Annotated in this window: 52 protein-coding genes and 1 pseudogene; 40 read left to right on the top strand and 13 right to left on the bottom strand. The window is 59.9% G+C overall.

The features are described from left to right. Nucleotides 1-127 precede the first annotated feature (127 nt). Entirely contained in the window at nt 128-1,450 is a 1,323-nt protein-coding gene (gene phoR / locus HY308_07550) for a phosphate regulon sensor histidine kinase PhoR (protein ID MBI3898136.1), read from the bottom strand. Between the two features lie 4 nt (nt 1,451-1,454). Further along, complete coding sequence (gene phoB, locus HY308_07545) at nt 1,455-2,153, bottom strand: phosphate regulon transcriptional regulator PhoB (protein ID MBI3898135.1); 699 nt, start codon at nt 2,151-2,153, stop codon at nt 1,455-1,457. Between the two features lie 199 nt (nt 2,154-2,352). Here phoB and HY308_07540 point away from each other — a divergent pair, with 199 nt between their 5' ends. From HY308_07540 to HY308_07520, 5 genes are all read left to right on the top strand, one after another. Then, the gene (locus HY308_07540; protein ID MBI3898134.1) at nt 2,353-2,721 is read left to right on the top strand and encodes a DUF971 domain-containing protein; all 369 of its coding nucleotides are present in this window, start codon (nt 2,353-2,355) and stop codon (nt 2,719-2,721) included. A gap of 5 nt (nt 2,722-2,726) precedes the next feature. Next, nucleotides 2,727-3,485: a bifunctional demethylmenaquinone methyltransferase/2-methoxy-6-polyprenyl-1,4-benzoquinol methylase UbiE gene (ubiE, locus tag HY308_07535; protein MBI3898133.1), complete on the top strand. Its 759-nt coding sequence runs from the start codon at nt 2,727-2,729 to the stop codon at nt 3,483-3,485. Continuing rightward, complete coding sequence (locus HY308_07530; GenBank protein ID MBI3898132.1) at nt 3,482-4,075, top strand: SCP2 sterol-binding domain-containing protein; 594 nt, start codon at nt 3,482-3,484, stop codon at nt 4,073-4,075. The genes ubiE and HY308_07530 overlap by 4 nt, the downstream gene beginning before the upstream one ends. Next, nucleotides 4,075-5,730: a ubiquinone biosynthesis regulatory protein kinase UbiB gene (gene ubiB / locus HY308_07525; GenBank protein MBI3898131.1), complete on the top strand. Its 1,656-nt coding sequence runs from the start codon at nt 4,075-4,077 to the stop codon at nt 5,728-5,730. Before HY308_07530 ends, ubiB begins: the two co-directional genes overlap by 1 nt. 87 nt (nt 5,731-5,817) lie before the next feature. Beyond that, entirely contained in the window at nt 5,818-6,708 is an 891-nt protein-coding gene (locus tag HY308_07520; protein MBI3898130.1) for a hypothetical protein, read from the top strand. 64 nt (nt 6,709-6,772) lie between these two features. Here the strand turns inward: HY308_07520 and HY308_07515 are convergent, their stop codons facing one another. Genes HY308_07515 through gpmA form a run of 3 tightly spaced genes read right to left on the bottom strand, consistent with a single transcriptional unit; the run spans nt 6,773 to nt 10,093 of the window. Then, nucleotides 6,773-8,104 (bottom strand): S41 family peptidase, encoded by a 1,332-nt coding sequence (locus HY308_07515; GenBank protein MBI3898129.1) that lies wholly within the window; start codon nt 8,102-8,104, stop codon nt 6,773-6,775. Between the two features lie 48 nt (nt 8,105-8,152). Beyond that, entirely contained in the window at nt 8,153-9,337 is a 1,185-nt protein-coding gene (locus HY308_07510) for a peptidoglycan DD-metalloendopeptidase family protein (protein MBI3898128.1), read from the bottom strand. Nucleotides 9,338-9,343: 6 nt separating this feature from the next. After that, entirely contained in the window at nt 9,344-10,093 is a 750-nt protein-coding gene (gene gpmA / locus HY308_07505; GenBank protein MBI3898127.1) for a 2,3-diphosphoglycerate-dependent phosphoglycerate mutase, read from the bottom strand. Nucleotides 10,094-10,340: 247 nt separating this feature from the next. On the opposite strand from gpmA, the gene HY308_07500 reads away from it, so the two are divergent. From HY308_07500 to HY308_07485, 4 genes are read left to right on the top strand one after another with little or no spacing between them, the layout of a single operon-like run. Then, nucleotides 10,341-10,754 (top strand): rhodanese-like domain-containing protein, encoded by a 414-nt coding sequence (locus HY308_07500; protein MBI3898126.1) that lies wholly within the window; start codon nt 10,341-10,343, stop codon nt 10,752-10,754. Nucleotides 10,755-10,756: 2 nt separating this feature from the next. Beyond that, a complete protein-coding gene (grxC, locus tag HY308_07495; protein ID MBI3898125.1) occupies nt 10,757-11,020 on the top strand; it encodes a glutaredoxin 3 in 264 nt (87 codons plus the stop codon). 19 nt (nt 11,021-11,039) lie between these two features. After that, on the top strand, nt 11,040-11,504 hold the full coding sequence (gene secB / locus HY308_07490; GenBank protein MBI3898124.1) for a protein-export chaperone SecB: 465 nt from the start codon (nt 11,040-11,042) through the stop codon (nt 11,502-11,504). A 4-nt stretch (nt 11,505-11,508) separates the two neighbouring features. After that, nucleotides 11,509-12,507: an NAD(P)-dependent glycerol-3-phosphate dehydrogenase gene (locus HY308_07485; GenBank protein MBI3898123.1), complete on the top strand. Its 999-nt coding sequence runs from the start codon at nt 11,509-11,511 to the stop codon at nt 12,505-12,507. A gap of 3 nt (nt 12,508-12,510) precedes the next feature. Here the strand turns inward: HY308_07485 and HY308_07480 are convergent, their stop codons facing one another. From HY308_07480 to HY308_07465, 4 genes are all read right to left on the bottom strand, one after another. Beyond that, the gene (locus HY308_07480; protein ID MBI3898122.1) at nt 12,511-13,572 is read right to left on the bottom strand and encodes an anthranilate phosphoribosyltransferase; all 1,062 of its coding nucleotides are present in this window, start codon (nt 13,570-13,572) and stop codon (nt 12,511-12,513) included. 14 nt (nt 13,573-13,586) lie between these two features. Continuing rightward, entirely contained in the window at nt 13,587-14,030 is a 444-nt protein-coding gene (locus HY308_07475) for a tetratricopeptide repeat protein (GenBank protein MBI3898121.1), read from the bottom strand. Next, entirely contained in the window at nt 14,027-16,336 is a 2,310-nt protein-coding gene (mrcB, locus tag HY308_07470) for a penicillin-binding protein 1B (protein MBI3898120.1), read from the bottom strand. Before mrcB ends, HY308_07475 begins: the two co-directional genes overlap by 4 nt. Before the next feature lie 84 nt (nt 16,337-16,420). Then, the gene (locus HY308_07465; GenBank protein MBI3898119.1) at nt 16,421-16,885 is read right to left on the bottom strand and encodes a tRNA (cytidine(34)-2'-O)-methyltransferase; all 465 of its coding nucleotides are present in this window, start codon (nt 16,883-16,885) and stop codon (nt 16,421-16,423) included. An 83-nt stretch (nt 16,886-16,968) separates the two neighbouring features. Between HY308_07465 and HY308_07460 the strand changes: the two genes are divergently transcribed. From HY308_07460 to HY308_07435, 6 genes are all read left to right on the top strand, one after another. Beyond that, on the top strand, nt 16,969-18,942 hold the full coding sequence (locus HY308_07460) for an O-antigen ligase family protein (GenBank protein MBI3898118.1): 1,974 nt from the start codon (nt 16,969-16,971) through the stop codon (nt 18,940-18,942). A 110-nt stretch (nt 18,943-19,052) separates the two neighbouring features. Then, complete coding sequence (locus HY308_07455) at nt 19,053-20,771, top strand: type II/IV secretion system protein (protein ID MBI3898117.1); 1,719 nt, start codon at nt 19,053-19,055, stop codon at nt 20,769-20,771. Nucleotides 20,772-20,773: 2 nt separating this feature from the next. Continuing rightward, entirely contained in the window at nt 20,774-22,003 is a 1,230-nt protein-coding gene (locus HY308_07450) for a type II secretion system F family protein (protein ID MBI3898116.1), read from the top strand. 64 nt (nt 22,004-22,067) lie between these two features. Next, nucleotides 22,068-22,652 (top strand): prepilin-type N-terminal cleavage/methylation domain-containing protein, encoded by a 585-nt coding sequence (locus HY308_07445; GenBank protein ID MBI3898115.1) that lies wholly within the window; start codon nt 22,068-22,070, stop codon nt 22,650-22,652. Nucleotides 22,653-22,741: 89 nt separating this feature from the next. Next, the gene (locus tag HY308_07440; GenBank protein ID MBI3898114.1) at nt 22,742-23,170 is read left to right on the top strand and encodes a type II secretion system protein; all 429 of its coding nucleotides are present in this window, start codon (nt 22,742-22,744) and stop codon (nt 23,168-23,170) included. 28 nt (nt 23,171-23,198) lie between these two features. Further along, complete coding sequence (locus tag HY308_07435; protein MBI3898113.1) at nt 23,199-23,621, top strand: type II secretion system protein; 423 nt, start codon at nt 23,199-23,201, stop codon at nt 23,619-23,621. 89 nt (nt 23,622-23,710) lie between these two features. On the opposite strand, the gene HY308_07430 is transcribed toward HY308_07435, so the two are convergent. Both HY308_07430 and HY308_07425 read right to left on the bottom strand, forming a co-directional pair. Next, nucleotides 23,711-26,593, bottom strand: a complete 2,883-nt coding sequence (locus HY308_07430) for an FAD-binding oxidoreductase (protein MBI3898112.1) — start codon at nt 26,591-26,593, stop codon at nt 23,711-23,713. 94 nt (nt 26,594-26,687) lie between these two features. After that, the gene (locus HY308_07425) at nt 26,688-27,713 is read right to left on the bottom strand and encodes a DUF1338 family protein (protein MBI3898111.1); all 1,026 of its coding nucleotides are present in this window, start codon (nt 27,711-27,713) and stop codon (nt 26,688-26,690) included. 187 nt (nt 27,714-27,900) lie between these two features. Here HY308_07425 and HY308_07420 point away from each other — a divergent pair, with 187 nt between their 5' ends. The 5 genes from HY308_07420 (at nt 27,901) to HY308_07400 (ending at nt 33,463) form a co-directional block, all read left to right on the top strand. Then, nucleotides 27,901-28,401: a type II secretion system protein gene (locus HY308_07420; GenBank protein MBI3898110.1), complete on the top strand. Its 501-nt coding sequence runs from the start codon at nt 27,901-27,903 to the stop codon at nt 28,399-28,401. Continuing rightward, the gene (locus tag HY308_07415; protein MBI3898109.1) at nt 28,398-28,928 is read left to right on the top strand and encodes a type II secretion system protein; all 531 of its coding nucleotides are present in this window, start codon (nt 28,398-28,400) and stop codon (nt 28,926-28,928) included. The genes HY308_07420 and HY308_07415 overlap by 4 nt, the downstream gene beginning before the upstream one ends. 4 nt (nt 28,929-28,932) lie before the next feature. After that, entirely contained in the window at nt 28,933-29,838 is a 906-nt protein-coding gene (locus HY308_07410; GenBank protein MBI3898108.1) for a prepilin-type N-terminal cleavage/methylation domain-containing protein, read from the top strand. Further along, nucleotides 29,835-30,308, top strand: a complete 474-nt coding sequence (locus HY308_07405) for a hypothetical protein (GenBank protein MBI3898107.1) — start codon at nt 29,835-29,837, stop codon at nt 30,306-30,308. The genes HY308_07410 and HY308_07405 overlap by 4 nt, the downstream gene beginning before the upstream one ends. A gap of 140 nt (nt 30,309-30,448) precedes the next feature. After that, nucleotides 30,449-33,463 carry a hypothetical protein gene (locus HY308_07400; GenBank protein MBI3898106.1) on the top strand — a complete coding sequence of 1,005 codons (3,015 nt, stop codon included), beginning with the start codon at nt 30,449-30,451 and terminating at the stop codon, nt 33,461-33,463. Nucleotides 33,464-33,601: 138 nt separating this feature from the next. Here the strand turns inward: HY308_07400 and HY308_07395 are convergent. After that, nucleotides 33,602-34,032 (bottom strand): annotated as a pseudogene (locus HY308_07395) (DUF1338 family protein). Nucleotides 34,033-34,350: 318 nt separating this feature from the next. Between HY308_07395 and HY308_07390 the strand changes: the two are divergent. The 13 genes from HY308_07390 (at nt 34,351) to HY308_07330 (ending at nt 49,684) form a co-directional block, all read left to right on the top strand. Then, entirely contained in the window at nt 34,351-34,836 is a 486-nt protein-coding gene (locus tag HY308_07390; protein MBI3898105.1) for a type II secretion system protein, read from the top strand. After that, nucleotides 34,833-35,366 (top strand): prepilin-type N-terminal cleavage/methylation domain-containing protein, encoded by a 534-nt coding sequence (locus HY308_07385; protein MBI3898104.1) that lies wholly within the window; start codon nt 34,833-34,835, stop codon nt 35,364-35,366. Before HY308_07390 ends, HY308_07385 begins: the two co-directional genes overlap by 4 nt. 1 nt (nt 35,367) lies before the next feature. Then, nucleotides 35,368-36,306, top strand: coding sequence for a type II secretion system protein (locus HY308_07380; protein ID MBI3898103.1), 939 nt, complete (start codon nt 35,368-35,370; stop codon nt 36,304-36,306). After that, the gene (locus HY308_07375) at nt 36,303-36,731 is read left to right on the top strand and encodes a pilus assembly protein MshP (GenBank protein MBI3898102.1); all 429 of its coding nucleotides are present in this window, start codon (nt 36,303-36,305) and stop codon (nt 36,729-36,731) included. The genes HY308_07380 and HY308_07375 overlap by 4 nt, the downstream gene beginning before the upstream one ends. A 156-nt stretch (nt 36,732-36,887) precedes the next feature. Continuing rightward, nucleotides 36,888-37,079 (top strand): hypothetical protein, encoded by a 192-nt coding sequence (locus HY308_07370; GenBank protein ID MBI3898101.1) that lies wholly within the window; start codon nt 36,888-36,890, stop codon nt 37,077-37,079. A gap of 173 nt (nt 37,080-37,252) precedes the next feature. Next, nucleotides 37,253-43,060, top strand: a complete 5,808-nt coding sequence (locus tag HY308_07365; protein MBI3898100.1) for a hypothetical protein — start codon at nt 37,253-37,255, stop codon at nt 43,058-43,060. 257 nt (nt 43,061-43,317) lie between these two features. Next, nucleotides 43,318-44,256 (top strand): pilus assembly protein PilM, encoded by a 939-nt coding sequence (pilM, locus tag HY308_07360; GenBank protein MBI3898099.1) that lies wholly within the window; start codon nt 43,318-43,320, stop codon nt 44,254-44,256. Beyond that, complete coding sequence (locus HY308_07355) at nt 44,253-44,882, top strand: fimbrial assembly protein (protein ID MBI3898098.1); 630 nt, start codon at nt 44,253-44,255, stop codon at nt 44,880-44,882. The genes pilM and HY308_07355 overlap by 4 nt, the downstream gene beginning before the upstream one ends. Then, nucleotides 44,882-45,565, top strand: coding sequence for a hypothetical protein (locus HY308_07350; GenBank protein ID MBI3898097.1), 684 nt, complete (start codon nt 44,882-44,884; stop codon nt 45,563-45,565). The genes HY308_07355 and HY308_07350 overlap by 1 nt, the downstream gene beginning before the upstream one ends. Beyond that, nucleotides 45,562-45,918, top strand: coding sequence for an MSHA biogenesis protein MshK (locus tag HY308_07345; protein MBI3898096.1), 357 nt, complete (start codon nt 45,562-45,564; stop codon nt 45,916-45,918). The genes HY308_07350 and HY308_07345 overlap by 4 nt, the downstream gene beginning before the upstream one ends. A gap of 17 nt (nt 45,919-45,935) precedes the next feature. After that, complete coding sequence (gene mshL, locus HY308_07340; protein ID MBI3898095.1) at nt 45,936-47,576, top strand: pilus (MSHA type) biogenesis protein MshL; 1,641 nt, start codon at nt 45,936-45,938, stop codon at nt 47,574-47,576. Nucleotides 47,577-47,591: 15 nt separating this feature from the next. Continuing rightward, nucleotides 47,592-48,506: an AAA family ATPase gene (locus HY308_07335; protein MBI3898094.1), complete on the top strand. Its 915-nt coding sequence runs from the start codon at nt 47,592-47,594 to the stop codon at nt 48,504-48,506. Further along, complete coding sequence (locus tag HY308_07330) at nt 48,503-49,684, top strand: tetratricopeptide repeat protein (GenBank protein MBI3898093.1); 1,182 nt, start codon at nt 48,503-48,505, stop codon at nt 49,682-49,684. The genes HY308_07335 and HY308_07330 overlap by 4 nt, the downstream gene beginning before the upstream one ends. Before the next feature lie 609 nt (nt 49,685-50,293). Here the strand turns inward: HY308_07330 and HY308_07325 are convergent. After that, a complete protein-coding gene (locus HY308_07325; GenBank protein MBI3898092.1) occupies nt 50,294-50,995 on the bottom strand; it encodes a ComF family protein in 702 nt (233 codons plus the stop codon). A gap of 79 nt (nt 50,996-51,074) precedes the next feature. Between HY308_07325 and bioF the strand changes: the two genes are divergently transcribed. The 7 genes from bioF (at nt 51,075) to HY308_07290 (ending at nt 57,569) form a co-directional block, all read left to right on the top strand. After that, nucleotides 51,075-52,250, top strand: a complete 1,176-nt coding sequence (bioF, locus tag HY308_07320; GenBank protein MBI3898091.1) for an 8-amino-7-oxononanoate synthase — start codon at nt 51,075-51,077, stop codon at nt 52,248-52,250. Further along, nucleotides 52,237-53,001, top strand: coding sequence for a pimeloyl-ACP methyl ester esterase BioH (gene bioH, locus HY308_07315; GenBank protein MBI3898090.1), 765 nt, complete (start codon nt 52,237-52,239; stop codon nt 52,999-53,001). Before bioF ends, bioH begins: the two co-directional genes overlap by 14 nt. 16 nt (nt 53,002-53,017) lie before the next feature. After that, nucleotides 53,018-53,887 (top strand): malonyl-ACP O-methyltransferase BioC, encoded by an 870-nt coding sequence (bioC, locus tag HY308_07310; GenBank protein ID MBI3898089.1) that lies wholly within the window; start codon nt 53,018-53,020, stop codon nt 53,885-53,887. Continuing rightward, complete coding sequence (gene bioD, locus HY308_07305) at nt 53,884-54,564, top strand: dethiobiotin synthase (protein ID MBI3898088.1); 681 nt, start codon at nt 53,884-53,886, stop codon at nt 54,562-54,564. The genes bioC and bioD overlap by 4 nt, the downstream gene beginning before the upstream one ends. Nucleotides 54,565-54,639: 75 nt before the next feature. Then, nucleotides 54,640-55,593: an FkbM family methyltransferase gene (locus HY308_07300; GenBank protein MBI3898087.1), complete on the top strand. Its 954-nt coding sequence runs from the start codon at nt 54,640-54,642 to the stop codon at nt 55,591-55,593. A 174-nt stretch (nt 55,594-55,767) separates the two neighbouring features. Further along, on the top strand, nt 55,768-56,628 hold the full coding sequence (locus HY308_07295) for a glycosyltransferase family 2 protein (protein ID MBI3898086.1): 861 nt from the start codon (nt 55,768-55,770) through the stop codon (nt 56,626-56,628). Between the two features lie 605 nt (nt 56,629-57,233). Further along, complete coding sequence (locus HY308_07290) at nt 57,234-57,569, top strand: type VI secretion system tube protein Hcp (GenBank protein ID MBI3898085.1); 336 nt, start codon at nt 57,234-57,236, stop codon at nt 57,567-57,569. Nucleotides 57,570-57,671: the final 102 nt, after the last annotated feature.

The following is a 57,671-nucleotide window of genomic DNA, read 5'->3' as shown; positions in this document are numbered from 1 at the left end:
AGGGCAAGTGTCGACTCGCATCGGGCTACGCCCGCAAGGCCCGTGACCGGCCGCGCCGGCTTGTCTCGCCCGCTATTCTTGGCGTCGTCGTTGTTTCTTGTGTTGAACGCTACCGGTGTGTGGAGCGCTAGGCGCGCACCGTTTTCGTCGAGGTTTGACTGCGGATTAAGCGATCGGTTGGAAACGCGCAAATGAAGGTACTGCCGACGCCGATCTCGCTGTCGATGCGCAGCTCGGCATCATGGCGCAGCAGCACGTGCTTGACGATCGACAGCCCAAGGCCGGTGCCGCCGGAATCGCGCGAGCGGGCGGTGTCGACGCGATAGAAGCGATCGGTTAGATGCGGGATGTGCTCAGCGGCAATGCCTTCGCCGCTGTCGGTGACCGAGAACTTTGCGCCTTCGGCGTCGGTTGCCCAGCGCAGATTGATATTGCCGCCCGCCGGGGTGTAGCGCACGGCGTTTTGGATAACGTTCATGAACGCGCTGTGTAACTCTTCACGACTCCCGAGCAGTTGTAAGTTCGGCTCGGCGTCGAGCGTGATGCGATGGTGTGCCTCGCCGCTTAGGATCTCGGCCTGTTCTCGCAGACCGGCGAGCAGCGACGGTACATCGACGGTCTCGTCTTTTTGCCGTGGTGGTGCCGTTTCCAACCGCGACAGCGTTAACAAGTCGTCCACCAAACGCTGCATGCGGCCGGCCTGCTCGTGCATGACGGCCAGATGTTTTTTCAGCTCGTTCGGATCGAGATTGTCTAAGCTGCGCAACGTTTCGAGATAACCGCCTAAGACTGTGATCGGCGTGCGCAGCTCGTGCGACACGTTGGCGACAAAGGTCCGGCGCATTTGCTCGAGTCGCGTCAGGCGCGTGATGTCGCGGCCGATGACGAGCCGACGTTGCGCACCGAACGAAATTAACTGCAGTGACACCATTAAATGGGGATCGGCCGGTGAATCCATTTCCAGCGGCTCGGCAAAATTAGCGCGCGCGAGATAGTCGGTGAATTGCGGATCGCGGATAAGATTCGCCAGGCGCACGCCGGCGTCGCGCGGATAGTCGAGCCCGAGCAAGTGCTCGGCCGCCGGGTTGGCCCATTCGATCTCTTCGTTCTCGGACAGAATCACCACGGCATCGGGCATGGCCGCCGATGCACTTTGGAAACGCACTAACAAATCGTTTAGCTCGTCGCTGCGTTGTTCCGATTGACGTACGAGCTTACGGATTTCGTTGAACACATCGCCCCATAGGCCAGGGGCTTCGGGAACTTCGCCGCCTTTTTCGGCCAGCAACCAGGTATGGAGCCGCTTGAGTTGGCGCAGTTGCAGGGCGATGTAAACGCACAGGCCAAGGAAGGGAAAGAGGAATACGTGGGTTGTGAACAGACCGATCGCCAGCCCCAAGCCAGTGAGGCCGGCCAGAATCCAAACTTCACGCCAGAGACTTTGCCGCACGCGCTTAGAGTTGCGGCGAGAAACGGTAACCGGCGCCGCGCACGGTTTGGATCAAGCGCTCGTGACCGGTCGGAATCAAAGCTTTGCGTAGACGGCGGATGTGAACGTCGACCGTACGTTCCTCAACGTACACGTTGTCGCCCCAGACGCCGTTCAACAGCCGTTCGCGCGAGTGCACGCGTTCGGGGTGGGTCATGAAGAAATGTAATAAACGGAATTCGGTCGGACCCAACGCCAAGTTTTGGCCGCCGGCGAGCACGCGGTGCGTGACCGGATCGAGCGCGAGACCGTCGACCTCGACCGGCGATTCGACCGCCAGCGGTGAGCTGCGCCGCAGCAGCGCCTTGATGCGTGCCAATAGCTCGCGGGTGGAAAAAGGCTTGGTCAAGTAATCGTCGGCGCCGCTGTCGAGGCCGCGGACTTTGTCTTCTTCTTCGGTGCGTGCGGTCAGCATGATAATCGGCAAATCTTGTGTCAGCTTCTCGCGCCGCAACCGGCGCGCGTATTCAAGACCGCTGATGCCGGGCAGCATCCAGTCGAGCAGTACGAGGTCCGGTGTTTCATTGACGATTTGCATCTGTGCCTCGTTGGTGTCGGCGGCTTCGAGACAGTGATAGCCGGCGTGCGTGAGTGCGAGACAGAGCATTTGCCGGATAGCGGCTTCGTCATCGACGACGAGAACTTTGCCACGGAAGGATTGCATGCTTGCAGTTGTGATCGCCATAGTGGCGCGTATTCCATACCATAAATATTACAATTTGGTTACCATTACAAATCTATTACGAGCCAATTGAAATAACGCGTCAGCAACCCGATCCCTCCGTGCGGGAGAGGGGGACGCTAAGGGCCGCTAGACAGCGCGTATACTCTCGCCGAACTTGCTCTCCCGGAATTAACATCGCATGTCCAAGCCCGTGATTCGCCCAACTGACATAAAGCTGCATCAGCGTTCGCACGTGCTCGAAATCGCCTTCGATGACGGTAGCCATGCCCGTTTACCCTGTGAATACCTGCGGGTTTACTCGCCGTCGGCCGAAGTGCGGGGTCATGGGCCGGGACAGGAAGTGCTGCAAATCGGCAAAGAAAACGTCAACATTACCGCCATCGAGCCCATCGGCACTTATGCGGTGCGCTTAGTTTTTGACGATGGTCATGACAGTGGTCTTTATTCGTGGGAGTGGTTGCGTCATCTGGCCGTCAATTATGAAGACTTATGGCAGCAATACTTGGAGCGGCTCAACAGCGCGGGACACGCGCGCAAGCCGGGATAACGATTATGTCGTCTAGCAATAAATCCGACAAAACGCATTTCGGTTTCCGTGAAGTCGCGGAAGGCGCCAAGAGCGGTTTAGTTGCCGAGGTCTTTCGCTCGGTCGCCGGGCGTTACGATTTGATGAACGACTTGATGTCGCTCGGTGTGCATCGCCTGTGGAAACAGTTCGCGGTCGCGCAAAGCGGCGTTCGCGCCGGTCAGCGCGTGCTCGATGTCGCCGGTGGCAGCGGCGACATAACGGCATTGTTAGCGCCGCGCGTGGGTCAGTCGGGTTCGATCGTGTTGAGCGACATCAATGACGCGATGCTCGACGTCGGCCGTGCGCGGCTGGCGGATCAAGGGATCGCCGGCAACGTCGAGTTCGTTCGCGCCGATGCCGAGCGCTTGCCGTTCGCGGAAGATCATTTCGATTGCGTCACCATCGCTTTCGGTCTGCGCAACGTGACCCATATCGACCGTGCACTGGCATCGATGTATCGCGTGTTGAAGCCGGGCGGTCGTTTATTGGTACTCGAATTTTCGAAGCCGGTGTCGACACCGCTGCAAACGCTGTACGACGCTTATTCGTTTAACGTACTGCCGGTGCTCGGCCGCATCGTTGCCGGCGATGCCGATAGTTATCGCTATTTGGTCGAATCGATTCGCAAGCATCCGGATCAAGAGACGCTGAAGGGAATGATGGTGCAGGCCGGATTCGAGCGCGTTGAATATCACAACTTGAGCGGTGGCATCGTCGCTTTGCACAAGGGCTACAAACTGTGAGCGTGCTCGGGGGTTTGTTCGAAGCGGCGATCAATCGCGCGCTTCATCTGGATCCCGAGGCAACGCGTCGTTTCGGCGAGTTGCACGGCAAGGCGATCTTGCTCGAGATCGCCGACGAGCATACGCCGTTGCGGTTGTACGTATTACCGACGGCGTCCGGCGTAGGACTGCAGCGCGAGTACGACCGCACGCCCGACGTCACCATCAGCGGCACGCGCGAAATTTTTATGAAGCAGTTGCTGCGCGGACCGACGGTTTCCGGCGAGCTGACGATCCGCGGCGACATCGAGCTCGGCCAACGTTTTCAGCGCATTGTTTCCAGTCTCGATCCCGATTGGGAGGAGGGCCTGGCGCGCGTCATTGGTGATATTCCGGCGCACCAACTCGGTCGTTTCGCGCGTGGCTTTCGTCAATGGGGCGTGCGCGCGGCGCAGACGCTCGGTGTCGATGCCGCCGAATATTTGCAGGAAGAAGCGTTCGTACTAGCCAAGCGCGAACGCGTGCAGGCGTTCCTGCGCGACGTCGACAACCTGCGCGCCGATACCGATCGACTCGAAAAGCGCGTGCAGCGCCTCATTGGAACCGCTTGATGCCGCGCCTACGCCAGATTCGCCGCCTTACGCGCATCACCCGTATTTTTGTTAAACACGATCTCGATGAGTTCGTAACGGCGATCCATTTATTCCGTCCCTATCGCTTGTTGCTGCGGCTGATGCCGTGGCGGCTTATTCGCCGTCGCCCCGCGCCGCGCGCGGTACGCTTGCGCGAGGCGTTGGAAGAACTCGGACCGGTGTTCGTCAAGTTCGGGCAGATGTTGTCGACTCGTCCGGATCTACTGCCGCCCGACATCGCCGAGGAACTCGCGAAGCTACAAGACCAAGTGCCGCCATTCCCCGGTGAGCGTGCCGAGCGCATCGTTGTTGCGGCACTCGGCGCGCCGTTGACCACGCACTTTGCACAGTTCGATACCCAACCGATCGCATCGGCCTCGGTCGCCCAGGTCCATTTAGCGCGATTACATGACGGTTCCGACGTTGCGGTAAAGGTATTGCGGCCCGGTATCGAAAACGTCATCGAGCGTGACGTCGAGTTGATGTATTTGCTGGCACGGTTAGCGCGCCGCTATCTGCCGGACGGTCCGCGATTGCGGCCGGTGGAAGTCGTCGAGCAGTTCCATAAGACCATTCGCCACGAGCTCGATTTGCGACGCGAGGCGGCGAACGCGAGCCAGCTGCGCGCCAACTTTACCGACTCCGATTTGCTGTATGTGCCGAAGATTTTTTGGGATCTGACGCGCCGTGAAGTGATGGTGATGGAACGCATTTACGGTTTCCCCATCAGCAATATTGAAGCCCTCAAGTCGGCCGGCATCGATTTCCGCCGGCTGTCGCACAACGGCGTCGAGATCTTTTTCACGCAAGCGTTTCGCGACGGCTTTTTTCACGCCGATATGCATCCGGGCAATATCTTCGTGTCGCCGGAAGGTCAATATCGCGCGGTCGACTTCGGCATCATGGGTACGCTCGGCGACGCCGATAAGCGTTACCTCGCCGAAAATTTTATCGCCTTCTTCAATCGCGATTACCGTGCCGTCGCTGAAGCGCATCTACGCGCCGGTTGGGTGCCGCGCGATACTCCGGTTGGCGAATTCGAAGCGGCGATACGCGCCGTATGTGAGCCGATCTTTGCCCGACCGATCAAGGACATTTCTTTCGGCCGGTTGTTGTTGCAGCTGTTCCAAACGGCGCGCCAGTTCAATATGGAAGTGCAGCCGCAGTTGGTGTTACTGCAAAAGACGCTGTTCAACATCGAGGGCTTAGGGCGCCGGCTCTATCCGGATCTCGACCTTTGGGAGACCGCCAAGCCGTATCTCGAACAGTGGGCGCGTGACAACATGGGTCCGCGCGCCTTCCTGCGAGTGCTGCGGGCTGAGGGACCGAAGTGGTGGTCATTGCTGCCGCGCATGCCGGGCTTAATTCACGAAATATTGGAGCGTGCACGCTCGGGCGATTTGGCATTGCAGTGGAAATCCGACGAGATTGCGCGGCTGCGATTACAGTTGCGGGCAAGCGAGCGCCGGCAACAACTTTCCTTGGTCGGTACGTCGTTCTTGCTGGTCGCTGCCTTATTGTGGGGGCTAGGAGGCTATCCTGCCGATCTTAGCCCTCCCGCACTCGCGGGTTCAGCCCTGGTGGCGGCCGGTGGGTTGTTGCTTTGGAAAGCACGAACAACCGCAATAAGATGACGAACGGCAGCTCTAGCACATAGTCTCCCAGTTTTACGCTGTGCTATTATTTGTATTACGCACACAAGGAGTTGTGCTTTTGCAACAATGCACCGTAAAACCCTTACTACATTAGTTTCCGCCACATTGTTCGTTGCCCTGCCCGGTACTGCCGCGGCGGGCAAGTTCAGTTGGTTTGATGAAACCCCGGCACGTGACAGCCTAGGGCAGCTTCGGCCGCCTTCGACGCTGTTCGATCGCGACAAGCGGCTTGCCTTTGGTGTCGATGCTTATAAATCGCTGGCATCGGACGAAGAGGCGGATGGTAGCTCGACTTATAGCGACGACTACGTCGTGAGTTTTTATGGCGAGCTAACTCCGTCGACTAATAACTACTATTCCCCCCTTGTCGCTTTGGACCGAGCGGCTGGCGAAACGCCGTTAACGGATTCGTCGTCTAATCGGTTAAGCGGATTTGGAGTTAAGTGGCAGCATCGGGTCGATGCCAGCAATACCTTTGCGCTGACGGCGGGCTATAGCGAATCGCCCTGGACCGAGCAATCGTCGAGCCATAACCTAGGCATTTTGGATACCCGTGCGGCAGTTTCGTGGACCAGCACGGGCACCAGCGCACTACGGCCGGGTATGACCGGCAGTGTATTTATCGGTGACGAGAGCGTGAGCGACGATTCCTATCGTCGGTTGGATCGGCGTTATTTCGGTGTCGCCGTCGGTGGTCAGCTCCAAGTTGCCCAGGATCATACCCCGTATGTTTCCTATCAATTGCAGCGCCGCTTCTACAATGGCGTGGATGATCCAGCGTATATGATGCTGCCTTACGAAGACCGGTCGCAAGTCGCGGCGGGTTGGAGGTGGCAGGTGCAGCCGAATTGGAGCCTGCATGCCGAGGCGAGTTACGGCTTGAATGGCGCCAGCCTGGATCCCTATACCTTGGATCGCAGCCGAATTTTCTTTGGTACGCGCTTCGACTTCCGCTAATCGTTTTGAGTATTGCTAGGTAGGAAAACTCGGCGCCACCTCGGCGCCGAGTTTTTTTGGGAGATCAGCGTTTGACGCTGAAGATGGCAATGCCCTTCAGTAGGTTCACTGCTTCCTGCAATTGATAGTCCTCGTCCGGCGAAGCGGCATTCTTAGCATCAGCGCTGTTCGGATCCACTTTCGGGACTTCGATCGGCTTCGCATCCGGGTTGTCCGGATTCTCGAGATGGCGCGCTAGATCCGCTTCGCGCAATCGGCCGGTATTGGCGTTGCGGGTAATCTTCGCATCTTCGGTAATGATGTCGGGGACGATTCCCGCCGCCTGAATGGAACGACCGTTCGGCGTGTAGTAGCGGGCAGTGGTGAGCTTGAGCGCGGCGCCGTTGCTAACCGGCACGATTGTCTGGACCGAGCCCTTGCCAAAAGTCTTCGTTCCCATAATGACGGCACGCTTATGGTCCTGCAGTGCACCGGCGACGATCTCCGACGCCGAGGCCGAGCCGCTGTTAACCAACACTACCATCGGCGCGCCATTAACGAGATCGCCGGCGGAGGCGGAGAACTTGAGTTTCGAGTCCTGCACGCGACCCTCGGTATAGACAATCAGGCCATTTTCGAGAAACGCATCGCTTACGCTGACGGCGCCATTCAGTACGCCACCCGGATTGTTGCGCAGGTCGAGTATCAGGCCTTTGAGCTTGCCCTTGTTTTCGGTCTCAAGCTTCTTAATAGCGGCAGTTAGTTGTTTCGCCGTGCCCGATTGGAATTGCGTGATGCGGGTATAACCATAGCCGGGCTCGAGCAAGCGTTGCTTGACGCTTTGGATTTTGATGACGGCGCGGGTGAGGGTGAAGGTCAACGGTTTGGTGGCGCCTTCGCGCACGACGGTCAGCGCAATGTCGCTGCCCGGTTTGCCGCGCATCAAACGCACGGCCTCGTTCAGGCCCATGCCTTTGACCGCCTTATCGTCCAGGCGAATGATGATGTCGTTCGGCTTTAGCCCGGCGGTGGCGGCAGGTGTGTCTTCGATCGGCGAGACGACTTTGACGAAGCCGCTTTCCATGGTGACTTCGATACCGAGTCCGCCGAACTGACCCTCGGTCTCGCTCCGCACATCCTTGAATTCATCGACGCCAAGATAGCTCGAATGGGGGTCGAGGCCCGCCAACATGCCTTGAATAGAATTTTCGAGCAGTGTCTTGTCGTCGACCGATTCGACATAGTCCGATTTGATGCGTGCATACACCTCGGTAAAGGTGCGCAACTCATCGAGCGGCAGGGCTGACGATTCTTTGGCCTGTTCCTTGTCGGCCATTACGGTCATGTCGATTGTGATACCCGCACCGACCAAAATACCGATCAGCAAGACGGGGAGATAGCGTGCGGCAGACTTCATTTGTGACTCCATCATAAGAAGTATTCGATCGGGGCCAATGTTATGGGACTAGCGGCGAGCGCGCGGCCCGCGTCCCAGCGCACACCATTGAAGAGGATCATCGGGAGTTCCGTTGTGCCGGATTTCGAAATAGACACCGACGCGCTGTGCGTCGCCGCTGTTGCCGACGGTGGCGATTGGCTGTCCTGCCTCTACTGCATCGCCCACGTTCCGCAAAAGCGCCTGATTGTGTCCGTACAATGTCATATAGCCATCACCATGGTCCAGAATCAAGAGTAGCCCAAAACCCTTCAGCCAGTCGGCATAAGCGACCCGCCCACGCGACACGGCGCGGACGTTTTGCCCCTCCTTTCCACCAAGGAATATGCCCCGCCAACGCATATCGCCGACGCCTTTGGAGTCGCCGTAACGTGCCTCGATGCGGCCAGCGACCGGTAACGGCAACCGGCCTTTGAGTGAAGCGAAGCGTCCATTCGTGGTAGGGAAAGGGACGTTTGGCTCGGCCAACGCCGTTTTCAGTTCTTTCAGCAGTCGCTCCAGGCGTTGCTCGTCGGCGCGCAGTCGGGCGATTTCCTGTGTTTTGTCTTCGACCTCACGATTGAGACCGGCTAGCAGCTCGGTCCGTCGTTGCCGCGTCTCTTCCAGCGCTTGTCGCTCTTCACTTTGCTTATCGCGCAAGGCGGTTAATGTGGTCGTACTCTTTTCGATTTCTTCGTCAAGGCTGTCGACCCGCGCCAGTGTCGTCTCGATCTGGCTGATACGTCCGAGACGCGCTTCATTGAAATAGCGATAGTAAGTGAGCGCGCGCGCCGTTGCCGCCGGACTCTCTTGGTTCAGCAGCAGCTTGATATAGGGTTGCTGCCCCATCGCATGGGCAGCGCGCAGTTGCGCGGCTAGCGCGCGCGACTGTTCATGTAATTGCTCGCGTTCGCGCTCAGCGCGACGTTTTAGATCGGATTGTGCCTGCGTGTATTGCTGCAGCCGACTGTCGATATCGCGCAGCGAGCGCATCAATGTGTTGATGTGTTGCTCCTGCGTACGCAATTGTTCGCGCGTGCTATCGCGACGCTCGCGGGTGTCATTTAGGTCTTGTTGCAGTTTGTCGATGCGCGTGCGTAACTTTTCGAGTTGCGCCTCGCGATCGTTCGCCCAGCTGGGGACGGCGATGACAAGTAGGCCGACGAGCGCGAGGCGGGAGAACGGTAAGAAAAGAACGCGACGCGGAAGGGCCACAGCCGGTTAGTTCTTGGCCTTGCCCTGATTCGCTACCGCCTGCATCGCCGCTTGCACAGCCGCCGCGTCGCCCAGATAGTAGTGGCGAATCGGTTTTAAATCGTCGTCGAGCTCGTACACCAGTGGAATGCCGGTCGGAATGTTGAGATCGACAATTTCATCATCGGGGATATTGTCCAAATACTTCACCAAGGCACGCAGGCTATTGCCGTGCGCCGCAATGATGACGCTTTTACCGGTGCGGATCGTCGGCGCGATGGTTTCGTGCCAGTACGGCAGAAACCGCGCCACCGTGTCTTTGAGGCATTCGGTGCGTGGCAACTCGTTAGCCTTGAGCCCGGCGTAACGGCGATCGCCGGTCGCTAAGCGCGAGTCGCCGGGTTCGAGCGGCGGCGGCGGAATATCGTAGGAACGGCGCCAGACGAGAATTTGTTGTTCGCCGAACTTGTTCGCCGTCTCGGCCTTGTTCAGGCCCTGCAGCGCGCCGTAATGACGCTCGTTCAATCGCCAGGAATGTTCAATCGGAATCCACAAACGATCGAGCTCGTCGAGTGCGATCCACAGTGTGCGGATCGCGCGCTTCAAGACCGAGGTGTAGGCGATATCGAACGCGAAGCCGGCGTCTTTTAATAAAAGGCCGGCGCGCTTGGCTTCCCGTTGTCCTTGGTCCGTTAGGTCAACATCGGTCCAGCCGGTGAAGCGGTTTTCTTTGTTCCAGACGGATTCGCCGTGGCGAAGTAAAACAACTTTTTTCATGATGCGTCGAGAATCTCAGGCGGATTGATGGACAGCCGATTCGATTGGCTTTCCAAAATATCGGCAATTGTATATTGTTTCGCCGCGACCGGCATCGCCGGCAAATGCCAGGTCGACAAGCGTTATATCCCGCGCACCTAAGCTAAGCACCAATAATGGCGTAGTGGCGATTCGTTCATCACTGTGCTTTTAATTGGCTAATCGTTAATCAACGGTTGACGGGTCGTCCCGCAATCAGGCAGGTCTAATGCACTTCGTAATTAATAATTGGTATCTGTTTCTCGCGCTCATCGTTGTGGTGGCGTTGCTCGTCGGACCGACGCTGATGCAGTATCTGAACGGCATCCAGAGCCTGACGCCGGCGCAACTCGTACAAATGGTGAACCGCCAGAATGCCGTTGTCGTCGACGTGTCCGAGTCGAACGACTACAGCACCGGCCATGTGCCCAACGCCATCAACGTCCCCTATTCGTCGCTGCATCAGGCGGTGGCATCGCTCGACAAATACAAAACGCGTCCACTGGTTGTCACGTGCCGCACCGGCAGTCGCTCGCTTAAGGCGGCGCTGTTGTTACGCCGCAAGTATGAATTTCCGTCGGTCCATAAGTTGAGCGGCGGCCTGGCAGCGTGGGAACGGCAGAGCTTGCCGCTCGAAAAATAAGCATGGCCAAGGTCGTCATGTACACCACGCACAGTTGCGGTTATTGCCGCATGGCCGAGCGTTTGTTGCGGCAAAAAGGTGCAGTGGTCGAGCAGATTCACGTGGATGACCAGCCGCAACGGCGCGATGAAATGGTTCGCCTCAGTCAGCGCCGAACTGTGCCGCAGATCTTCATTAACGGTCGCCACATCGGCGGCTATATGGAGTTGGTGGAGCTTGACCGGCGCGGCGAGCTGGATCCATTGTTGCAGACGCCGGCTGCCTAACTTACTTCAGGAGAATGTCATGACAGAACAACGCACGCCGGAAATCCAATTCGGTCTAGAACGGGTCTACGTTAAAGATATTTCGTACGAGGCGCCGTCCACACCGCATGTGTTTTTGCAGCAGAGTCAGCCGCAGGTCGACATCCAGCTCGGCGTGCAGCACAGCGAGATCAGTGCCGCCGACGGTGTCTACGAAGCGATAGTGGTAGCAACGGTGTCGGCCAAGCAGGCCGACAAGACGGTTTTCCTGGTCGAAGTGCAGCAAGCCGGATTGTTCCGCATTCACGGCATGACCGGCGAAAATTTGCAGCGTGCACTGGAGATCGGCTGTCCGAACATCTTGCTGCCGTTCGTACGCGAAGCGATCAACGATCTCGTCGGTAAGGGCGGCTTTCCGCAATTGTTGATCAATCCGATTAATTTCGAATCGCTGTACGAGCAAAAGCAGAAGCAGGCGGCAGCGAAAAAGTCGGCGCAGCATTAACGTCATGTCGGCGAAACCGGTGGTTGCCGTGCTCGGCGCCGGCGCTTGGGGTACGGCGTTGAGTATGCTGTTGGCGCGCAACGGTTACCCGGTATGGTTGTGGGGCAAGAACGCCGCACAGCTCGAACGCATCAGTCGCGAGCACGTCAATCCGGTCGCCATCCCCGGCCTCGAGCTACCGTCTACGATTGAGCCGCGCGCGGTATTGGCCGATGTCGTCGGTGCGTCTTCTTTTCTCATCGCCGTTCCCAGTCACGCGTTTCGCGGGTTGCTCAGCGAATTGCAGCCGCAGCTCGCCGCGACCGCCAGCGTTGCTTGGGCGACCAAGGGTCTCGAGCCGGACAGCGGCCGGCCGTTGGCTGACGTGGCCGATGAACTGTTAGGGCATGTTGCTGCTCGCGCGGTAATTTCCGGTCCGACGTTCGCCGGCGAGATTGCGCGTGGATTGCCGGCGGCGTTGACGGTGGCGGCGAACGATGTTGCCGTTGCCGACAGTGTTGCTGCCTGGCTGCGCAATGATCGCGTGCGCGTCTATACCAGCACCGATATGGTCGGCGTGCAGTTGGGCGGGGCAATCAAGAATGTCATGGCGATCGCCGCTGGCATCAGCGACGGTTTAGGTTTTGGCGCCAACGCGCGCGCGGCGCTGATCACTCGCGGTTTAGCCGAGTTGACGCGCCTGGGTATGGCGCTCGGCGGCAAGCGCGAGACATTCACCGGCCTTGCCGGTGCCGGCGATCTTATCCTGACGTGCACCGACAACGCCTCGCGTAATCGTCGCGTCGGTTTGGGATTAGGGCAGGGTCGCAAGTTGCCGGAAGTACTAACTGAGATCGGTCAGGAAGCCGAAGGCGTCGCCACCGCGCGCGAGCTGCATCGGCTGGCGCGCGAACACCACATCGAAATGCCGATCAGCGAGCAGGTGTATCGCGTGTTGTACGAAAATCTCCCACCGCAAGCCGCCGTCGAAGCGCTGTTCAAGCGCGAGCCGCGCTCCGAATAGCGTTTAAGCGGCGAGCCGCTTCACGGCGTTGCCGTTATCCAGTACCTCACGCACCGCATCGGCGGCAGCGCGCAGCGACGGTTGGCGCTGGAGTTGCCACAGACAAAGCGCCGCCGCCAGAATCAAGCCGTCGCGCGCCGGTCCGGGTTCACCGGCAAGCGCGCGCCGGCCGGTGTCGGCCGCTGCTTTGGCGACGGTGACGGCATCGATCGGCGCCGAGTTCTCGGTCGTCGTTCCCGGCAGCGCCGGCGCCTGCAAGCCGTTGGCGAAACCGAAATCGGCCGGCATAATGATTTGTTCCTGCTCGGCGCCACCGTCACGGTAGTAAAAGAATCGTCCTTGCTCGCGCAACGTCGGGATCACGCCGCCTTCGATACCACGCACGATCAACGCCGACTCGAAACCGGCGTGCCGCGCAAGTAGCGCATAGATGCGCGGATACGCTTTGTGTACGAAACCGCTGAGCACATGCGTACGGCGACGCGCGCGGATCGGACCGGCGAGTCCTTCGAGGGTAGTCAACGCCGGCCGCTTGACGATCAAATCGCGCAGCGGCGTCAGTGCATGCAACTTCGGGCAGAACACACGCTGATCGACGTAGGCCCAACCAATTTGCGGATCGCGCACGCGCGCAACGGCATCAGCCATGGAGAGGTCGAACGGCAAGCCGGCAGCACGCAACACTTGCCGATGCGTTACACCGTACTTCGGCCCCATCGATTCGGCACCGTGCGATATGGCCGGCACGCCGCAGGCGGCGAGCACCGCCGGCAAGAATGGCGCCACCGGCAACGAGCGGCCGTAACCGTCGTACGGATCGCCGATGTCGATCAGCTCGTCGACGTCGGCGACCACGGTTTGCGTGGCCGCGCGCAACGCATCGAGCAGGCCACGCAGCTCGTCGTCGCTCTCGCGCTTCATGCGTAACGCAATGAGGAATATACCGGCCTGCACCGGATCGACGCGGCCGTCGAGCACCAGCGTCATGCCGGCGCGTGCCTGTTCGTAGGAGATATCTTTACTGAGCTCGGGACCGGTGGCGATGCGCTGAATGATCGAGCGCATCAACGTGACATCGTTCACTGGCCGCTCTCGATTTCCTTGGCCTTGTTGAACGCCACTTGCGCGCCTTTGTGATCGCCTTTCTGTACGCGTGCATGACCGATCAAGCGCCAGTTGTCGGCGCGTAGATTGTTGTTGTTACCGGCCAGCGTACTCGACTTGTTGGCGAGCTGTTCGGCTTGCGCCGGCTCGCCTTCGTCGAGGCGCACCCGTGCGAGCTCGTGCCATAACACCGGATTGCGCGGCTCGATGCGTAGCGCGCGTTCAAGACTGGCGGCGGCGGCGGCCGAACGGCCGGCGTCGGAATCCTGCTTCGCGGTTTCGAGCAACGCGACTACGGCGGAATTGTCCGATGCCGGCGCTGCCGCGGGTTGTTCGATCGGCGGCAACATGGCGCAACCAGGCAGCGCCAGCAACAACGCGAGCGCGATCAGACGGAACAAACTATTTTTGTTTTTCATCGTTCGAGTAACCTCTTGAACCAACTCTTCACGGCTTGTACCGGCGAGCGGCCGGCGCAAGGCGCGCGCGCTGTCGGTGCCGAGCCGCGCATATAGGGAACCTCGATGGCACCGCTGCAACCATCGCCCAATAAATGCGTCTGCGGATCGATCTGTACCCGCTCGATCGTCTCCGGTATTGCCGGTTGCAGCGGCTCAGGATCGAGCGACTGCATCATCTGCCCCCATACCGTGAGCGCACCGCTGGCACCGGTCAATCCGGTCGGTTGATTGTCGTCGCGGCCCAGCCAAACAACCCCGAGCTTATCGCCGGTAAAGCCAGCAAACCAACTGTCCCGCAGATCGTCGGTCGTGCCGGTCTTACCGGCGACATTAAGCTCGGCCGGTAAGTAAGCGCGTAGGCCGGTCGCGGTACCCGCGGCGACGACATGTTGTAAGCCGGCGGTCAGCAAATAGACCGCCGCCGGATCGGCCGTTTGTTCGACCGCCAGCGCGTAACGCTTGAGCGGTTCCCCCGCCGGCGTCACGACTTCGCGAATGGCACGCAAGCCGGTGCGAAAACCGCCGCTGGCGATCGTCTGATACATCTGCGCTACTTCTAGCGGTGTCAGACCGACAGCGCCGAGCAGTGTCGAGCCGTACGGCGGCAACGTGCGCTCGATTCCGAGCCGGTGTGCCTGATCGATGACCTTCGGCACACCGAGCGCCAGGCCGAGGCGGGCGGTGGAAATGTTGTACGACTGTGCCAAGGCGTTGCGCAGCTCTACCTGGCCGTGAAATTGTTTATCGTAATTCTGCGGCGTCCATTCCTGGCTACCGTGGTCTTTCCACTTGAGCGGACTGTCATCGAGCAGCGTCGTCAGCGTGTACTTCTCTGGCTGCATGAGGGCGGTCAGGTACACCACCGGCTTAATCAGCGAACCGATCGAGCGCTCGGCATCGAGTGCGCGATTGAAGCCGTCGTAGCGAGTGTGACGGCCGCCGACTAACGCGAGCACTTCGCCGTTGTCGGTGGTGGTGACGACCACCGCGCCTTCGAGCATACCGGCCGGTAGGCGTCGCTGTTTCTCGAGCGCCGTCAGCCGCGTGTCCAGGGCTTGCTCGGCACTGCGTTGCGTGCGTGGATCGAGTGTCGTGAAAATGCTCAAGCCTTCTGAGCGCAGGTCGTCTTCCGAGTAATCCTGACGCAATTGCCGCACGACCAAGGCGAGGAACGCCGGATACGGCGATGTCCCGGCCGGCGCGCGCGCGGTGACTTCGAGCGGCATCGCTTTCGCGCGCAACAGCGTCGTCGAGTCGATGATTTTTTGTTGGGCGAGCTCAGCGAGTACGAGATTGCGCCGTGCTAACGCGCGTTGCGGATTACGGCGCGGATCGTAGAACGACGGGCCTTTGACCAGGCCGACCAGCAGCGCGATCTGCGATTGCGACAGTTGCTGCAGCGGCCGATCGAAATAATGTTGCGATGCCAGACCGAAACCGTGGATCGCGCGGTTGCCGTCTTGGCCCAAATAAATTTCGTTGATGTAGGCTTCGAGAATTTCGTCCTTGCTGTAGTGCGCGTCGAGCAGCAGCGCCATCAACGCCTCGACCAGTTTGCGTCGCAGCGTGCGTTCGTCGGTCAAATAAAAATTTTTGACCAGCTGTTGCGTCAGTGTGCTGCCGCCTTGCACGCTGCCGCCGGCGCGCATGTTGGCGAGGATGGCGCGGGCGATGCCGCGCGGGTCGATGCCGTGATGTTCGTAGTACTTGTGATCTTCGACCGCGACCAGCGTCTTGAGTAGCGCCGGCGGGACTTCTTCGAGCTTCACCAACGCGCGGTCTTCGTTGTGCGCCGGATAGATACCGCCGACCAAGAGCGGATCGAGGCGCGCGAGCGGCAGTGACTGGTCGGTGCTGAGATCGGTAAGACCGGTGATGCGATCGTTGCTGAACGAAACGCGGAATCGCTTCGCCGGTTGCGCGCCATCCCAGAATGCGAACGGCCGCGAGTTAATGTCGATACTGTCGTTGCCGCGCGTGTAGTAGCCGGGATCGTTGGCCGTGCCGTGCCGGTAACCGAGCGCGGTCAGTTCTTCGCTAAGCTGGAGCGTCGATAATTTTTTGCCGGGATAGAGCTCGATCGGGCTGGCATACACCCGCGCCGGCAGTGCCCAGCGCTTGCCTTCGAACTTGGCGCGGATGGTGAAGTCGAGATAGCCGATATACACCGCGAACACGGCGATGAGGCAAAGGCCGACGACGACAAGTCGGCGAGGACGCAGCAAGCGGCGGATAGGGGAGCGGCGACGGGGCACGAGGTGGATCTTGGACGTGGCGTTAGTTCAGGCAGAGGCCCGGCATTATATCGTTAGGGGCGCCGGCGCACAGGGATAGACGCCAAATTATCTCTACCGTCCGCCGGCGAAATCATGCTGGCGCCAGGCCTCGTACAGGGCAATGGACACAGTATTGGCCAAATTAAGGCTGCGATTCCCCGGAACCAGCGGCAGCCGCAGCCGCTGTTCCGGCGGCAGCCGTTCCAGTAGCTCGGCCGGCAGGCCGCGGGTTTCGGGGCCGAACAGGAGGGCATCGTCCGGCTGGTAGCGGACTTCGGTATAGAACCGCTGCGCCCGGGTGCTGAAGGCAAAAAGCCGTGGTGGCCGCAGCTCGGTCAGCAATGTTTCGAAGTCCGGATAGGTCCGAACCTCGGCCCACTCGCGATAATCGAGCCCGGCGCGTCGCAGCTGCTTGTCGTCGAGCGTGAAGCCGAGCGGCTCGATCAAGTGCAGACGGCTGCCGGCATTCGCGCACAGGCGCATGATGTTGCCAGTGTTCGGCGGGATCTCGGGTTGGTAGAGGACGACGTTGAACATCGGGCCGTGCTGGTCTTTGTGGACGTATCTACTACATTAAACGGAATCCTATGGGCCCGCCCAACAAAAAACGTTCGCGAATCATGGCCGCCCTGCACGCACCGCTCGGCACGCGCGCGAGTGCTTTTTGCGTCGCTGCCGCATTTGCTCTGGCGGTTTTCTTCAACGGTCCACAACTACCGCTGCTCGCCGGTGCGCAAGCGCTCCTGGTGGCTTGGCTCGGGTTGTCGTTGGCACGCCGCTACGACAGCGGTGTCGTGTTCCTGCTGACGCCGCTTAGCGTCAGCCTCACGCTTTTTTGGATGTGGCTCGGGTTGTCGCTGCTGTGGACGCCGGTGCCGGGAACCAGCGATCTCAATTTTTGGTGGGTCGGTAGCGTTGCCTTGGTGTTTTGGGCCTATACCTTGTCGCCGGAGCGCGAACGAATTTGGTTTTACGCCTCGCGTTTAATAGCGCTCGGAGCATTAGCGTTGTCGATTCATGGTCTGGTGCAGTTGTTCGTTCTGCAGCAGCGGCCCCATGGTCCGTTCATTAATCTACATTCGTACGCAGCGTTGCTGATGTTGATTTTGTTGCCGCTGTGCGCGCACTTGCTGACGGCATTACATGCTCGCAAGAAGCCGCTAGTGGTTCACGGCCTTGGTATCGGCATCTTTATTATTGCTTTCGCTATTGCTGCTACTCAGGGACGCGGTACCAGCATCAGTCTATTGGTGAGTACGGTGATATTGCTGTCGCTGGCGGTACGCACCGTTGGCCGTCGACCGGTGGTTGTGCTGATCGGTGTACTGGTCGCGGCTTACGTCGTCGCCAACCTCGTCCAGAGCGGCGATGTTGTCAGCAAGCTGTCGACCCTCGGTGATCCGGAAGCGGCCGGCTCGACTCGGTTTTTAATCTGGCGCGGTTCGTGGAATTTGCTCAAGGACAGCCCTTGGTGGGGCGTCGGCCTAGGCCTCTATTACCTCGTATGGCCACCTTATCGGCACCCGGACGATTCGACGCTTGGCTTTTTCGCCCATAACGATTATTTGCAGATCTGGATCGAGACCGGCCTGCCGGGCCTATTGTTGTGGTTGGCGGTGTTGGTCAGCGTGTTACTGATGTGCGTATGGGCACTGCGGCAGCGGCGTTTATCGCCGAAGCGATTGCTCGAGTTGCTCGGGCTTTTCGCCGGACTGCTGGCGGTGGCGCTGCATAGCGGGCTTGATTTCGACTTTTACATATTGCCGATTTCGATCGTCGCTGGCCTGATGCTGGCTCGTTTTCAAGATTGTGCCACCGCCGGGACCGTGGTACGCACCTGGACGTTACAGCCGGCGAAGGTGTTAAAGGGGCCGTTCTACCGGCTGGTCGTGCTCTTATTAATGTTGTTCCCCATCTCCTACCTTGTCGCATTTGCAACTGCCGATGTTCTTTATAAGAAGGGCTTCAACGAGGCGCTCCTAGGCAACTTGCGGGAAGCAGACCATCTATTTGCCTGGGCGGAGCAGATGACTGCCGCCGATGATCGTATTTGGACGATTCATGCCGATCTTTATCGGCACGTTTTGCGTAAGCTGCCGCCGACGGCGCTGGCCGAGCGCCGCGCGTTATACGAGGAAGCGCTGATGATGCTGGCGCGAGCGGAGTCGCTCAATCGTTACCGCGCGCTAGTTCCGACGGTGCGGGCCAGGGTGGTAGAGGAAAATTCCGACCTAGCCGGCACCAATTGGCTTAATGACGCCGAGGCGGACTTTCGCCGAGCGCTGACGTTGGACCCGCTTTACCTGTCAGCGCGTGTTCAGTACGCGCGTTTGTTGGTGCGTACCGAACGTCCGCGTGAGGCCTACAAATTGCTCGAGGCTGGCAGCGATTATTGGTACTTCCCGACCCAAACCGTGCTTACCTATCTCGACTTCACTATTCAGTTGGCGCGCCAGCTCAATGAGGGCCAACGCGTCGCTGAGCTCGAAGCGCGAGTGGCGGAGCTTCGGACGGTGATCGCCAGGCGTCACGTCGCCCGCTTGCCGGTGGCCGAGATGGCGCTTCCTTCCACGGTGTCCGCCGCCTCGCAATAGCCCGCACCATTCCGGCACGGTTCTGGCATATCAGTCTGGCTAGACTAGATTTAGGTCTAGATCTTAAGAAATCCCATTAATTCTTTCCTCGTTGCTTCGAGGATTTACGTATGTCCGTGACTCCAGCGGCTCGACCAAAAAAAGTGCGCATCGGCGATCTCTTGATCGCGCACAAGATTATTTCTCAGGAACAGCTCAATACGGCGCTCGCCGAGCAAAAAAAGAGCGGTCGTAAGCTCGGGCGCGTGCTCATTGAAAACGGGTTCATCAGCGAAGATCAGTTGCTCATGTTCCTATCGCAGCAGTTGCAGTGCGCCTACATCGATCTCAAGCGTTACAACTATAAGCCGGACGTTGTGCGGTTGATTCCGGAGACGCATGCCCGTCGCTTCCGGGCGATCGCGCTCGACGACAACCGCGACGGCATCCTCGTCGGCATGGCCGACCCGACCGATATTTTTGCCTACGACGAGCTTGGCCGGGTGTTGCGCCGACCGTTGCGGCTGGCGGTGGTCAAGGAAGCCGATCTGCTTAGCACGATCGACCGGGTGTATCGCCGTACCGAAGAGATCACCGCGCTTTCGCAGGAGTTAGAGCAGGAATTATCGGCCTATACGGTCGACATCGGCGAACTCGCCGCCGGCGAAGGCTTGGCCGATGCGCCGGTCGTTAAGTTATTGCAAACCATGTTCGAAGACGCGGTGCAGGTGAACGCGTCCGATATTCACATCGAACCGGACGAGCGCGAGTTGCGTATCCGCTTTCGCTTAGACGGTGTGTTGCGCGTGCAGACAACCGCCGACCGGCGCATCGTCGGTGCACTGGTATCGCGTTTGAAGTTGATGGCCGGTCTCGATATCTCCGAGAAGCGCTTGCCGCAGGACGGTCGGTTCAACGTGCGTGTGCGCGAAAAGAGCATCGATGTGCGTATGTCGACCATGCCGGTGCAATACGGCGAATCGGTGGTCATGCGTCTGCTTAATCAATCCACCGGCGCGCTCAGGCTCGACGGCATCGGCATGCCGCCGTCGATCTTAAAGCGCTTCCGCGAAATCATTCGTGCGCCGAACGGCATGATGCTGGTGACCGGTCCGACCGGTAGCGGCAAAACGACCACGCTCTACGGCGCACTCAACGAGCTGAACCGTCCCGAATCGAAAATCGTCACCGTCGAAGATCCGGTCGAATACCGGCTCGCCGGCATCAACCAAGTACAGGTCAATCCGCGCATTGAGCTCACGTTCGCGCGCGTACTACGGGCGATGTTGCGGCAAGATCCGGACATCATTCTGGTCGGCGAAATGCGCGACCAAGAGACCGCCGAGATCGGTCTGCGTGCCGCCATGACCGGTCACATGGTGTTGTCGACGTTGCATACCAATGATGCCATTTCCACGGCGCTACGCTTGATCGACATGGGTGTCGAGCCGTACATGGTCGGTGCGTCGGTACGCGGCATCATCTCGCAGCGGTTGGTGCGGCGTATTTGCGAAGGTTGCTCGCAGCCATACGAGCTCGAGCCGGCCGTGAAAGAAATGTTGCGCACAGAAATCGGCGAGCAAGTCGATAAGCTCACGTTCCGTCACGGTGCCGGTTGCAGCCACTGTAACGGCAGCGGTTACCACGGTCGTATCGGTGTGTTCGAATTTTTGGAAATGGACGAGCCGCTGGTGCGAGCGATGAACGCCGCCGATCCGCAGGCGTTCGCCGATGCCGCCCGCAAACAGTCGGGGTATCGCAGCTTGCGCCGCAGTGCCATCGCCATGGCGGCACAAGGCCACACGACCATGGCGCAGGTCATGCGCGCTACCTTCGGTTTGGATGAATAAGCGTGCCGATCTTCCAGTATCGCGGTCGTAATCAACGCGGTGACGTCGTCACCGGCCAGGTCGATGCGGTTTCGCCCGACGCGGTCGCGACCCAACTCTTCAATAGTGGAGTCGTGCCGGTCGATATCACGTTATCGAAGAACGCCACGTATGATTTGAAAGCAGTCTTTCAAGGTTGGTTCAGCAGCGACAAGGTCGAGTTGGTCGATCTCATTTTGTTCACGCGTCAGTTTTTTACGCTGATCAAGGCCGGTGTGCCGATCATGCAAGCGTTGCGCGGTCTGCGCGATTCGACGCAGAACCCGGCGTTTCGCATCGTCATCAATGATGTGGTCGAGGTGCTCGATTCCGGTCTGGAGTTGTCGTCGGCACTCAAGCGCCATCCGAAGGTGTTCCCAACGCTCTACGTCAGCATGGTGCAAGTCGGCGAGGCTACCGGCACGTTGCAAGGCGCATTGCTGCAATTGGCGAAATATCTCGAGCTCGAAAAAGATACGCGCGATCGCATCAAGTCGGCGCTGCGTTACCCGATCTTCGTCGTCATCGCCATTGCGATTGCGTTGGTGGTGATTAATCTGTTGGTAATCCCGGCGTTCGCCAAAGTATTCGCCAATTTGAAAACCGAATTGCCGTGGGCTACGCGCGTGTTGATCGGCACTTCCAAATTCACGGTCGCCTATTGGCCGTTACTGCTCGGTACATTAATCACCGCCTTCATTTCGATCCGAATTTATATTCGTACACCGGAAGGGCGTTATCGCTTCGACCGCTTCAAGCTGCGCGTGCCAGTTATCGGCAGCATCATCTATCGATCGACCGTCGGCCGCTTCGCGCGGGCGTTGGCGGTGTCATTGCAATCCGGCGTGCCGTTAGTGCAAGGCATGACAGTGGTGAGTCGCGCTGTCGACAACGAATTTATCGGTGAGCGCATTCTGCAAATGCGCGACGGCGTCGAACGCGGCGAGACAATTGCGCGCACTGCCGCTGCCACCGGTTTGTTTCCGCCGCTGGTGTTGCAAATGATTTCGGTCGGCGAGGAGAGTGGCTCGGTCGACGAGCTCATGGCGGAAGTCGCCGAGCACTACGAGCGCGAAGTCGATTACGACCTCAAGAACTTGGCCGCGGCCATTCAACCGCTGTTGATCGTCGGCATCGGTGCGATCGTATTGGTGCTCGCGCTCGGTGTTTTCCTGCCGATGTGGGAGTTGCCGCGCAGCATGTTGGGCCACTAGCGGCTTGGAATGCCACTTGCGTTCCAGGGCTTCATTAACTACACGTTAACAAGGCGAGGCAGGTTTGGCGGATAAGCGTTTGATTGCGAGCCGCTTCCAGGGTGCGAGGCTGGCCGGAAGCTCAGGGGCGAACAATAGTCGAGGTTTCTCGCTGTTCGAGCTGGTCGTTGTCGTGGTCCTGATTGCGCTCCTGATGGTAATCGCTATCGCGCGCTTCTTAGCCTTGCAGGCGGATGCCGAGCGTGTGGCTATGGAAACCATTGCCGGGACGTTGCGTAGCGCACTTGGTATGAAAGTTGCTGAGAGTATTGTCGCCGACCAGCTTTCGGGGTTGGCCGTGCTTGAAGGTAGCAACCCGATGGAGCGGTTAGCGGAAACGCCGACCAACTATCTTGGGGCGCTACCGAAACCAGATCCGGCGCAGTTGGAAAAAGGTAACTGGTATTTCGACCAAACGAACGGCGAGCTCGTGTACTTGGTGAGAAACAAAGCGCAGTTCAGCGGGGGTGCGGCAAACCCCCCGCGGGCCAGGTTCGCGGTTCGGTTGGTCTATACGGATCGTAACGGCAACGGCCGGTTCGATAAGGGCGTGGATGCAGTGGAAGGACTTCGTCTCGCTCCGATCGAGCCGTACCAATGGATGCACTAACAACGACACGACGATAGATGTTTTCGCGATGGTAAAAAGGAACAAACGTCAGTAGCAGGGTAACAATCAACTCACAGTAGGAGAAGCGCATGTATCGGCAAAAAGGTTTTACGTTAATCGAACTCATTGTAGTGATCGTTATTTTGGGACTCTTGGCAGCCACCGCTCTGCCGAGATTCGTCGATCTGACGGGCGACGCGCGGCTCGCCAGCTTGCAAGGTGTTGCCGGCGGCTTACGTTCTGCCGCCGCGTTATCCAAGGCGCAGTTCCTGGTCAACGGAAGCTCCGCCGGATCTATCAACATGGACGGCGTGATGGTGTTAGTGAATGCCTCAGGCTACCCACAGAACGCCACGACAGGTATTGAGCGCGCATTGGCGTCACCGGATGGTTGGAGTGTGGCGCATGCGGCGCCGAACACGACTTATACCGCGCCTAACGCGCCTGGTGTCTGTACGGCGGTTTACAGCGCCGACACCGGATCAGTGACGATCACTTCAGCCGGTTGCGGTAGCTAATAGCTAGTAACACTTTGGAGCGGACGACATGACACGGCAAAGAGGTTTTACGCTGATTGAGTTGATCGTGGTTATCGTGATCCTCGGCCTACTGGCGGCTACGGCGATACCGCGGTTCGTCAACCTGACTCAAAATGCGCGCCTCGCCAGTGTGCAAGGTGTTGCCGGCGGTCTCCGCTCCGCGGCAGCGTTGGCCAAGTCGCAACTCTTGGTCAACGGCAGCGCCGGTGGGTTCGTGGCGATGGATGGTGTGCAGGTGTTGATCAATGCCTCGGGCTATCCGCAGAACACTATCGATGGTATCGAGCGTGCACTGCCGTCACCGGACGATTGGAGTATCGTCCACCTCGCACCGGATACGACCTACACGCCACCTAACGTGTCTGGCGGTTGCAATGCACAGTACAATGCCAATACCGGGCAAGTGACGATTGCATCGGCAGGTTGTTAGTAGTGCGAGTAACTGAAATGGTTTGACGTTTGTCAGAGTTGATTGTGACCTCGACGGGGTGTCGGCGCTGCCGACACCCCTTTTTTTCGTTATTCCATCGCTGACTTTTTTTGCAAGGTTTGGTCGATCAGCTCCGCCAGGTGCAGTGCCGAGCGGTGCGTGCCTTGAGTGATTTGCTCGCGACAACTGAAGCCGTTAGTGACGATGATGCTGTCAGGCGGTGCGTTACGAATCGCCGGTAGCAGCTCCTGTTCGCCGACCTGTTGTGACAATCTGTAATAGCGCTGATCGAAACCGAACGCGCCCGCCATACCGCAACAACCGGCATCCAAGTGCTGTAAATCGACCTGCATGCGTTCTAGCAATTTGATCTCGGCCGCCATGCCAAAGATCGCGCGCTGGTGACAATGGCCGTGCAGTAACACTTTCGTTCCCGCTAACGTCGGCGGTTCATAACCGATATGTTCCAAGTAGTCGGCGAATAGAAAAGTCTGCGCCGCCAGGCGTTGGGCGCGGGTGTCGTCGGGAAATAGTTTGAGCAGCTCGTCTTTGAAGACCGATAGACATCCCGGTTCCAAACCAACGATCGGCATGCCGGCGGCAATCTGTGGTTCGAGCGCGTCGAGTATGGCGCCGAGCTCAGTGCGTGCGTGATCGAGCAATCCGAAATCATACAACGGGCGTCCACAGCACAGCGGCCGCTGCGGTAGTGTCACGCGGCAACCGGCAGCAGTCAGCACATTGACGGCGGCGTGGGCGACGTTGGGTTGGAAGTGATTGCTGAATGTATCGACCCAAAGTAGTACGGTTCGGGCGGCAGCATTTTCGGGAGTGCGCGGCCGTCGTTCGAAACGCGTATGGAACGGGTGCGGCGCGAACTTGGTAATGCGACGTTCCGCGGCGATGCCGGCGATCCACTTCGCCGCGGTTGATAGGCCGGGTGTTTGCGTAACAGCGTTGATCAGCCACGGCCAACGCGCCGCCCACGGCGCCCAGCGGCCGATCCTACCGAGCGAGTACGCCTGGCGCGGACGCCAGTGCGTCTCGTAGTAGTGCGACAAAAACTCCGCTTTGTAGCTGGCCATGTCGGTGTGCGTCGGGCATTCGCTTTTGCACGCCTTGCATGACAGGCAGGTGTCGAGGGCCGCGCGTACGGCGCCATCGGCCCAGCGGTCGGTAATGATTTGTCCTTGCAACATTTCCGATAGCAATCGTGCACGACCGCGTGTGGAATCGCGCTCGTCGCGGGTCGCGCGATAGCTCGGGCACATCGTGCCGCCCTGATGCGCGCGGCATTTGCCCATGCCGATGCAGCGTTCGATTTGGCGCGTGAAACCGTCGCCCTCGCGACTGCGAAACTGCAACCGCGTCGCTGGTTGCAACGGTTGATAGCTTGGACCGTGACGCAAGTGCTGGTCGACGCGATAAGCGTCGACTACCTTGCCGGGGTTCATTTTGTGACGCGGATCCCAGATCGCCTTGAAGTCGCGCATCGCTTGCATCAACTCGGTGCCGTACATAATCGGCAGAAACTCCGCCTTCGCATGGCCGTCGCCGTGCTCGCCGGAGAGCGAGCCGCCGAACTGCACCACCAGCTCGGCGGCGTCGCGCAGAAATCGCCGCCACTGATCGATACCTGGCGATGTCCGCAAATTAAAATTGATGCGCGCGTGGACGCAGCCATCGGCGAAGTGACCGTAGAGCGAGGTGCGATAACCGTAGCGATCGACCAGCGCTTGGAACTGGCGTAAATAATCGCCGAGACGCGCCGGATCGACCGCGGCGTCTTCCCAGCCTACGACCGGATCCGGTGTATCGCCGTCGATCGCGAGCGCGGTGGCGGAGGCGCCGGTCTCTCGTAGGCCCCACAGGCGTGCCTGTAGCGCCGGGTTTTCGATGAGATAGGTGCGACAGCCAGCGCGATCGGTGAAATGCGAATCCGCTGCTCGTGCTTGCAGCGACGCCTGCGTGAGCGTGTCGCCGCCGAACTCTACGATCATCCACGCATCGCCCGCCGGCAGTAGCGCGATCTCGTCCGCGCGTAGACCGCGCCGTTCGAGTCCGCGCACGATCTCCTTATCCAGCCCTTCGACCGCAATGGGACCGAAGCGCATGAGCTCAGGCACGGCGTCGCCGGCTTGGTAAATATCCGGAAAGCCGATCACCAGCAACACCCGACACGGTGGGCTGCGCACCAACGACAGCTCGGCTTGCAACACCGTCGCGCACGTCCCTTCGGTGCCGACGAGCGCGCGCGCGACGTTGAAGCCGTTTTCGGGCAGCAGTTGGTCGAGGTTGTAGCCGGAGACACGACGCTTGAGCTTGGGATAACGCGTGCGGATCAGCTCGGCATAGTTGTCGCGCAGCGCCTTGAGCTTCGCGTAAATTTCGCCTTGTTGGCCGCCGGCGGCAATGATCCTCGTCAGCTCAGTTTCACTCGTCGCGCCGACCCAGAAGCGCGCGCCGTCGTACGTCAGCACTTCCAGCGTCTTCACGTTCTCGACGGTCTTGCCGGCCATTACCGAATGCGGGCCGCACGAGTTGTTGCCGATCATGCCGCCGATGGTGCAACGGCTGTGCGTCGCCGGATCGGGCGCGAACGTGAGTCCGTGTGCTGCGGTCGCTGCCAGCAGCGCATCGCAGACAACGCCAGGCTCGACCCGTGCCGTACGCGTATTCACGTCGATCGCGAGCACGCGGTCCATGTACTTCGAGGTATCGAGTACGACCGCCGCATTCACGCACTGGCCGTTCTGCGATGTGCCACCGCCGCGTGCCAGCAATGGCACATCGTGCCGTCGGCAGACGGCGACGGCGGCAATGACGTCATCGGCATCACGCGGCAACACCACACCGATCGGGACTTGCCGGTAGTTGGAGGCGTCGGCGGCGTACAGCGCGAGGTCAGCGGCATCGAAGCGAACTTCGCCGCGGATTGTGCTGCGCAGGGTTGTTATCAAATGGTCGGGCATGCGAGCAGGGTCACGTTGTTACCCATAAAGTTAGTTAGAACGTTCCCCTCTCCCTTGTTCCCTCTCCCGCAAGGGGAGAGGGAGACCCTAGGTTTCAACCTGCCGTCATTTTGAAGATGCCGGTGGCGTTAGCAGCATCGAAGCTGAGATCGATCGTTTCTTTACCGGTGATGGGGTCGGTGGTGTTGTGACGTGTGATGAATTCGAAAAACGAACCGGGCACTTGTCGCGCCAACAAATGTCCGGCCGTATCGACGAACAGCCGTTCAACTTGGCACGCGCGATACGCTGTCTGCAGCACGCGACCGCTGCGCGACACTTCGACCGCATCTTTCATCGGTCGGCCGATCGCTTTTTGTGCGTCGGCGAGCGCGACGACGTCGGCAACGCGATCGGTGCCATGGTTGTACGCTTGGCCCTCAGTGGCAATCCAGGCCATCTCTTTCGATTCGTTGAGCAGTAGCTCGTAATCCGCCAGCCGCGGCGGTTCGTGATGACAAGCGAAGCAGGCGCGCATTTCTGGCAGCAGTGTCAGTGCCGCTGTCAGCGGCAGCGAGCCACGCTCGGCCAACTGCTGTAACAACGATTGCGCCGTCGCCGAGAGCGGCTCGCGACCGGTCGACAGTACCCGCGTGACCGCTTGTTGGAACGGCGCGGAAAATTGCTCGGGATGCAGTTCACTGACGAAGAACTGTGCGAGTTGCGACGGGTAATCGATATGGCAATAAGCACGTCCGGTCATTGCCAATTTCGGTAACGGGTAGTCGGCGGCGTGTCGGTAACCGAGCGGCAATAAAATACGCGTGATGGCCGCCTCACCGTTCGGCAGCGCACCACAATCGGGCCACTTTACGGTCCGCAGCGCACCGTGATCGAACTGAATCGGCCGACCGCTGCGGAACGATTCCTCGACGTAGGCGCGCGCCAACGGCACGCGTTCCATTAAGTCTTCCAACAACAGCAAGTTCAATGCATGTGCCAGTAACGCGCGGCTGGCATCGGTACCTCGTTCAGCACGGAGGTCGGTGGGGGCGGCCACACGCGTGAGCAGTCGTCGGCAGCGGACCTCGCCGAGTAGCGGTTGCAGGAGTTGCAGCAGGATCTCTTGAGCGCGCTTCATGGTCGGTCTCCGTACCGCAAGCATCGCTAAAATTTTAGCTGTCGTCGCCCTCGTTCAACAAGGGCGAACGTGCGGCAAGTGCCTGATTTCGCCGATTTCCCGACTACACTTAGCCAGTAAATGACCTGACAACGGTCGATGGTTCCACTTGGCTAGGCGAGAGCTGCTGCACCGGTATGTGTGTTCAATGACAATCAACCGCTCTTTGGCGCGCGGTCGCCGTGCGCGTGGCTTTTCGTTGGTCGAATTGGTGGTGACACTGGTCATCATCGGCACCTTGGCGGCGACGGCGGCGCCGCTGTTTTTCCAGACGAGCGATTTCGAAGATCAAGGATTCTTCGAAGAAGTATTGTCGACGATGCGTTATGCGCAAAAGCTGGCGATGGCGTCAGGTTGCACCGTGCGCGTGGTCATCAGCAGCAATACGATTTCGCTCAATCGTGCCGCCGACGCTGCAACTTGTACCACGGCGCCGTTTGCGACGGCCGTGGCCGACCCGACGAATCCCGCTAGCTCATTCGTTCGTACCCGCACCGGCGTGAGCATAACGCCGCAGGATGCCTCGGTCGCCGATTTCACGTTCGCGCCGTTAGGCAACGCGTCGGTAACGGCGCCGTTACGCCAAGTTACCGTCGGTGGCCACGCAATGCGAATTTGGGCAACGACCGGTTTTGTGGAGCGGTTATGACCGGCGGCGTTCACCGGTTTGCAGCACGCGGTATGACGTTGATCGAGCTGATAGTGTCGATCGTCGTCATCAGTGTCGGCTTGGCCGGCATACTGGTCGTCATGGATCACAATACGCGCGCGAGCGCCGATCCGATCGTGCAGCAGCAAGCGGTAGCGGTGGCCGAGGCCTATCTCGAAGAAATTTTGCTCAAAGAATACGACGAGTTTGCCGCGAGTGGTGTCGCCGAAGGTGCGCCGGGACCTGATGCCGGCGAAGCCAATCGAGTGCAGTACGACGACGTCAACGATTACGACGGCTTGGCGAATAACGGTTGTATCAACACGACCGCGGCCTGTCCGACGCTGACCAGCTGTGCCTGCGACCAGAACGGCGATCCGGTAGCGAGTCTCACCGGTTACACCGTCACGGTGGCGGTCGATACAGCCGCCAGCTTGAATGGCGACGCCGCTTCACGAGTACAGGTGAATGTGATCGGCCCGGGCGGGTTGAGCTTAAGCCTGAGCGGGTATCGAACGAATTATTGAAACGATGCAGCGCGACCGCCGCCAAGAGAACAAGCAATATCATGGGTTCAGCCTGGTGGAACTCATCGTCGTCATCACCATCACCGGTATCATCGCTGCGGTCGTCGGTATGTTTCTCGTGCGGCCCATCGAGGGGTTTGAGGCGCAAGTGCGGCGTGCCGAATTGGTCGATACCGCCGAATCGGCGTTGCGGCGCATGCAACGCGAAATCCGCAGTGCGGTACCGAACAGCATTCGCATTGTGAATGAGGGCGGCGGCAACGGTCGCGTTATTGAGCTGTTGCCGGCGCTGGACGGTGGTCGTTATCGCGAAAACCCGCCCGGCAACGCCGCCGCGCGGCTGAATTTCAATACCACTGACACCGATTTCGACATGGAAGGTAATCTGCTGTGCACGACCAATCCAGCGATCACTGGTGCCTGTGGCACTTACACGAATTATTGGCTGGTGATTTATAACTTGGGTCAGGCCGGCGCCGATGCCTACGCCGGCACCGACGTCATTACCTTCGGCCGGACGTTGACGATCACGTCGAATGGAGCGGCCGACGGCGTATCTGACCACATCAACATCAGTGGTCCCGGTTTTGACTTCGCCTTCCGTTCGCCGAATCAGCGATTCTTCATCGTGCAATCGCCGATTAGTTACGTCTGTAACACGGCGACCCAAACGTTGACGCGTTATCAGGGTTATACGTTGACCGCGGCGCAAACCTCGATCGATACCGATACCGAGCTTGGGGCACTGACGACCGGCGCCCGCGTCGCCGACAAGATCGCGGGTTGTACGTTGTTGTACGACGCCGGCACTGATGAACGCGGCGGGCTCGTGACCATCGGTTTGACGCTGACGGACAGCGGCGAGTCGGTGAAACTGCTGCAGCAAGTTCACGTGGACAACGCGCCATGATGGTTCGCAGATACCAGCGGTGGCAGCGACAGGCCGGCTTCTCGCTGGTGGCATCGATATTCGTATTGGTGGTGTTGGTGCTGCTCGGCGTTTTTATGGTGACGTTAAGTGCAGTACAGCACATCACCGTCGCCCAGGCATTGGAAGGCGCACGCGCCTATCAGGCGGCCGGTGCCGGTATCGAATGGGCGACCGCGCGCGTGCTCAGCGATGCCAACCGAGCATCGGCCTGTGGCGATCACGTCGCTACGTCTACCACCAATTCGTTCGTCGTGTCCGCCACCGGCTTGGTTGAATTTAGCGTATCGGTGACTTGCCGATATACGCGGCATCGGGAAGCGAGTAGCGACTTCTGTGTCTATGAAATCAGCAGCACCGCCCAGAAGGGCACATTCGGCGATTCGGCCTTTGTCACACGGCAGATCCAGGCGCAAGTCACCGACGCCCCCAGCAGCAATTGTCCGGTGTAAAGACGCCAGTACAGACGCATTTTTGCTTGCCGGCACCAATAGTTACGCTCGACCGATACGGCGACGACTAGACTAAAAAGACAGGGGCACGCTTGTGTCATCGGTCGCGACCGCCTGCCCATAGACGAAGAGCAAAACGCATGCTGCGGCATCTGCTGAAATTGTTACCTCCCGGCGCTCGTGGGTGCACGCCCACGGTTGGCGCGAGTCGATGGATACTCTCGCTCGCCTATCTGGTGCTGGCGATGTTTGCGGCGCCACCCGACGCATCGGCGGCGGTCACCATAACGTCGGCCACACTGACCTATAACACCCAGGTCAACCAGGCGAGCGTGCGGGTGACAGGTAGCGGCACGATCTCGGCGACGATGAATGTCACCATCACCGGCAATACCGGCAATGATCGCTGGCAGGCCACTCTCTGGACCATCGGCACGTCCAGCGGTTGCTTTGACAACGCCAATCACAATGGCGCCGGCACGTACTCGGAAACATTCAATATCACCGCCCCGGCCGCCGCCGGCACCTACAACGTCGTTTTCCAGGTCGATAAGAATGACTGCGGTGGTGGCGGCGTAGTAGCGACATCGACCCTCACCGGCGGCGCGATCGTCGATAACACGCCACCGACCATCCCGACCGCCACCATTACTTCGAACAACGCTAACCCGCTGTATGCCAAGGTCGGCGATACCGTTACGTTGTCGTTCACCACCTCGAGCGACGTCGGCGGTGTGCAAACGCCGGTCGTTACGATTGGTGTTGGCAGCGCGACGGTGTCGGGCGGCCCAACCTCTTGGACCGCGACCTACGTGATGACCGCGGGCGACACCGACGGCACGGTCCCGTTCAATATCAGCGTCAGCGATCTGGCCGGCAACTCGGCGACCCGAACCGCGATCACCAGCGGCTCGAACGTCACCTTCGACAAAACCGCGCCGACCCTACCGACCGCGACCATCACGTCGAATAACGCCAATCCGCTGTACGCCAAAGTTGGCGATGTCGTTACGCTGTCGTTTACCACGAACGATACCAACGGCGTGCAAACGCCGACCGTCACCATCGGCGCCGGCAGCGCTACGGTTTCCGGTGGGCCCACTTCGTGGACGGCGACGCGGACAATGACCGTCGCCGATACCGACGGTACGGTAACGTTCGCGATCAATGTTAACGACGTCGCCGGCAACGCCGCCACCGCTCGAACGGCGATCACTAGCGGCTCGAACGTTACCTTCGACAAGACCGCGCCGGCGGTAACGTCGATCACGCGCGTCGATTCGAACCCGACCGGTGCCGCCAGCGTTTCTTGGACCGTGGTTTTCGGTGAGAGTGTGACCGGCGTCGGCAGTAGTGACTTCGCGCTGGCGGCAGCGGGCGTGAGCGGCGCATCGATCACATTGGTGTCTGGCAGTGGTACCACGTATACCGTTACCGCCGGTACCGGCACCGACGACGGTACACTCGGCCTGAATTTGGTCGACGACGACTCGATCGTCGACGCCGTCGGCAATCCCGTCGGCGGCACCGGCGCCGGTAATGGCAACTTCACCGGTCAGGTCTACACCATTACCCGCATCAGCAGCTTCAACGTGGTCGAGCCGGCGGCGAACGCCGTGACCGGTAAGATCTACCCGAAGATCGCCGGCCAGAATTTTTCGCTCGATGTCGTCGCGCTTGACAGCGCCAACGCGGTCGCGACCAGTTTCACCGGGGTGGTCGCGGTCGAGGTGGTGGATAACACAAGCGGCGGCGCCTGCAGCGGGTTACCGGTGATTGCGACGTTCACCAATCAAACCTTTGTTGGCGGCGACGTCGGCCGTCATTCGCTGAGTTCGCCCAATACCGTCGCCAACGTCTATCGCAATGCCCGCATCCGCGTGACGTATCCGGTCGGCGCACCCACCGTTACCGCCTGTTCGATCGACAACTTCACCATCCGGCCGTCGAGCTTCAGCTTCAGCGCCAGCGACGCCAACCGCACCACCGAAGGCACGACCAACACGCTCAACAACGCCAGCATGCCCGGTGGCACGGTACACAATGCCGGTCGGCCGTTTCGGATCACCGCCACTCCCTATAATGGCGCCGGTACGCCGGCGGTCACCTCGAACTACGACGGTACCCCCACCGCCGTGGTTACCACCTGCGGCGGTAGCGGTTGCCCGACGACGGCCGGCACGCTGACGTTGGGCGCCTGGAGCTTAAGCGGCGGTGTCGCGACGACGACGACGGCGAGCTATACCGAGGTCGGCGCCCTCAGCTTGCAATTGGAGGACAGCACCTATGCGAGCGTCGACGCCGCCGATGGTTCGTCGGCAGCGCAGCGGACCATTTCATCGACGGCGACCGATATCGGTCGATTTGTTCCGGATCACTTCGATACCTCCGTCACGCACGGCTGCGCCGCCGGCAGCTTTACGTACTCGGCACAGTCCTTTCAGGTAACCGTCATCGCCTACAACAGTGCTGGCGCGATCACTACCAACTTCAAGAACCCGGCGGCCGGTGGTGTCGCTAGCGCGGTCACGTTGGCCAATGCCGGTAGCTCTAACCCCGGCAGCTTTAGCAATGGAAGCTTCGCGGCGGCGAGCTTCGCGAATGGTGTCCAAACACGGACCGATGTCGCCTATACATTTACCACCAAGGAAACTGCACCGCTGACGGGTGCCGGTGGTCTGAAGGTTCGTGCCACCGATGCTGATAGCGCCGATTCTAGCGGTGGCACCGAAGGCTCGACCGCAGTGCGCGGCGGCCGTATCCAAATCAAAAACGCTTTTGGCTCGGAGTTATTGCCGCTGTCGGTGACGCTGGAGGCGCAGTACTACAAAGACGACACCGACGGCTTTATCACCAATACCAACGACACCTGCACCGGCCTTGCCGTCGGCGCGTTAACGCTGACGCCGGTGCCGGCAACCGCACCGACCATCGCCAACAATCCGCTCGTGGCCGGCGATGCCGGTCTTTCCTTTGCCGCGCCGGGCGTCGGTAACGGCGGTTCGATCGACGTCACGGTTGGACTGGGCGCCTATACCTGGCTGCGTTACGACTGGGACGGCGACGGTGCGGACGACGACGATCCGAGCGGTCGCGTCACCTTCGGCATTTTTAAAGGTAACCGTTGGCACATTTATCGGCGCGAACGGTATTAATTTCCCTCCGTCCGGTTCCGGCGCGGGACTTGCGATAGAGCGGTTGTAGGCCGGTAGACGTGGGATTTTTTTAAGCCTTGTGGGTGAATGTGTTAGGCCGATTGCCATAAACCTGCCAGTGCAGGAAATCCATCCCCGTCAGACCGTTTCGACCGCGTCTTTCATCGGCCGGCCGATCGCCTTTTGCGTTTCCGCCAATGAGCTACATCGACGACGCGATCGGTACCATGGTTGTACGCCTGACCTTCGGTCGCGATCCAGGCCATCTCTTTCGATTCGTTCAACAGCAACTCGTAATCGTCGAGCCGCGGTGGTTCATGCTGGCAGGCGAAGCAGGCGCGCATTTCCGGTATCAGCGTCAACGCTGCCGCTAACGGCAATGCGCCGCGGTCGGCCAGCTGTTGCAGCGACGCTTGGGCGTCGGCGGAGAGTGGATCGCGGCTGGTCGACAGCACTCGCGTTACCGCTTGTTGGAACGGTGCGGAAAATTTTTCGGGGTGCAGCTCGCTGACGAAGAATTGCGCCAGCTGCGTTGGGTAATCGATGTGGCAATAAGCCCGGCCGGTCATCGCTCCGCCAGCAGCTCAGTCGGGACCGCCACGCGCGCGAGCAGCCGCTGGCGGCGGCGCTCGCCGAGTAGCGGTTGCAGTAGTTGCGGCAGCGTTTCTGGGTCGCGTTTCATGGCCGGTCTCGGTACCGAAAGCTTCGTTAAAACTCTAGCCGTCGCCGCCCTCGTTCAACAACGCCGAGTAGGCGGCAAGGGCCTGATTTTGCCGATACACTTAACCGGCAAATGGCCTGAGAAAGGCCGATGGTTCCACTTGGCTAGAGCCGCACCCAGCATGCGTTCCATACGAACGAACAATTCTCGCACGCACGATCGGCAAGTGCGCGTGAACGCTAACTGCCAGCGCGGTTTTTCGCTGGTCGAGTTGGTCGTGACCTTGGTCATCATCGGCGCCGTGGCCGCGGTCGGCATGCCGCGTTTTTTCAGCACCGACGGTTTCGAAGATCACGGATTTTTCGAGGAAGTGTTGTCGACCGTGCGTTATGCGCAGAAGCTCGCGGTCGCCTCGGGTTGTACCGTGCGCGTCGTCATCAGCGGTAATTCGATTTCGCTCAATCATGCCGCCAGCGCCGCGACCTGCACCACAGCGCCATTCGCCACACCGGTATCTGATCCGACGAATTCCACCAGCGCCTTCGTTCGTTCGCGCTCCGGCGTGAGTATCACGCCGCAGGATGCGTCGGTCGCCGATTTCACGTTCGTGCCGCTCGGCAATGCGTCGGTAACGGCGCCGTCGCGCGACATTACCGTCGGCGGTCATGTAATGCGGGTTTGGACGACGACCGGTTTCGTGGAGCGGCGATGAACGTCGACAATATTCGTCAGCGCGGCGCGACGCTGGTCGAGCTGATCGTTTCCATCGTCATCATCAGCGTCGGCGTCGCCGGCATTCTGGTTGTTATGGACAAAACCACCGGCGCCAGCGGCGGTCCGATCGTGCAGCACCAGGCGGTGGCGGTGGCCGAAGCCTATCTCGAAGAGATTCTCGCCAAACCGTTCTGCGATCCCGATAACGCCGTTGCCTGCACGTCACCGAACGCGCCCGGCACTGCCGGTTGCACGGTATGTCCGGCGGCGGAGGCGACGCGCGATTTGTTCGACAACGTCTGCGACTACAACAGCCTGCCAGATACATTGGTGCGCGATCAGAACGGCACACAGATCGCCGGTCTCAGCTCGTATAGCGTTGTCGTTGCCGTCAGTAGCGCCGCGACCCTGGGCACCGGTGGCACGCAGCTCACCGGCGCCAGTTGTCAGGTGCTGAGCGTGCAGGTCACGGTCACGGGACCGGACAGCACCAACGTCGTCGTGCTCGGTCATCGGACGAACTACTGATATGACAAGGCGTCGTTCTTGCCGATGGGCCAATGCCGGCTTCACGCTGATCGAGATGGTCGTCGTCATCGCCATCAGTGGTGTCGTCGCCGCTACGGTGGCAATGTTTTTGTTGCGACCGATTCAAGGCTACGAAGCGCAGGTCAGTCGCGCCGAGCTGGTCGATGTCGCCGAGAGTAGCCTGCGGCGCGTCGCCCGCGACATTCGGCGAGCGCTGCCGAATAGTGTGCGTATCGACGGCACCAGCAAAATCATCGAGATGCTGAATACGCTCGACGGTGCGCGTTATCGGGAAGGGCCGGGGCAGGTGGCGGCTGGTCACAGTCATGCGGCCAACGCGTTTCGCTTGAAGACTAACGGCGCCGACAACGATGGTTTCAATGTGCTCGGCTTTTTTCAAAACATCACGGTGCCGTTCGACTCAACCACCGAGCGTTTGGCGATTTATAACCAAGGTGTCACCAACGCTGACGCCTACGCCGATGCTAGCGCCGTCGGCGGCGCCATCGTCATGACGAACCCGGCGGTCACCACGTTCCGTATCCGAAATGACGGCACACAAGATGCGACCGCATTTAACGATGAGCACCAAATCATTCCGCTCACGGGTAGTTTTCATTTTCGTTGGCGCTCGCCGAATCAGCGCGTGTACATCGTCGACATGCCGATCACTTATATCTGCAATACCAGCACCGGCGAGCTGCGCCGTTACGCCAGTTACAGCATCGCCGCTACCCAGCCGACCGATCCGACGATAGCGCCGCTCAGCGGCGTGACCTCGGCACTCGTTGCCAATCACGTTTCCGCCTGCACCCTTACCTACGTTGCCGGCGTCGCCCAGCGTTCCGGCGTGGTGACGCTCGATCTTACGTTGCGCGACAGTGCTACCGGCGAACAGGTGCGGCTGCTCGAACAAGTACACGTCGATAACGCCCCATGATCGGCTGCGCGCCAATCACTAACGTACGCCAACGTGGCTTCACGCTGGTCGCCGCCATTTTCGTATTGGTGATCACGGCGATGTTGGGTACGTTCATGGTGACGCTGTCGGTCGTGCAGCATTCGACCGTGAGCATGGCGGTGCAGGGCGCGCGTGGCTACCAGGCGGCATCGAGCGGCGTCGAGTGGGGCATCTATCGCGCGGTCAGCACCGGCGCGTGTCCCGTGACCACGACCTTCGCGGTCGCCTCCAGCTTCTCCGTGACCGTGAGCTGCACCGAGTCGAGCCACGTCGAACCGCAGAGCGATCCCGGCACGTTCAAGGTTTTCGTGATTACCGGCAACGCGTCGGCCGGTAGCTACGACACGGCCGATTACATTTCGCGTTCGGCCGAAGCGACCGTGACCAACGCGAACCCGCCGTAAGAGTTCCGCACCGCAGCCCGTTGCCGTGGTGGCACTGATGCAGCACGACAAATTATTTTCGACGATCGCCACGCGGCTGTTGTTGGTGACGACGATCCTACCGGCTGCGCAACGTTTGGAATTTTCCAGGAGCCGGCAGTCGACGGCGGGTTCAATTTGTTCCTCAAGGCCCCCGGTTCTGGTAACGACGGCAGCGTCGAAATATCCGCCGTTGCCGACGCCTGGCTGCTATATGACTGGGATGGCGACGGCGCGCATGACGACAGCCCATCCGGTCGCGCCACCTTCGGTATCTTTAAAAGGCAACCGGCGGCAGATTTATCGTCGCGAACGGTACTGAATCAATAGCAGCGACAGCTGCACATCCGATCCCAGTGCGCGCGCCACGTTTGGAATCTTTAAGGGAAGTCCGCGACACATCTATTTTCGCGAGCGCTATTGAGCGGTGATCGCAACCGGCGGGCAAGCGTTCGTTACTGCGTTGCGCGTTATGCCTGTAAGAAAAAAGGAAACTACGAGTAATGGGTCGTTTACGGTCCGCAGGTACGGTGCTATCGAGATCCGCGCTCGGCATGGCGATTCTCGTTGGCATTGCGTTGTCGCTGCTGGACGCTTCGAAGGAAGCGCAAGCGGCGGCGCGTTTCGCCAGAACCAGCGGTAGCTGGTCGACTATTACTTGGGGCACGAGCTGCGCCGCCGGCGCCGTTGCGGTGCCGGTGTTGGCGGATGACGTAACGATTTGTTCTGGCGTTACCGTCACGCTCGACTCCAGCCCGTCGATCAATACGTTGACGTTAGCGGCCGCGGCCGCCGCTAACGGCGTTACCTTCAACGGCTTTACGCTCGCCGTCACCGGCGCCGTTACCATGAATGCCGTAACCATCAGCGGCATCACGTCGACGCTGAATGTCGACACCGGCACGCTCACCGCGGCGAGCATCGCCATCACCGGCAGCGCTACGGCGACGCGCAATACGCTGCTGACGATCAGTACCGGCAGCATCACCACCACCGGTTCGATCACCTTCGGTGGTACCGCTGCGCAGGCGCGGTTCACATCGGCTGGCGCCAGCACCGTCAATGTCGGCGGTAATTTCGGTAGCGGCGGGACGCTCACCGCCGGCGCCGGCAACGGCACGTTTAACTTCAACGGCGCTGTGGCGCAAACGATCGGCGCCTACGCCACGTACAACGATATCCAAATCAATAACACTGCCGGCGATGTCTCGTTCGCCGGCAACGCGACTCTGGCCGGCGCGCTCACGGTCAATACCGGCGCGTTGACGATCGGCGCGTTTACCGTAGCGGTGGGCGGAACTACTACCGTGACCAGTACGCTGAACATCACCTCAGCGACCGGCACGAAGACCTTCACTGGCAACGTTACCATTGACGGCACTTGGAACAACTCCGGCAACGAAGCGGTTGGCTTCGGCGGTAATTTGAGTAATAACGGAACGTTCACCTCCGGCACCGGCACGCAAACGTTCACTGCCGCCACCGCGCAATTGGTCGGAACGTCGGCGATCACATTCAATGGCACGCTGAGTGTCAGTAACAATCTTTCGATACCGTCGGGTACGGTCAACTTAGCGAACACCGCCGGCGTGACCGGAACCACCAGCGTCGACGGCACGCTCAACATCAGCTCGACCACCGGTACCAAGACCTTTACCGGCAACGTCAGCATCAGTAGCACCGGTACTTGGAACAACTCTGCCAATGAAGCGGTCAGCTTCGGCGGCAATCTCGCGAACGACGGCACGTTCACTTCCGGAACCGCGGTGCAAACGTTTTCCGCGGCGACGGCGCAATTGACCGGCGCCGCCGCTATCGCCTTCGCCGGCACCCTCACCGTCACCAATAGCCTCACGGTAAACAAAGGTGCCGGTGCCGTAACGGCGACCGGCACGATGACTGTCGGCGCGACACTCACGGTGCAAATGGGCACGTTGAATCTCGCGAACGCCACGACCGTGACCGGCGCCACCAGCATCAGCGGCACGCTCACGCACACGACCACGACCGGCGCGCGCACCTTCATCGGCGCGGTGACTATCAACAACGGTGGCACTTGGGACAACGTAATCAACCGCGCGATCGCGATGCGAAACGACCTGACCAACGATGGGACGTTTACCGCCGGTACCGGCACGTACACGTTCCAAACGACGGCAAATGCCGTCTGGGCGGGCACCAACGGCTTGTCGTTCGGTGGCGCCGTGACCGTAAGCGCTGCTCGCATCAACAACACCACGACCACGGTGACCGGCACGCTGTCGGTTACCGCCGGCGGCTTGACCAACAACACCACATTGAATGCGAACGGGACGCTGGCGATTTCCGCGGCGGTGACGGTCACTAACAACGGCACCGTGACCGCGGTGGGTGCGATCACCGGCGCCAACGCGGCGACGTCGATTTGGACCAATGCCGCGAACTCCACGCTCAACGTCGCCGGTGCCATGCTCGCGACCGGAACGCTGAACGCCTCCGCCGCCGGCAACACTGTCAACTACAACGGTGCCGCACAAACGGTGAAGTTGCCGGCGGGCGCGCCAGCAACGTACTACGACCTGACATTGAGCGGTAGCGGTATCAAGACGATGCCGGCGACGGTGAGGACGATCAGCGACGACTTCACCCTGTCGGGCACGGCGACCACGACCGCCGCGCAGGCGTTAACGGTCGGTGACGATTTCACCATCGGCACCGGCACCAGTTTTACCGCTGCGACTTTCACCCACAACGTCGCCGGCGATTTCACCAAAGACGGCACGTTCACCGCCAACACCAGCACGTTCAACTTCAACGGCAGCGCCGCACAGACCTTGAGTGGGACCGCCGCCGGCACCACGACCTTCAACAATTTCACGCTCAACAACGCAAGCGGTTTGACGCTGACTGGTGCGACCCATCACGCGACGGTGAACGGGATACTGACCTTGAGCAACGGCCGTCTCGGCACCGGCGCGAGTAATTTGTTGACCGTCGGTTCCGCCGGCTCAGTCAGTCGCGCTGGCTGTGCGGCGACGACGACGAACTGCTTCGTCGTCGGCAATCTCGTGAAGAACGTGCCGGTGGGTGCGCCGACCGTGAGCTGGGAGGTAGGAACAGAAACGGCGTCGCCGGCGTACGCGCCGGTCAGCATCACCTTTGCCGGTGCCGTCGCCGGAAATTTTCAGGTAACGACGCCGACTGCCGCCGACGATCACGCGGATACCACTGCGAATCTCTCGGGCATCGATGCTGCCGCCAGCGTCAATCGTTATTGGACGTTAGCGCCGCTCACGGCGACATACACTAACTACAGCCCGACGTTTACCTACGGCAACATCGCCGGCGACGTCGACGGTGGTGCAACGCCAGCGAGTTTCGTGATCGCGCAGAAGTCGAGCGGTGTCTGGAATTACCCGGCTATCAGCGGCACACCGACGGCCACAACCGCGATCGCCACCGGCATCGCCAGCATCACCAGCGATGTGTTCGCCATCGGCAACGTCGCGCTGCCGTCGACGTCGCCGTACAGCGAATGGCGCATGGACGAAACGGCGTGGAACGGTACCGCGAACGAAGCGGCGGATAACGGCAGTGGCGGTTTTTCCGGCACAGGGTCGGGTCTCGCCGCCACCAAGCCGACAACAGCGAGCGTGTCGCCGCCGACCACGGGCACGTGCCGCTACGGCGTTTTCAATCGCACTAACAAAGACTACGTCGCGTTGTCGAGCAGCTATCCCAATCTCAACGCCGCCGTCGGTGGCTACACTATCACCGCCTGGATTCGTTCCACCGATGTCACTCAGACCGGTCAACGCATCGTGATCGACGACGAAGGCGGGGTGAACGGCAACTGGGGATTTAGTCTGGGCGATGGTGGCAGCGGCATGCTGCGGTTTTTCTACCGTCAGGCCACCGTGCTCACATTGGACACGCCGGCCGGAAGTCCCCTGGTCAACAACACCTGGTACTTCGTTGCCGCGTCCATCGACCTCAAGGCGTCGCCTAACACCAGCCGGGTATCGATGTATGTCTACACTACCGGCGGCACGTTGTTCACGTCGATCTCGGGTAGCTTCACCGCAACCTCCTTCGGCACCGATACGACGCCGCCATCGATTGGCGGTGAGACCAATATCGCCACGTTGGAGAATACGAATTCCTTCGGCTTTGCCGGCAACATCGATGAAGTACGCGTCTATCGCACCGCTTACACCAGAGAGCACATCAATCTGATTCGGCAACTATCGCGCAACTGCTTCGATCACATCCGCATTACTCACGACGGCGAAGGGCTGACATGCGCGCCGGAACAGGTCACGGTGCAGGCGTGTGCCGACAGCATTTGCTCGTCGCTGTTCCCGAACAGCGTCACGACTACCTTGGATCCGACCGGCTGGGTCGGCGGCGATACCATCACCTTCACCGGCAGCACCACTGCGCAGCTGCGCCAAACCACGACCGGCACGGTAACGCTAAGCGCCGGCAGTACCTCGCCGGTCCCGACTGGTGGCTCGCGCTGCTTCATCGGTGCCAGCGAAACCTGCAGCATGACCTTCGTCGACTCCGGTTTTATTTTCGACGTGCCGAATCTCACCGCCTGTAAGACCTCGGCCGACGTCACCATCACCGCCGTCAAGACGACCGACAGCGGCGAGACTTGTGCGCCGGCGTTCAGCGGTAGCAAGTCGGTCGGCTTTTGGTCGACGTACAGCAGTCCCATCACCGGCACGCAAGCGGTGAGCGTCAACGGCACCGCAATCGGCACGTCCAGTCCGGGCACCGCGATCGCGCTCACCTTCGATGCCAGCGCCCAGGCGACCTTCACCGTGAACTATCCCGACGCCGGGCAGATGCAATTAAGCGCACGTCACGACGGCGCCGGCAGCGACGCGGGTTTGGTGTTGTTGGGCAACGATCAGTTCGTGGCGAGCCCGGTCGGGCTCGCGGTCTATGCCGCGTCGTCGTGTGTCGCCGGCGATGCCACGTGCCCGGTGTTCGGCACCGCCGGCACGGCGTTCAACCACACGGTGAAGGCGGCGTGCTGGACCGCGGATGGCGACACCGATCTGTCGGACAATCCGGCGACGCCAAATTTTCAAATGGCCGGTATTCCGCTGACACATACGTTGGTCGCGCCGAGTGGCGGCCAGACTGGATCGATCGGTACGTCGTCGTTCGATTTCGTTGCCGCGGACAACGGTGTGCATACCATCAGCCAAACGGTGTCCGAGGTCGGTGTATTTAGTTTTACCGCGACGCCGACGGTGGCCGGCTACTTCGGGCTGACAGTGCCGGCGGGCACGAGCCCGAACATCGGTCGCTTCCGGCCAGATCACTACGAGGTCGTCAGCGCGCCGGTACTGACCAATCGCGGCGCATTGAGTTGTACCACGCCGTCGCCGTTCACCTATCTTGGCGAGGCATTGCGGCTGACGTTCCAACTCGAGGCGCAAAATTCCGCCGATATCAGGACCCAGAACAATTTATTCAGCGGAACTGCGGCGAATAATTTTGCCAAGCTTACGGTGGCCGACGCCACGGTTTACGGCGCGTTGACCGACACGGCGGCATTGAACACGCAGCCCGACAGCAGTTCGCGCCTTACCGTCAGCGTTTCCGGTACGAATGCATGGCAGACCGGCGCCAACGCCGGTCGCACCAATCTGCTGCAGCTCGATGTCACCGTCGCCCGCCGTAACGATAACCAGCTCGACGGCGCCTACAGTGGCGCGCAGATCGGCATCGCGCCGCTGGACAGCGACGGTGTGCGGTTGTCGACGGCAACGCTCAATCGCGATTGGACTCCGGTCGACGGTACCAACGATCACTTGCAGGCGGGTACGACCGATCTGCGCTTCGGCCGTCTCGTGATTGCGAACGCGTTCGGCTCGGAGTTGGTCGATCTTAGTGTGCCGATGCGCGTGCAGTACTACCTTAGCGGTACCGACGAGTTCGTGGTCAACACCGACGACGATTGCACGGCGTTGACGCTGTCGCTGTCGAACTATCAAGGCAATCTCAATGCCTTGCCGGTAGAAACCTGCGTCCAGGACAGCGGTAGCCCGGGCCTCAGCGGCGTCGGTTGCGCCGCGGCGGCGCCGGTCAGCCGGCAGTTCCTCGAGCCGGCGGTCGACGGCGCCTTCAATCTGTTCCTCCAAGCGCCGGGTTTCGGTAACGACGGCAGCGTCGATATATCCGCCGTCGCCGACGCCTGGCTGCTATATGACTGGGACGGCGACGGCGTGTATGACAACAGCCCGTCCGGCCGCGCCACCTTCGGCCTCTTCAAAGGCAGCCGGCGGCAGATTTATCGCCGCGAACGGTACTGAAGCCGTTGTTCGGTTCCGGCACGGGACTTGCAATAGAGCGGTGGTAGGCCGGTAGACGTGGGATTTTTTATGCCTTGTGGGTGAATGTGTTAGGCCGATTGCCGTAAACCCGCCCGTGCAGCAAATCCATCCGCGTCAGACCTTTACTTAGTAATTCTTATGCTACGCTTGAAAAAGCCGGTTTTTTATAGGGAAACACAGCGAAATTAGTTATTTACGTAAGGTTCCCGCCGCTGTTTCCACGGAGCAACAAACGAATGTTTTCTTTCTTGAAAAATAAGCGGACGACGCACGGGCTCGCGGGTATCGAGCTACGTGATGACGGCGTGAGTGTCGTGCACGTGGTGCGCGACGCCGGTCGTATACCGCAGGTAACCGCTTGTGAGTTTCGCGAATGGGGCGATGCCAACGAGAAAGAGAAAGTGCTGGCGCGTATCGCCGCCGATCATGGTTTGAAGCATGCCCGTTGTACCACCGTGCTCGATCCCGCCGAATACACCTTATTGCTGACCGAGGCCCCGGATGTGCCGCCCGATGAGTTACGTCACGCGTTGCGTTGGCGCGTCAAAGATCTGATCGATTTTCATGTGGATGACGCCACCATCGACGTATTCGACGTCACCACGCCGAATTCTCCGAGCAAGACTCGGCCGATGTACGTCGTCGCGGCGCGCAACGCCGCTATCCAGAGTCGTGTCAATTTGTGCGACAACGCCGGTATCGGCCTCGACGTCATCGATATTCCCGAACTCGCGCAACGCAACCTCGCCTCAATCTTGCCGGAAGACGTGCGCGGTGTGGTGCTGTTGGTGCTGACGGCGCGTAGTGGTTTGATCACGATCACCCGTCAGGGTGAAATCTTTTTGAGCCGGCGCTTGGAGCTCGGCGTTGAGGCGTTGCGTGTGGCCGACGATCCGGCACCGTACTTCGACCAGATCGCGCTCGAAATCCAACGCTCGCTCGATTACTTCGATAGTCACTTCCGCCAAGCACATGTCGATCAGGTGGTGTTGTCGCCGTCGGCGAGCGACTTGCCGGCGCTAGTGGCACATTTGAATCAGAACCTAAGCATCAAGGCGAACGTCATGAATCTCGCCGATGTCGTCCAGTACGACCCGGCGTACACGGAACAATTGGGCGACCGGGCGCTGCTGGCGCTTGGTGCAGCGCTGCGGCAGGAGGAGAAGGCGCTGTGAAACAGCAAATTAACCTCTACCGCCCGATATTCCGCAAGCAGGAAAAGAAATTTTCCGCACAGGCAATGCTGCAGGCGGGCGGTGCGATTCTCGCCGGCGTGGCCGTTATTTATGGATTGATGCACTGGCAGGTAAGCGGTCTGCGGGACGATATGCAGCAGACTGAGAAACAGTGGTTGGCGTCGACCAAGCGGCTCGACGACGCTGTGAAGCAATTCGGTCCGGGTGCCAAGAGCCAGGTGCTCGAAGACGAAGTGACGAAGCTGGAGCGGCAGTTGACCGCACGCTTGCGTATTCGCGAGCTGCTCACGCACGGCATGTTCAGCAACACCACCGGCTACTCGTCGTACTTCCTGGCCTTCGCCCGTCAGCATGTGTCGGGCATTTCACTCACTGAGTTCGCCATCGTCGGCGCTGGCGAGGACATGCAGTTGCAGGGGCGCACGGCCGATCCGGCGCAGGTGCCGCGCTATTTGCAACGGCTGTCGACGGAGTCGGTGATGGCCGGCCACGAATTTCAGGTATTCGTGATGTCGCGACCGAAGAAGGACGACACCACGAACGAGCGTGCCTATGTCGATTTTCTGTTCCGTACGGGCGCGGCAAAAGATCAAGGTAAATCTTAATGAATGCGCTTAAGGCTCGCTTCAAGGAGACGGCAGACCGCATCGATGCGATGTCGGTACGTGAGCGCGGCATGATTTTCTTCGCGGTGGTCGTCGTTTTGGCACTGATCGCTTACAACGTCGTATTCGGACCCTTGCGCTTGGAACAACGCAAGCTGGAACGCGACATCAAGGCTAAGCAAGCGGAAATCCATTCGACCGATCAGCAAGTGGCGACGATGTTCGGTGACGGTAAAGATGTGAACTCGCAGAACCGCACGAAGATCACGGCACTGACGCAGCAACTGCAAGAGCTCGATTCGCAGATGGACCAGATGACGGCGGGCGTCGTATCGCCGAAAGAAATGGCCAAGCTTATCGAGCAAATGCTGACGCGCAATAAGCACCTCGAGCTGGTAAAGCTCGAAGCGCTACCGGCGACGCCGGTGGACGATGGTGCGGCGCCGGCGACCGCCGGCAACAACGCATTACCGGCGACCGACGTGACGGTGTATCGCCATGGCATGCGGGTCGAATTCAAAGGCGGCTATTTCGACATCGTCGAATACTTGAAAACGCTTGAAGGATTGCCGTGGAAAGTTTTCTGGGGCGAGGTAAAGCTCGAACCGGATAAACACCCGGTATCGAAAGTGAGCCTGGTGATCTATACCTTGAGCCGGCACCCCGGCTGGATCGGTCTGTGATGCGGCGTCTGGCGAAATTCGTGGTGACGGTCAGTGCGGCGCTGTTTGCCGTTCCGCTGTTGGCAGAAACGTTATCCGATCCGACGCGACCATTGGACAGCGCGCCGGCAGTCGGCTCCTCGGCCACAACGGCTGCCGCTGCGCCGAGCGGGCCAGTGCTGCAATCGACGTTGATCTCGCCGCTACGGCGATCGGCGGTGATTAGCGGCCGCACGGTAAAGATTGGCGACACCGTCGACGGGGCGAAGGTAGTCGATATTCAGTCATATGAGGTGCGGTTGCGTCGTGGCGGGCGGGAGGCATCGTTGCGGTTGCTGCCAAAGTTAGCCAAAGAACAAGGTAAGACCGAATGAAATCAACAAGACCTAATCTGCTGTCTGCCTGGTTGCTGGCCACGGCCTTAGTGGCCGGTTGCCAGAGCAACCCAGCGCAGTGGAACGATCAGGTGCGGGGCACAATCGACACCAGCCTGCAACAGGCACAACCGAAAGATACAAAAACCGGCGTCCCGAGCGACGTGACGCAAGAGCTGTTGCCGCCGCTCGAGATTACGGTCGAAGGCGGTCAGGCGACGCCGGTCGAGCCGCGGTTCGATCTGTCGGTCGCGAATGCGTCGGCACGTCAAGTATTCATGGGCATCGTCGAAGGCACACCGTACGACATCGTGCTGCAGCCGGATGTCGGCGGCACGGTAACGTTGAACCTCAAGAATGTGACGGTACCCGAGGCGCTGAACGCGTTGCGCGATGCCTATGGCTACGAGTATCGGCGCGACGGCAATCGCTTCTTCATTCTCGGACGCGAGTTGCAGACGCGTATCTTCACCGTCAATTACCTCAACCTAACGCGCAAAGGTAAATCCGATACGCACGTGAAGAGCGGCGATATCAGCGGCATGACCAGCGGTTCGTCGGGCAGCGGTTCCGGCGGTACCGGTACTTCCAACATCGAGGTCGAGACCCAATCGCAATCCGATTTCTGGAAAGAACTCGGCGAGACGCTCAAGGCCATCGTCGGCGGCAGTGGCGATCACCGCGTTGTCATCAATGCGCAGGCCGGTCTCGTCGTCGTGCGGGCGATGCCGGACGAGTTGCGCTTAGTCGAGAATTATTTGGGCGCGACCCATGCCAGCATTCAGCGTCAGGTTGTGTTGGAAGCGAAGATCATCGAAGTCGAGCTTAACGATCGGTTTCAAACCGGTATCAACTGGGCCCGAATCGGTACCAACTCTTCGTTCAGCCAGACCGGCGGCGGTACCGCCACCAGTGCGAGCGGCTGGCTTGGCGACATCGCCGGTAATTCTGGCAATCTCGATCCTTCCAGTCTGTTCAGTAACACCGACGCCTCGGCGTTCGGCGGTATCTTCAGTCTGGCGGTGAAGTCGGGTAACTTCGCCGCTTTCGTCGAGCTGCTAAAAACCCAGGGCCAGGTGCAAGTGTTGTCGAGCCCGCGTGTGTCGACCGTCAACAACCAGAAGGCGGTCATTAAAGTCGGCGGCGACGACTTTTTCGTCACCAGTGTCACCAGCGCCAGCTCGAGCTCGACCAGCTCCTCGGGCCCATCGATCGAGCTGACATCGTTCTTCTCCGGTATTGCACTCGACGTGACGCCGCAGATCGACGAGAACAACAATATCGTGCTGCATATCCATCCGTCGGTAAGCACGGTGACTGAAAAGAACAAGACCGTCACCATCAGCGGCGAGGGCTTCGTCCTGCCGCTCGCCTCCAGCGCAATTCAAGAATCCGACAATATCGTTCGCGCGCAGAGCTCGCAGATCATCGTCATCGGTGGCCTGATGAAGGAAGCGAGCACCGAAGACAACGCCTCGGTGCCGTTGCTCGGCGACATTCCGGTGCTCGGCAATCTGTTCAAGCACAAGAAGATCACGCGCGTGAAGCGCGAACTGGTGATCCTGTTGAAGCCGACGATCATCAACACTCCCGACCAGTGGGGCAACGAGGTCAAGGATGCGCAAGAGCGCATCAAGAAGATCAAGCTAGGAAGCTGATCAGGGCGGAGACGAATGTACCAAGAACATTTCGGGTTACGTGAGTCTCCTTTTACGATCACGCCCGACACCAGTTTTTATTTCGCTCACTCTTCGCACCAGGAGGCGTTGAATACGTTGCTGGTCGCCGTGCGCAGCGGCGAAGGTTTCATCAAAGTCGTCGGCGAGGTCGGTACCGGCAAGACGATTTTGTGCCGCAAGTTCCTCGACGCGCTCGATCGCGAAAGCTACATCACCGCTTATATCCCGAATCCATACCTGGGGCCGAACACGCTGTTGCTGGCGGTCGCCGACGAGCTCGGTATTTCTTACTCGTCGCAGATCAATCAGCATCAGTTGCTCAAGTTGTTGACGAAATTCCTGATCGACAGTTATGCCGAGCATCGGCGCGTCGTGCTTTGTCTCGACGAAGCGCAAGCGATGCCGGTCGAGACGCTCGAAGCGATTCGCTTGTTGACCAACCTCGAAACCGAACGCCGCAAGTTGCTGCAGGTGGTGTTGTTCGGCCAGCCAGAGCTCGACGTCAAACTCGACAATCCGGCGATCCGGCAATTGAAGCAGCGCGTCACGTTTTCCTGCCGACTGCGACCGCTCGACTTGAGCGATGTCGAATTTTATTTAGCGCATCGATTGACGATCGCCGGTTACCGCGGGCCGCGCGTGTTTGCCAAGGCGGCGGTCAAGCGATTACATCGTGCCAGCGACGGCGTACCGCGGTTGATCAATATTTTGGCGCACAAGGCGCTGATGGCGGCGTTCGGGGAGGGCGTGCGCGAGATCGGCGATGCGCACGTACGGCTCGCGATCGCTGACACCGAATCGATCGGTTTTCGTAAGCGGCTGCGGTCGCGCTTGCTGCGTTACATTCTAGGATTGACGCCGGTGGCGCTACTGGGTGTTGCCGTGCTGGTGTGGAGCAGTTGGCTATGAGCGTTATCAATAAGATGTTGCAGGATCTGGAGACGCGGCAGCAGGATGCCGCGCCGACCCATGCCAAAGGGGTTTATCAGGATTTGCGCCCGGTTCGATCCGCGCAGCGCCAAAGTGCGCGCCGTTTATTGACGGTGCTTGGTGCGGTGGCGGCGGTGGCAGTGGCGTTGTATTTCGGAGCTGGGTATTTCGGTATCGGTATTACCGCACCGCCGATGACAGCCGCTGTGCCAATGTCGCCGCCGGTTGCGCCGATAGCGAAAGTTGCCGCCAGCGCGGCACCAGCGCCGACAGTTCAGGCAATGCCGGTGCCGGTAGCTCCAGCTGTTGCCGAGCCGCCGCCCGTGCTCGTGACGGTAGCGGTGGCCGCGCCGGAACCGACACCGGAAGTTGTAGCAGCGGTGGTGGAAACGTCAGCCGTCGAAGCGGCAGCGCCGGTTGAAGTGCCGATAGCGGTTGAGTCGATGACGGCCGCGCCTGCCGAACCCGCGGTTGTGCCCGCCGCACGCAAAGAGAAACGAGTGGCAACGCCGCGCGTTGCCGCCGCTGAACCGGACGCGGAAGAAATTGGCGTCGTCGATAAGAAAGTTCGGCCGCTGACGGCTGAGGAGCGGGCCGAAGCCGGCTATCGGCAGGCCGTGCGATTGCTCGATCAAGGTCGCGGCGACGAGGCGACGCGTTATTTGCGCGACGCGTTAGCGGCGCAGCCGACTCATATTAAAGCGCGCGAGCTTGCCGCCGGTGTGGCGTTGCAAACGGGTCACTGGCAGGACGCGCAGCGGTTGCTGGAGCAGGGGTTGGAGCAGGTGCCGAAGCATCCGCTCTTTGCGCGGCTGCTGGCGCGGGTCTATGTCGAGCGCGGTGCCGATGCTAAGGCGTTGACGGTAATGGAGAGTGCGGTGTCTGCTGCCGGTAACGATGCCGATTTTTATTCGTTTCTCGGTACGCTGTATCAGCGTGCCGCTCGCCATGGCGATGCGCTCAAGGCATTTGAGCACGTGTTGGCGCAGCGGCCGGGCGATGGGCGTTCGTGGGTGAGCTTCGGTATTTCGCTTGAAGGGACGCAGCAGTGGCAGGCGGCGGCCGAGGCGTATCAGCGCGCCAAAGACAGTGGTGGGTTGACGGCGCCGTTGGCGCGGTATGCTGAGCAGCGGATTGTGGCGCTTAAAGATCGATAGGGTTGAATCGCCCCGTTGGGGCGATGATGGTCGATGTAATAAATATAAGCAGCGGGATGCTCCGCCCCGCAACCCAGGGTTACTTTTCTTTGCGGGTGGTCGCTCCTGCGCATCCTGCGCTCGCGACATTCGTACGTCCCTGTACAGCACCCGAAAAGTCACCAAAAGAAAGCACCCCCCGGGGTGGCGCAAAACCTTCCTGCGCTTCTCACTTTTGGCTCACTAACTATGTCTGGCACAGTACATCCCTGTACTGAGCCAGACCGCGCGCTTCCTGCGCGCTCGAGGCCAAAAGTTGCGATGCTCGGAATGCGCCACACGGGGATTAACAGCAACAACAACTGCAAAAACCCATTTAACTCACCCCCCTCCCTAGCCCTCCCCCGCTGTGGCGGGGGAGGGAATGGATCGGTGGCGGCGCGTGTAGGGAGTCACTGATGGCCTAGTCGTTTTTGCTTTTGCTTTTCATCCCCTCCCCTGCGAAGCGGGGGGTGAGGCGGAGTTTTCGTGAGTGTCCGGTGGACACTCACGCCGCTGAACGGGCGCGCTGAAGTCGCGCGCGCTGGGCGGGAATGGTTAGGGTGGGGGCGGTTGTGTTCGCCTAATCAATTACGCTCGCGCCACCACCCACACCTCAATACGGTTCGCACCTGCTCTCAGCAAACAACGCGCAAGTGCGTTAGCAGTAGCGCCTGATGTCATCACATCGTCCACTATCGCCAAGCGCAGTCCGTCTAATGATCCGTCGACGGCGAATGCATCACGTACGTTTTTTTCACGCTCGTTGAATTTCAATTCGATCTGCGGACGAGTTGCGCGGATGCGTTTGATGTTGCGTCGGAGGGGTAGGCGGAGGGCCTTGGCGAGTGGGCGCGCGAGTTCCAACGATTGATTGTAACCGCGCGAACGTAAACGTGTGCGGTGCAAGGGTACGGGAACGATAGCGTCGATCTCGCTGGCGTTAGCGGCGATGTGCTCGTTGAGGTAGCGGCCGAGGAGGGCGGCCCAGTCGAGGCGGCCGTTGTATTTAGCGCCTTGGATTAAGCGGTCGATGGGGGGTGCATAGCGAAATGGAGCGAGCACGCGTGTGTAGGCGGGTGTGTCTTGTTGGCAGCGGCCGCAGGCGTTGGAATTATCGATTGGTGGATCGTAGGGTGTTGCGCAACGTGGGCAATGAGTGCTGAGTGTCGGTAACGTATTTGTGCAACCGTCACAGAGATCGCGCGCGCGTGAAATCGATTGGCTGCAAAGCGGGCAGGTCTTTGGTAGCAGCCATTCCTGCAAATATTTTAAGCGATTGTAAACCAGCACAATTTTTTCCGTTGACTGTGAAATCCCTGGCTCTAAACTGAGCGCCCGCCTCGTTGGCGGTTATTGAGACTTTAACCGAATGTCGAATCCGAGGGACCTCGAAGCCTATTTAGACGAGCGCCGGGCGCAAGGGCTTTATCGTACGCGCCTGACCGTCGAGTCGCCCGGGGTGGAGCTGCAACTTGGCAATGAACGCTTATTGGCGTTCTGTAGCAACGACTACCTCGGACTGGCGACGCATCCGGATGTCATTGCGGCGTTCCAACGGGGAGCTGCCCAGTACGGCGTCGGCGCGGGTGCGTCCCATCTCGTTAGTGGCCATAGCCGGGCGCATGCGGCGCTCGAAGAGGAGCTGGCCGACTTCGTTGGAAGTGAGCGTACACTCCTGTTTTCTACCGGATACATGGCCAATCTTGGTGTCGTTACCGCTTTAATGCAGCGGCACGACCCCATTTACGAGGACCGGCTCAACCATGCCTCATTGATCGATGCTGCCCGGCTAGCGCGGGCGCGGGTGAAGCGATATCCGCATGTCGATTCCGATCAACTGCGCGGCGCGTTAGAGCAGCAGCCCGGCGGTACAAAGCTGATTACCACCGACGCCGTCTTCAGCATGGACGGCGATCTCGCACCGTTGCCGGCGTTACTGCAGCTTGCACAGGACCACGGTGCTTACTTATTGGCCGACGACGCGCACGGTCTGGGGGTACTTGGTGCTCATGGACGGGGGTCGTTCGAGCACTTTGGGCTGGCGATAAAGTCGCCTGTCATCTTGATGGATACGCTCGGTAAAGCCATGGGGACATTCGGGGCATTCGTTGCTGGCGATGCGGTATTAATCGAGACACTGATCCAGCAGGCGCGTACCTATACCTATACTACTGCGCTGCCGCCGGCAGTCGCCGAAGCTACGCGCGCTAGCTTGAAGCTGGTGCAAAGCGAACCGTGGCGGCGGACGCGGCTGCGGGAATTGGTCGCGCGATTCCGCCGTGGCGCTAGCGAGCTCGGTTTCGCGCTCGCGCCGAGTGATACACCGATCCAGCCGTTGATCTTAGGTAGTGCCAATCGGGCGCTGGCCGTGGCCGCGCACTTGCGTGCTTCCGGTATCTGGGTGCCGGCCATTCGGCCGCCGACGGTGCCGGCAGGCGCGGCGCGCTTGCGCATTACCTTCTCCAGTGCTCACGACGACGCGCATGTCGACCGTTTGCTGGAAGCGCTCGCGCAGTTTATGTCGAGCGACGATGTTGCACATTGAGCAGCAAGGTGCGGGCGCCGACGTCGTGTTGGTTCACGGCTGGGGATTGCACGGCGGGGTGTGGTCGTCGGTGGCCGAGCGACTTGCCCATCGCTTTCGCGTCACGAGGGTCGATTTACCGGGCCATGGTCGCAGCCCGATGCCGCAACAACCGTTCACGTTGCCAACCTTGGTCGATGCATTGCTCGCGGTATGTCCGCCACGCGCAGTTTGGGTCGGCTGGTCGTTAGGCGGTCTGGCGGCGATGGCAGCAGCGTTGCAGCGCCCCGAGGCAATTGCACGGCTCGTGCTCGTCGCCGCTACGCCGCATTTCGTATGCAGCGATGATTGGCCACACGGCATGGCGCCGGAAGTGTTCGCTGAATTCAAGCGCGACATCGAAGTCGATAGCGCGCGCACCTTGCGACGGTTTTTGAGTTTGCAATTCGGTAGTAGCGATGCCGAGCGCGCCGGTTTGCGCCAGTTACGCCGCGCATTGATGCAACACGGTGCGCCGGCGTTGGCCGCGTTGCGCGCGGGTTTGGCGATCTTGCAGACGGCCGATCTGCGTGCCGCGTTGTCGCGCATCGATGTGCCGACGCTGGTGATGCACGGTGCGGAGGATCGGCTAACGCCGATCTCGACCGGCGATTATCTGGTGCGCACGTTACCGCGGGCGCGGCTGCAGCGTTTTGCCGATGCCGGGCATGCGCCATTCCTGTCGCAGGCCGATAAATTTATCGAAACTATCGAGAAATTTTTGAATGACTGAGCGTTCGCTCCCTGACATGCCGGCACCGTCGCCGTTCGTCCTTAATAAGCGCCATTTGCGCGCGCACTTCGAGCGCGCTGCCGTGACCTATGAGGCGGCGGCGGTGTTGCAACGGCAAGTAGCGGACAACATGTTGACGCGGCTCGATGCGATCAAGCATCCGCCGGCACGTATTCTCGACGCCGGTTGCGGCACCGGCTATGGCACACGCACGCTGGCGCGCCGTTATCGGTCGGCATCGCTTACCGGCGTCGATCTGGCGCAGGCGATGACGGCGCAAGCACGGCGTGCGACCGGTTGGTTCGGTCAAAAGCGTTTCGTTTGTGCCGATGCCGAACGTTTGCCGTTCGCCGGCGAAGCGTTCGATATGGTGTGGTCGAACCTCATGTTGCAATGGTGCGATCCGGCAGCGGCGCTGGCCGAGTTCCTGCGGGTGTTGGCGCCGAGTGGATTGCTGATGTTCACCACCTTCGGTCCCGATACCTTGCGCGAGTTGAAAGCGGCCTGGCGCGGAATCGATAACGCCGGCCACGTGCACGGCTTTCTCGATATGCATGATCTCGGCGATGCTCTGGTGCGCGCCGGTTTTGCCGATCCGGTAATGGACGTCGAGCACTACACGCTTACGTATGCCGATGTCGACGGGGTGTTAGGCGATCTCAAGGCGATCGGTGCCGGCAATGCGCAGCGCACTCGGTCGCGCGGTCTAACCGGGCGCGATCGCTTTCGGCGCTTTCGTATGGCCTACGAAGCGATGGCGCAAGACGGGCGTATTCCAGCGACGTATGAAGTCGTGTACGGCCATGCTTGGGTACCGGCGGTGCGCTTGCAGCGCCACGGCGCGACCGCGACGATTCCGCTTAGCCAAATTCGGCGGCGGCGATGATCGGCGGCTGGTTTGTGACCGGCACCGGCACCGGTGTCGGTAAGACCCAAGTCGCCGAAGCGTTGTTATGTGCGCTGGTGGCGAGCGGCCGGCGGGCTGTTGGTATGAAGCCGGTGGCGAGTGGTTGCCGGCAGACGGCCGCCGGCTTGCGGTCGGACGATGCCGAGCGCTTGCAAGCGGCATCGGCATTCATGGCCGACTACCGCGATGTTAATCCTTACGCGTTTTTGCCGCCGATCGCACCGCATGTAGCGGCCGAACGCATCGGGGTGACGATGCAGGCGCAAGTGGTGCAGCAGCACTTCGAGCGGTTGGCGGCGGCTGCCGACTGGCTGGTGGTGGAAGGCGTGGGTGGCTGGCGGGTGCCGTTCGATAGCACTCTTTATATGAGCGACATCGCGCGCGTGATCGGCTTGCCGGTGGTGCTCGTCGTCGGCGTGCGTTTGGGCTGTATCAACCATGCGCTGCTAACCGCCGGGGCGATTCGCGGTGATGGTTGTGCCTTCGCCGGTTGGGTTGCCAATCAGCTCGATCCCATGTTCGACAGCGGTGGTGAAACTATCACCGCCCTTAGTCATTATCTTGGTACTCCTCCGCTAACTATTGTCGGGCATCAACCCGCCGGCACTAAATGGCGTACCGAAGGTGTGGCGATGGTGTCGCAGCTGCTCGGGTAATTCCCGATTAATTTTATTTTGCGCCGCGTCGTACACTGGTTGAGATAAGTCACAAGCGACCAGCGGGGAGGGCGCATGGTAACTACTGCCTTTAAACAGCTTGCGAGACAGACGCTCGCGCAAAAGCCATGGGTCTGGGACCTTCTTCGTCGTTATGTTCGCTATTCGCCGCGAACGCTGGTGTTGTCGGAAATCAACGAACGTGTGAACCGGTTTTTTCGGCACCAGGCACATCGTTTTATCGCCCGCACTCAATTCGGTTGTCTCATCGCCGGCGAAACGCGCGACATCGTGCAACGCTACGTTTTTCTGTATGGCCGTTGGGAGCCGAACCTGACGAGCTGGTTCATCGACCGTCTTAAGCGCGACGATGTCTTCATCGATGTCGGTGCGAACATTGGCTACTACTCATTGTTGGCCTCGACGGTTATCGGCGATCGCGGCCGCGTGGTCGCGATTGAAGCGTCGCCCAGCATATTCGAGCAGTTGCGCGCCAATATTTCGCTCAACTCGGCGAGCAATATTCGTGCGCTGCACTGTGCCGCCGCCGCCGTCAGCGGCACGCTGCGTTTGTTCCGCGCGCCGGCATTCAATCTTGGCGCCAGTTCGACCTATGACGATATCGGATTCGAGGACGAAGGTGTTGTCGATGCGCGGCCGTTGCACGAGTTGCTGACGCCCGACGACATCGCGCGTGCGCGCGTGATCAAGATCGATGTCGAGGGCGCCGAAATCGGCGTGGTCAAAGGAATGTTGCCGCTGTTGCCGGCCGCACGGCCGGAGCTCGAAATCGTGATCGAAGTTGGCGGTGGTCCTAAAGGATCGCCGACGGCGGCCGAGTCGGCGATGGCGATTGTGCCGATGTTGGCCGACGAAGGTTTCAATGTGTATCGCATCACCAACGACTACGGGGCGCATGCCTATGCCCGAGCGCGACGACCGGCGCGTCCGCAGCGCATTTGGAATGTGGAGGAAATTTCCGAGGAATGCGATCTGGTATTTTCTCGTATCAGCGCTGCGGCGCTATGAACGAGTAACCGACGGTAGCGCGCCCACGCTGCCGCATTTATAGACATCCGTATCGATTCCATGTAATCGGGGTGAAATGAAAAAGGCGGCGGCTATCCAGTGCGTCTTTCTTGCTAGCAACATAAACAGCAGCACAAGCGGGCATACTAAAAATAAAAATGAGGGAAGTGTCGCTTGAATCTGAGTGTTGTGATTGCCTGCTATAACGCCGAGACCACGCTCGGCGAACAGCTTGAGTCATTGGCCCAGCAGCGTTGGTCGGAACCGTGGGAAGTGATCGTCGTCAACAACCGATGCACCGATCAATCGATGGTTGTTGTTGACCGCTATCGCGATCGCCTACCAAACTTACGCACCGTCAATGCCTTTGCCCGGCAAGGAGCGGCGCATGCCATGAATGAAGGTGTGCGCGCTGCCCGTAGTTCCGCCATCGCCTTTTGTGATGCCGATGACATCGTTGCCGACGGATGGGTGGCAGCGATGGGCGAAGGGCTCAAGCAAAATGCCTTCGTCTCCGGCCCGTTCGAGGTCGAGCGCCTCAACAACACGCCCTTGTCACGCAATCGGCGTAATCCCCAACCCGAAGGCATTCAGAAGTACGAACCCCCGTTCTTACCGCATGCCGGCTGCGGCAACATGGGTGTACAGCGCGCCGTGTTCGACGCCGTTGGCGGATTCGACGAGAAACTGCTCGTCATGTTCGACATCGATTTTTGTTGGAAGATTCAACTAAGCGGTGTGCCGTTGACGCCGCTGCCCAACGCGATATTGCACGTACGCTATCGCAGTTCTGTTCGCCGGCTACTGCGGCAGGCACGCAAGTACGCAGAGTACGATGTGGCATTGTATAAGCGCTATCGACTCCATGGCCTTAAAAGGCAGAGTCGCAAACGAGTCATCAGTTGCTGGATTTGGCTGGTGAGGGAATTCCCGGCCTTGCTGGATCCTAACACCCGCGGGCGCTATCTTTGGGAACTCGGCTGGCGTACCGGTCGACTCTATGGATCCATTAAATATCGGGTGTGGGCCCTTTGATCGTTTCGTGGCGCAAACACAATCCTTTCCAACGGCGTTCATGCGTCGTAAACGCCGAGAGGCGGCCACCATGAAAGTGGTATCGACGTGCCTTACAAGTCTTCGGAAAATGCGATAGCAGCGGCCGTTTGCTAACCGAGTTTCACGTTCTGTGAACACCCGGCAATGTTCAGCGCGGCGGTGTCTTTCGCCCGACAGCTGGGCACAAGTTGCAAAACATTCCGAAAAATTCGCCGATAGAATTGCGCAAGCATTACTAAAAAGAACCAGCCACGGACACCAGGGAGGAAGGCCATGCAGATAATCACACCGAGTTACTCGTTCATCTCCGAGCAGTGCCAGTCGCGACCCGCATGCGCGGTTCATAACTACTCGTCTAAAAATTATTTCGGGAGAACACGACCCATGGAAAAACCCGCCGCCCGTATCGGCAATTTCATCAAACACGGCTCCATCACCGTTGGGTTCCACTAACCCTCCACCATCGGCAGTCGACAGGGGTACGGTTTCGCCGCCCGTCGGCTTGCTGTCAACAATTAAGGATAGACAACGCCGCGTCGCCCATGTCGACGACTCGCTGTGGCGACCGCTAAGGAGAAAACGAAATGTCGATGTTCATGTTTTATTCGGGCATCACGCAGGGAAACGCCAGCGATGCCGCCGGACATAAAAACTGGATTCCGATCTTAGAATTCGAGTGGGGCTCAAGCCGTCAGATCACGTCGGCCACCTCGACCCAGCGAGACCGCGAGTCAACCAACGCTCGCATCAGTGACTTAAAAATCCACAAGTGGATGGATTCATCGACACCGAAATTGTTCTTGGAAGCGTGTTGTGGAACGGGAAAGAACGTCATTCTGAGGCTGACCAAAACCGGCACAGGATCGGGCGCTGACGTGTATATGGAGTACAAACTGGTGCGACACGAGGCTGTGTCGTGAAGTTGTTTTCCCAAGGAGGGAGAAAACCACCGGTGTCACCCGGTGAAGCTAGGGATCTGAATCAAGTAGCGATCCTAACAATGTAACGAAGCGCCGTCATGG

It is taken from the genome of Gammaproteobacteria bacterium, from assembly GCA_016199745.1.
GTDB lineage: Bacteria > Pseudomonadota > Gammaproteobacteria > Acidiferrobacterales > Sulfurifustaceae > JACQFZ01.
Note: the sequence above shows the minus strand (reverse complement) of the source record. Positions and strands in the feature narration are given on the sequence as shown.

Bases quoted from the DNA above. Each gene is read 5' to 3' on its own strand.
- bioF (MBI3898091.1), top strand. From the start codon at position 51,075: ATGTCGAATCCGAGGGACCTCGAAGCCTATTTAGACGAGCGCCGGGCG.
- HY308_07420 (MBI3898110.1), top strand. From the start codon at position 27,901: ATGACAATCAACCGCTCTTTGGCGCGCGGTCGCCGTGCGCGTGGCTTT.
- HY308_07350 (MBI3898097.1), top strand. From the start codon at position 44,882: ATGAATGCGCTTAAGGCTCGCTTCAAGGAGACGGCAGACCGCATCGAT.
- gpmA (MBI3898127.1), bottom strand. From the start codon at position 10,093: ATGAAAAAAGTTGTTTTACTTCGCCACGGCGAATCCGTCTGGAACAAA.
- secB (MBI3898124.1), top strand. From the start codon at position 11,040: ATGACAGAACAACGCACGCCGGAAATCCAATTCGGTCTAGAACGGGTC.
- HY308_07435 (MBI3898113.1), top strand. From the start codon at position 23,199: ATGACACGGCAAAGAGGTTTTACGCTGATTGAGTTGATCGTGGTTATC.
- bioH (MBI3898090.1), top strand. From the start codon at position 52,237: ATGTTGCACATTGAGCAGCAAGGTGCGGGCGCCGACGTCGTGTTGGTT.
- HY308_07365 (MBI3898100.1), top strand. From the start codon at position 37,253: ATGGGTCGTTTACGGTCCGCAGGTACGGTGCTATCGAGATCCGCGCTC.
- ubiE (MBI3898133.1), top strand. From the start codon at position 2,727: ATGTCGTCTAGCAATAAATCCGACAAAACGCATTTCGGTTTCCGTGAA.
- HY308_07460 (MBI3898118.1), top strand. From the start codon at position 16,969: ATGGCCGCCCTGCACGCACCGCTCGGCACGCGCGCGAGTGCTTTTTGC.
- HY308_07475 (MBI3898121.1), bottom strand. From the start codon at position 14,030: ATGAAAAACAAAAATAGTTTGTTCCGTCTGATCGCGCTCGCGTTGTTG.
- bioD (MBI3898088.1), top strand. From the start codon at position 53,884: ATGATCGGCGGCTGGTTTGTGACCGGCACCGGCACCGGTGTCGGTAAG.
- HY308_07440 (MBI3898114.1), top strand. From the start codon at position 22,742: ATGTATCGGCAAAAAGGTTTTACGTTAATCGAACTCATTGTAGTGATC.
- HY308_07400 (MBI3898106.1), top strand. From the start codon at position 30,449: ATGCTGCGGCATCTGCTGAAATTGTTACCTCCCGGCGCTCGTGGGTGC.
- bioC (MBI3898089.1), top strand. From the start codon at position 53,018: ATGCCGGCACCGTCGCCGTTCGTCCTTAATAAGCGCCATTTGCGCGCG.
- HY308_07290 (MBI3898085.1), top strand. From the start codon at position 57,234: ATGTCGATGTTCATGTTTTATTCGGGCATCACGCAGGGAAACGCCAGC.
- HY308_07300 (MBI3898087.1), top strand. From the start codon at position 54,640: ATGGTAACTACTGCCTTTAAACAGCTTGCGAGACAGACGCTCGCGCAA.
- HY308_07375 (MBI3898102.1), top strand. From the start codon at position 36,303: ATGATCGGCTGCGCGCCAATCACTAACGTACGCCAACGTGGCTTCACG.
- HY308_07410 (MBI3898108.1), top strand. From the start codon at position 28,933: ATGCAGCGCGACCGCCGCCAAGAGAACAAGCAATATCATGGGTTCAGC.
- HY308_07465 (MBI3898119.1), bottom strand. From the start codon at position 16,885: ATGTTCAACGTCGTCCTCTACCAACCCGAGATCCCGCCGAACACTGGC.
- HY308_07540 (MBI3898134.1), top strand. From the start codon at position 2,353: ATGTCCAAGCCCGTGATTCGCCCAACTGACATAAAGCTGCATCAGCGT.
- HY308_07405 (MBI3898107.1), top strand. From the start codon at position 29,835: ATGATGGTTCGCAGATACCAGCGGTGGCAGCGACAGGCCGGCTTCTCG.
- HY308_07380 (MBI3898103.1), top strand. From the start codon at position 35,368: ATGACAAGGCGTCGTTCTTGCCGATGGGCCAATGCCGGCTTCACGCTG.
- HY308_07335 (MBI3898094.1), top strand. From the start codon at position 47,592: ATGTACCAAGAACATTTCGGGTTACGTGAGTCTCCTTTTACGATCACG.
- HY308_07500 (MBI3898126.1), top strand. From the start codon at position 10,341: ATGCACTTCGTAATTAATAATTGGTATCTGTTTCTCGCGCTCATCGTT.
- HY308_07455 (MBI3898117.1), top strand. From the start codon at position 19,053: ATGTCCGTGACTCCAGCGGCTCGACCAAAAAAAGTGCGCATCGGCGAT.
- HY308_07485 (MBI3898123.1), top strand. From the start codon at position 11,509: ATGTCGGCGAAACCGGTGGTTGCCGTGCTCGGCGCCGGCGCTTGGGGT.
- HY308_07385 (MBI3898104.1), top strand. From the start codon at position 34,833: ATGAACGTCGACAATATTCGTCAGCGCGGCGCGACGCTGGTCGAGCTG.
- HY308_07330 (MBI3898093.1), top strand. From the start codon at position 48,503: ATGAGCGTTATCAATAAGATGTTGCAGGATCTGGAGACGCGGCAGCAG.
- HY308_07520 (MBI3898130.1), top strand. From the start codon at position 5,818: ATGCACCGTAAAACCCTTACTACATTAGTTTCCGCCACATTGTTCGTT.
- HY308_07480 (MBI3898122.1), bottom strand. From the start codon at position 13,572: ATGCGCTCGATCATTCAGCGCATCGCCACCGGTCCCGAGCTCAGTAAA.
- HY308_07415 (MBI3898109.1), top strand. From the start codon at position 28,398: ATGACCGGCGGCGTTCACCGGTTTGCAGCACGCGGTATGACGTTGATC.
- ubiB (MBI3898131.1), top strand. From the start codon at position 4,075: ATGCCGCGCCTACGCCAGATTCGCCGCCTTACGCGCATCACCCGTATT.
- HY308_07515 (MBI3898129.1), bottom strand. From the start codon at position 8,104: ATGAAGTCTGCCGCACGCTATCTCCCCGTCTTGCTGATCGGTATTTTG.
- HY308_07425 (MBI3898111.1), bottom strand. From the start codon at position 27,713: ATGAAGCGCGCTCAAGAGATCCTGCTGCAACTCCTGCAACCGCTACTC.
- phoB (MBI3898135.1), bottom strand. From the start codon at position 2,153: ATGCAATCCTTCCGTGGCAAAGTTCTCGTCGTCGATGACGAAGCCGCT.
- grxC (MBI3898125.1), top strand. From the start codon at position 10,757: ATGGCCAAGGTCGTCATGTACACCACGCACAGTTGCGGTTATTGCCGC.
- HY308_07430 (MBI3898112.1), bottom strand. From the start codon at position 26,593: ATGCCCGACCATTTGATAACAACCCTGCGCAGCACAATCCGCGGCGAA.
- pilM (MBI3898099.1), top strand. From the start codon at position 43,318: ATGTTTTCTTTCTTGAAAAATAAGCGGACGACGCACGGGCTCGCGGGT.